Origin of the sequence: Pseudomonas sp. B6002 (assembly GCF_013385985.1) — a bacterium.
Classification (GTDB): Bacteria; Pseudomonadota; Gammaproteobacteria; order Pseudomonadales; family Pseudomonadaceae; genus Aquipseudomonas.
In genome coordinates, this window is record NZ_JACAOY010000008.1 from 53,019 (window position 1) to 109,195 (window position 56,177).

The following is a 56,177-nucleotide window of genomic DNA, read 5'->3' on the forward strand; positions in this document are numbered from 1 at the left end:
GTCATGGGCCATCCCTGGCCCAGGACGGCTAACCCGGCGTCCTGCCGGGTTACCCACGGATTCAAGCCTGCGTTCGGCCAGCGTGGTTGACGGGGCGCCTGAGATCAAGATCAAAAACAGAGCAGATCACAAGCAGAGCTTGTTACAGCTACACAACATTATTCGTGTAGATAACTATGGTCATCGCTGGCCATCCGCGCTCATCGCGTAAAGAATGCGTATAGATCGCCCCACTCGCATAACGATTACGTCGTCGCTATTGAGCCACTAAGCCTGCGCACTCTACCGTCACTTCCTACCCCCAACACCCGTAGGAAGTCATCGTGGAAAGTTCAACTTTAGGCATGGTCGTCCTGACAATGATTGCGCTCTTTGGCACCGCCGCGTTCTGCTTCGAGCACCTCGCCACGCGCGCCGACAAGAAAAAGAAGAGCAAGTAAGCGGGCCAGTCACATCCGCGTAACCCCAGACTTCAAAGGGATACCCCGGCAACGGGCTATCCCTTGTTTGCGTGTGTCCGCCAAACACACGCCTATATACCGTCTTAATGCCGCACCGGGTAATCAGTGCCCGAGCTTGATACGCCAGCCCTTAACCTCCCCGCGTCCGCAGTTGCGGCTTATTCATTCAGGGGAGTTACACCGTGCTCACACTTACCTTCATCTATATCGCCAGTGGCCTGAGTGCCGTCGGGCTGTTCGTTTATTTGGGCTATGCCCTTATTCGCGCCGAAAAGTTCTAGGGAGCCTGCCATGTACGACGTGATGTTTATGGGCCTCTCCCTGGTGTTTTTTGTTGCGACTGCCCTGGCCATTGTCGCCATGGGCAAGATTTGAACGGAGCCACGACATGCTAAGCACTTTGCTGGAATTTACGCTGGTCCTGGGGTTGATGACCGGGCTCGCCGTGTTGATGGGCCAGTGGCTGACCCGGGTGTTCACCGGCACCCGCCACGCCCTGCCGGAACGCTGTACCTATCGCCTGCTGGGCATCGATCCACAGGCCGGCATGGGCTGGGCCCGCTATGGCGCGGCGCTGCTGTTGTCGAATGCCGCCATGATGCTGCTGGGCTACCTGGTGCTGCGCTTGCAGGCCGTCATGCCGATCAACCCACTGGGCCTGGCCGCCCAAACGCCGGACCTGGCGTTCAACACCGCCGCGTCCTTTATCACCAACACCAACTGGCAGGCGTACTCGGGCGAAACCAGCCTGTCGAACTTCAGCCAGATGGCGGTGATCACCTTCCTGATGTTCGTCGGCGCCACCTCCGGCGTGGTCGCCGCTGCCGGTTTCATTCGCGGCCTTAGCCGCTCAAGTTCGGCGGATATCGGCAACTTCTGGGTCGACTTCACCCGCACGCTCTACCGCGTGATGCTGCCACTGTGCGTGGCGATGGCGTTGGTATACGTGTGGCAAGGCATGCCGCAGACCTTTGCCTCGCAAGCCCTCGCCACCACCCTGGAAGGCGCGCAGCAACAGTTGATCGTGGGGGCGGTGGCCAGCTTTGAGTCGATCAAGCACATCGGCACTAACGGCGGCGGGTTCTTCAGCATGAACGCCGCCCACCCGTTCGAAAACCCCACGCCTTTGACCAACGTCCTGCACATCCTCAGCATGCTGCTGATTCCATCGGCACTGACCTACACCTTCGGCAGCATGCTGCTGCAACGCCGCCAGGGCTGGGTGTTCTTCGGCACCTTCCTGGTGATGTTCATCGGCTTTCTCGCGCTGGTGTACGGCGCTGAACAAGCCGGCAACCCGTTGCTGACCCAGGCCGGCGCAGACCAGACGCTGTCCATCGAACAGAGCGGCGGCAACATGGAGGGCAAGGAGCTGCGCTTCGGCATTGCCGACAGCAGTCTGTTCATTGCCACCACCACTGCCGCAACCACCGGTTCGGTCAACGCCATGCATGACTCGCTGACGCCCATGGGCGGCTTCGTGCCCCTGGCGCAGATGATGCTCAACTGTGTGTTCGGCGGTGACGGTGTGGGCTTTATCAACCTGATCCAGTACGCGCTGCTCACGGTGTTTTTGGTCGGCATGATGATCGGCCGCAGCCCGGAATTCCTCGGCAAGAAAATCGAGGCCCGTGAGATCAAGCTGGTGATGCTGTCGGTGCTCGCCCACCCCATCAGCATCCTGGGTTTCACCGCCCTCGCCGCCCTGTGGCCAGACACGATGGCCAGCCTCAACAACCTCGGCCCGCATGGGTTCAGCGAGGTGCTCTACGCCTACACCTCCGGCACCGCCAACAACGGTTCGGCGTTTGCCGGGCTGAACGCCAACACGCTGTTTTTCAACACCACCATCGGCCTGGCGATGTTGATCGGGCGCTTCTTCACCATGCTGCCGATGCTGGCCGTGGCCGGCTCCCTGGCGATGAAAAAAACCGTACCTGCCGGCGCCGGCACCATCCCCACCGCCACCCCGTTGTTCATGTTGCTGGTGGTGTTCGTGGTGCTGGTGGTCGGCGGCCTGACCTTTTTGCCCGCGCTCGCGCTCGGCCCGCTGGTGGAGCAATTGCAGCTGCTCTCCGGCCAGACGTACAACTGAGGACACGCAGATGACCACTCAATCGATTTTCAAAGGCCTGCTGCGCCCGGTGCTGGTGTCGGCAGTGTTTTTCATGCTACTGACCGGCCTGGCGTACCCCGCCTTCACCACGCTGGCTGCACAACTGTTGTTCCCGCTGCAGGCCAATGGCTCGCTGATCGAGCGCGACGGCCAGGTGATCGGCTCCGCGCTGATCGGCCAACCGTTCACAAAACCTGAGTACTTCCAGGGGCGCCCGAGCATGACCCTCGGTGCCGACCCGCAAGACCCGAGCAAGAGCATCTCGCAGCCTTATAACGCAGGCTCGAGCGGCGCCAGCAACCTCGGCCCGACCAGCCAGAAACTGGTTGACCAGGTGACCGCACGCGCCCAGGCCTATCGCCAGGCCAACGCCCTCGCCGCCGATGCGCCAGTGCCGGTCGACGCCGTGACCGCTTCCGCCTCGGGCCTGGACCCGCACATCTCGGTGGCCAACGCACGCCTGCAACTGGCCCGGGTAGCCCGCCTGCGGCACATCCCGGAAGCCGAACTGCTGCAACTGCTCGACGACCACACCCATGCGCGCACTTTCGGTTTGCTCGGCGAACCGCGGGTGAATGTGCTGCAACTCAACCTGGCGCTGGACGCCCGTCAGCCCGCCATTGCGGTCAGTGAGTAAGGGATCACCTTCATGAAAAATGCTCGTTTACCTCTGTTTGACCGGCGCATCGTGCTCACGGCCGGCGTCGATGCCCTGAAGAAACTGCTACCCCAGGCCCAATGGAAAAACCCGGTGATGTTCGTGGTGTATCTGGGCAGCCTGCTCACCACGTTGCTGTGGTTCCAGTCCCTGGGGGGCCAGGGTGAAGCGCCCAGCGGTTTTATCCTCAGCATCACGTTGTGGCTGTGGTTCACCGTGCTGTTCGCCAACTTCGCCGAAGCCCTGGCCGAAGGTCGCAGCCGCGCCCAGGCCGCCAGCCTGCGCGGCATGAAGCGCCAGACCCTTGCCAAATTGCTGCAAAAACCCCAGCACGGCGGCGCGTGGTTGCCCCTGGAAGCCAGCCAACTGCGCAAGGACAACGTGGTGCTGGTCGAAGCCGGCGACCTGGTGCCGCTGGACGGCGTGGTGATCGAGGGCGTGGCGTCGGTGGATGAAAGCGCGATCACCGGTGAATCGGCGCCGGTGATTCGCGAGGCCGGTGGCGACTTTTCCTCGGTTACCGGCGGCACGCGGGTGCTGTCGGATTGGCTGGTGGTGCGCATCAGCGTCAACCCGGGCGAATCGTTCCTTGATCGCATGATCAGCATGGTGGAATCGGCCAAGCGCCAGAAGACCCCGAATGAAGTCGCCCTGACGATTTTGCTGGTGGGCTTGACCCTGTTGTTCCTGCTGGTGATCGCCACGTTGAGCCCCTACTCGATCTTTGCGGTGGCCATGAGCGGCAGCGGCAGTGTGATCAGCGCCACGGTGCTGGTGGCGCTGCTGGTGTGCCTGATCCCCACCACCATCGGCGGCCTGCTCTCGGCCATCGGTGTGGCCGGGATGAGCCGGATGATGTCGGCCAATGTCATCGCCACCTCGGGCCGCGCCGTGGAGGCTGCGGGTGATGTGGACGTGCTACTGCTGGACAAGACCGGCACCATCACCCTGGGCAATCGCCAGGCCAGCCGTTTTCTGCCGGCGCCCGGCGTGAAGGAAGCCGACCTGGCCGACGCCGCACAGTTGGCGTCTCTGGCCGACGAAACCCCGGAAGGCCGCAGCATCGTGGTCCTGGCCAAACAGAAATTCGACATCCGCGCCCGTGACATCAACGCCCTCGGCGCCAGCTTTGTGCACTTCACCGCGCAAACCCGCATGAGCGGCGTGGACCTGCCCGAAGGCCGGGCCATTCGCAAAGGCGCGGCCGATGCCATCCGCAGCCATATCGAGGCGTTGGGTGGAAGCTTTCCCGCCGCACTCCAGGCAAAAGTCGATGAAGTCTCGCGGCGTGGCAGCACACCGCTGGTGGTCAGCGACGGTGCCCAGGCACTGGGCGTGGTGGAACTCAAGGACGTGGTCAAGGGCGGTATCAAGGAACGTTTCGCCGAGCTGCGTCGCATGGGTATCAAGACCGTGATGATCACCGGTGACAACCGCCTCACCGCCGCCGCCATTGCGGTGGAGGCCGGTGTGGATGACTTCCTTGCCGAAGCCCGGCCCGAAGACAAGCTGCAACTGATCCGCGACTACCAGGCCCAGGGCAAGCTGGTGGCGATGACCGGCGACGGCACCAACGACGCACCGGCACTGGCCCAGGCTGACGTGGCGGTGGCGATGAACAGCGGCACCCAGGCCGCCAAAGAGGCCGGCAACATGGTCGACCTCGACAGCAACCCGACCAAGCTGATTGAAGTGGTCGAGGTGGGCAAACAGATGCTGATGACCCGTGGCGCCCTCACCACCTTCAGCGTGGCGAACGACGTGGCAAAGTATTTCGCGATCATCCCGGCCGCGTTTGTCGCGACCTACCCGCAGCTTGGCGCCTTGAACGTGATGCACCTCGCCAGCCCCAACTCGGCGATTCTCAGCGCGGTGATTTTCAACGCGCTGATCATCGTCGCGTTGATTCCCCTGGCCTTGCGCGGCGTGACATACCGGGCGATTGGCGCGGCGGCGTTGCTCAATCGCAACCTGCTGATCTACGGCCTGGGCGGAGTGCTGGTGCCGTTTGCCGGGATCAAGCTGATTGACTTGCTGCTGACCGGGTTGGGCCTGGTGTAACCCCTCGGCTTGCCGGCGATGGCGTCTTTGAAAACGCCATCGCCGGCAAGCCGGGCTCCTACAAGGGATTTTGGATGGATTCAAAAAATGATTAACAGGCTTCACGCGCCACCCGACGAACGCCCCGACCCCGACGCCCTGCTCGCTCGGATCCAGAGGGAAGAACACGCCGCCCTGCGCGGCAAATTGCGTATCTATTTCGGCTCCAATGCTGGTGTGGGCAAGACCTGCGCCATGCTCGCGGCGGCGCAACGTGAGGTCGGCCTGGGTCGTGACCTGCTGGCAGGCGTGGTTGAAACCCATGGGCGCACAGACACCGCCGCGCTGCTCGAGGGCCTGGAGCAACTGCCCCGCGCCGCCGTGTCTCACCGCGACTATGCGCTGACTGAATTTGATCTGGATGCGGCACTGCACAGGCACCCTGCCGTGGTGCTGGTGGACGAGTTGGCCCACAGCAATGCGCCGGGCTCACGCCACCCCAAACGCTGGCAAGACGTCGAAGAACTGCTCAGTGCCGGCATCGATGTGGGGACCACCCTCAACGTCCAGCACCTGGAAAGTTTGAATGACCTGGTGAGCGGGATCATTGGCATCCGCGTGCGCGAGACCGTGCCTGACCATGTGTTCGATAACGCCCACGACGTGGTGGTGATCGACCTGCCACCCGACGACCTGTTGCAACGCCTCAAGGATGGCAAGGTGTACCTGGGGGCCCAGGCTGAGCGTGCCTCGCAGCATTTTTTCCGTAAGGGCAATTTGCTCGCCCTGCGCGAGTTGGCACTGCGGCGCACGGCCGATCGCGTCGACACGCAGATGCGCGTGTACCGCCGCGAACGGGCGATCACCCACCTGTGGCCGGCCCGCGAGCGGCTGCTGGTGGGCGTGGCGGGTGATGCCGGTGATGAGCGCCTGGTGCGTGAGGCGGCACGCCTGGCACAGAAGCTGGAAGCGGACTGGATCGCGGTGCATGTCGCCACGCACCAGGGGCGCGGCGCCAAACGTTACCTGGCCGCCATGAAAACCCTGGCGCTGGCAGCTGAGCTGGGAGCCGACACCGCCACACTGCCCGGCATGGACGTGGCCGAAGCCCTGGCCGCCTGTGCCCGTGAGCACAATGCCAATCGCCTGGTGCTGGGCCATCATCCGCGTCAGGTGTGGCGCTTCTGGCACCAATCAGTGAGTGATCGGATCAGCCGGCACCACCGGCAAATCGATCAGATCGTGATCGCCCACGGGCTGCTGCCGGCCAAGCCTGCAGTGGTCGAGAAGGTAGGCCCCGCAGCGGGCACTCGGTTGGCGTACCTGTGGGCCAGCCTGGCGTGTTTTGCCGCCAGCGCCGTCGCCGCCTTGTTGCTGCAGGTGTTCGACCTGGCCAACGTGGTCATGCTGTTTTTACTAACGGTGGTGCTGGTGGCCCTGCGTTTCGGGCGCGGCCCCGGCGTGTGGGCGGCGATGCTGGCGGTGCTGTGTTTCGACTTCTTTTTCGTGCAGCCGCGCTACTCGTTCACCGTCAATGACACCCAGTATTTCTTCACGTTTGCGCTGATGCTGGGCATCGCCCTGATCACCGGGCAGCTCACCGCCCGCCTGCGCCATGAAGCACGCACCGCCGCCGCCCGCGAACGGCGCGCCACCTCTTTGGCCCGCCTGGCCCGCGACCTGTCGGCGGCGCTGACCGTGGAGCAGATCAGCGAAGTGGCCCTGCGCACCTTCAGCGGCGTGTTCGAGGCGCGGGTCGGCCTGGCGTTGCCGGACGCCGCCGATGGCGTGCACAGTGTCGGCGGCCTGCCGATGGACGAGAGCATCGCCCAATGGAGCTACGACCATGGCAAGGCCGCCGGCCAGGGCACCGACACCTTGTCGGCGGCCAAAGGTTGCTACTGGCCGCTCAAGGCACCGATGCGTGTGCGCGGTGTGTTGGTGCTGGAATTGGCCCAAAGCGAGCGCCTGAGTGATCCCCAGGAACGCCACCTGCTGGAAGCCTGCATGAGCCAACTGGCGATCGCGCTGGAGCGTGTGCATTTTGTCGAAGTGGCGCAAAGCACCCTGGTGCAGATGGAAGGCGAGAAGATGCGCAACACCTTGCTCGCTGCGATCTCCCATGACCTGCGCACGCCGCTGACCACCTTGATCGGCGCCGCCGACACCGCCCTGCCCCACGCGCCGCCCGGGCCGCTGACCGCGTTGCTCCACGGCATTCACGAACAGGCCACGTCGATGCAACGGCTGATCGAAAACCTGTTGGACATGGCGCGCCTGCAGGAGCACGGCGTGCGCCTGAATCGCCAGTGGCATTCGTTGGAAGAAATCGTCGGCAGCGCCCTGCGCCAGTTGCGCGAACCCTTGGCGCGACACTCGGTGAACACCGCCCTTGAGGCGCCATTGCCGCTGGTGGAAGTCGATGCGCTGATGCTTGAGCGGGTGCTGGTCAACCTGCTCGACAACGCCGCCAAGTACACCCCGGCGGGCACGCGCATTACCGTCGCCGCGCACTGCATCTCGGGCAGCCTCACGCTGGAGGTCAGCGACACCGGCCCGGGCGCGGCACCGGCCAACCTGTTCGAGCCCTTCGCGCGCGGCCAGCAGGAATCTTCCGTCACAGGCATCGGCCTGGGCCTGGCGCTGGCCAAGCGCATCGTCGAAGCCCACGGCGGCCGCATCGACGCCAACCCCGGCGAAGTGTGTGGCATGCACTTCATCATCACCCTTCCGGCGGGCACCCCGCCGTCCATGGACGCCCTATGAGCACAGCACGCATTTTGATTGTTGAGGACGAGGCCAATATCCGCCGCTTCGTCGGGATTGCCCTGCAAGATGAGGGCTTTCAGGTGTTCGAGGCCGACAGCGTCAAGCGCGCACTGATACACGCCGCCAGCCGCCAGCCGGACCTGGTGATTATCGACCTGGGCCTGCCGGACGGCGATGGCAAACAACTGATCAGTGAGTTGCGTGGCTGGTTGGCAGTGCCGATCCTGGTGCTCTCGGCCCGCGATCGCGAAGAGGAAAAAGTCGCCGCCCTGGACGCCGGCGCCGATGACTACTTGACCAAGCCTTTCGGGGTGCCCGAGTTGCTCGCACGCATCCGCGCACAACTGCGCCGGCATGGGCAAACCGGGACGGTGACGGCCACCAGTAAGGTGGCGTTTGGCGACATTGAAGTCGACCTGGCCACCCATGAGGTGTGGCGCCAAGCGCAGCCGGTGCACCTCACGCCCATCGAGTACCGCCTGCTCTGTGCGATGATTCGCGGCCAGAGCCGGGTACTCACACATCGCCAGTTATTGCTGGAGGTGTGGGGCCTGGACTACGTGGACCGCGCCCATTACTTGCGGGTACACATGGCGCATCTGCGGCAAAAGCTGGAAGCAGACCCCACACAGCCGCAGCATTTCATCACGGAACTGCAGGTGGGTTACCGCTTGATGGGGCTGTAGACAAAAAATCCGGGCAAAAAAAAGCCCGCTCAATGAGCGGGCTTCTTGTGGCAACCTGGCGTTCAGTGTTCCAGGTTGCCGAATATGGCGCAGCGGACGGGACTCGAACCCGCGACCCCCGGCGTGACAGGCCGGTATTCTAACCGACTGAACTACCGCTGCGCGTAACACTTAAAACGAATGGTGGGTGATGACGGGATCGAACCGCCGACATTCTGCTTGTAAGGCAGACGCTCTCCCAGCTGAGCTAATCACCCTTCGTTTCGGTGTGGGCGCATCATACACCAAAAAATCGTAATGTCTTGATTTAAATGCAATTTATTTAAAAAAAGTTTAAATCGCGATTTTTTGCCATATTTCGGACAAAGAAAAGCCCGCGATTAAGCGGGCTTTCTGTGGTGACCTGGCGTTCAGTGTTCCAGGTTACCGAATATGGCGCAGCGGACGGGACTCGAACCCGCGACCCCCGGCGTGACAGGCCGGTATTCTAACCGACTGAACTACCGCTGCGCGTAACACTTGAAACGAATGGTGGGTGATGACGGGATCGAACCGCCGACATTCTGCTTGTAAGGCAGACGCTCTCCCAGCTGAGCTAATCACCCTTCGCTTCGGTGTGGCGCGCATTCTACGGAGCGACCTTGGGTCTGGCAAGCACTTTCTTAAATCTTTTTTTTGAGCCCTTCCAATGGCTTAGGCAGGGTTGGCCTGAGGCGCTATCAAGAGAATAATGCCCTCCTTTGTATAAAGGAGAGACTCACCCCATGTGGTTCAAGAACCTGCTTATCTATCGCCTGACCCAAGATCTGCCTGTTGATGCCGAGGCGTTGGAAGCGGCCATGGCCACCAAGCTGGCGCGCCCCTGTGCCAGCCAGGAGTTGACCACTTACGGTTTCGTCGCGCCGTTTGGTAAAGGTGAAGACGCTCCCCTGGTTCACGTCAGCGGTGACTTCCTGCTGATCGCCGCCCGCAAGGAAGAACGTATCCTGCCGGGTAGTGTGGTGCGTGACGCACTCAAAGAGAAAGTTGAAGAGATCGAGGCCGAGCAGATGCGCAAGGTCTATAAGAAGGAACGCGACCAGATCAAGGATGAGATCATCCAGGCCTTCCTGCCGCGCGCCTTTATCCGTCGTTCGTCGACCTTCGCCGCCATCGCGCCGAAACAGGGCCTGATCCTGGTGAACTCGGCCAGCCCCAAGCGCGCCGAAGACTTGCTGTCGACCCTGCGTGAAGTGATCGGCACCCTGCCGGTTCGCCCACTCACCGTCAAAACCGCGCCAACCGCGATCATGACCGACTGGGTCACCACCCAGAAGCCGGCCGATGATTTCTTCGTCCTCGACGAATGCGAACTGCGCGACACTCACGAAGACGGCGGCATCGTGCGCTGCAAGCGCCAGGACCTGACCGGCGAAGAGATCCAACTGCACCTGACCACCGGCAAGGTCGTGACCCAGCTGTCTTTGGCGTGGCAGGACAAGCTGTCCTTCATGCTCGACGACAAGATGACCGTCAAGCGCCTGAAGTTCGAAGACCTGCTGCAAGACCAGGCCGAACAGGACGGCGGCGACGAAGCCCTGGGCCAACTGGACGCGAGCTTTACCCTGATGATGCTGACGTTCGGCGATTTCATCCCTGCGCTGGTTGAAGCACTCGGCGGTGAAGAAACACCACAGGGCATCTGACGCCCTCTCTTTGTAGGAGCCGGCTTGCCGGCGATGGCGGACCTGAGGGCGCCATCGCCGGCAAGCCGGCTCCTACATATATTCGAATAACAAGGACATCCCCATGCGCGCACTCGCCGCCTTGAGCCGCTTCGTCGGCAACACCTTCGCCTACTGGGTGTTGATCTTTGCCGTGCTGGCGTTCCTCGAACCGGGCTGGTTCATCGGCCTCAAAGGCGCCATCGTGCCGCTGCTGGGCCTGGTGATGTTCGGCATGGGGCTGACCCTCAAACTCGAAGACTTCGCCGAGGTCGCCCGCCACCCGTGGCGCGTGGCCCTGGGCGTGGTTGCCCACTTCGTGATCATGCCCGGTGTGGCCTGGTTGCTGTGCCAGGCCTTCCACCTGCCGCCGGAAATTGCCGTCGGTGTGATCCTGGTCGGTTGCTGCCCAAGCGGCACCTCCTCCAACGTAATGACCTGGCTGGCCCGGGGTGACCTGGCGCTGTCGGTGGCCATCGCCGCCGTCACCACCCTCCTCGCCCCGCTGCTGACACCCGCACTGATCTGGCTGCTGGCCTCGGCCTGGCTGCCTGTTTCGTTCATGGAGCTGTTCTGGTCGATCCTGCAAGTCGTGTTGCTGCCCATCGTGCTCGGCGTACTGGCGCAACGCTTGCTCGGCGAACGTGTACGCCATGCGGTGGAGGTCTTGCCGCTGGTGTCGGTGGTGAGCATCGTGATCATCGTCGCGGCCGTGGTTGCCGCCAGCCAGGCGAAGATTGCCGAGTCGGGCCTGTTGATCATGGCGGTGGTGATGCTGCACAACAGCTTTGGCTACCTGCTGGGTTATTTCACCGGCCGCCTGTTCGGTTTGCCATTGGCACAGCGCAAGTCGTTGGCGCTGGAAGTGGGCATGCAAAACTCCGGGCTGGGTGCCGCCTTGGCCAGCGCGCACTTTTCGCCATTGGCGGCGGTGCCGAGTGCACTGTTCAGCGTCTGGCACAACATTTCCGGAGCGTTGCTCTCGACCTACTTCCGCCGCATGAGCGAAAAGGAAGACCGCCGCGCACTGGAAACCACGCCGTAAACTTGATCGCCCGATCAATATTCGGCACTCTACCGAGCTTCGCGGGGACGACCTCGCGACGCTCTCAAGCGCCTAATCCGGGGACGACCCCACGTCTGTAGAGAGGGTCATCATGTCCTGGATCATTCTGTTTTTTGCGGGTTTGTTCGAAGTCGGCTGGGCCGTTGGCCTGAAGTACACCGACGGTTTCAGCAAGCCTTTGCCCACAGCCCTGACCATTGCGGCCATGGCGATCAGCCTGGGTTTGCTGGGGCTGGCGATGAAGGAACTGCCGCTGGGCACCGCCTATGCGATCTGGACTGGCGTGGGTGCGGTGGGCACGGTGATCGCCGGGATTATCCTGTTTGGGGAATCCATGGCGCTGTTCCGGCTGGCGAGTGTGGCGCTGATCATTTGCGGCCTTATCGGCCTCAAGATCAGCACCTGACCCACTGGCGCACCGCACTGTAGGAGCCCGCTTGCGGGCGATGGCAGTCATACGGACGCCATCGCCGGCAAGCCGGGCTCCTACAGGACCGTGCCGCGCAGCTCGGTTACCTGTTGCTGCAGATGTGCAGGCGTTGCCGCCTCCGTAGATACCGGCTCACCCGCCACCAGCACCACCCGCGACCAGACCCGATGGAAAAACCCCTTCTTCGGATCACGACTGAAGAAACTCCCCCACAACCCCTGCAACGCCATCGGAATTACAGGCACCGCCGTCTCCTCCAGAATGCGCGTCACGCCGCCACGAAACTCGTTCATCTCGCCATCGGTCGTCAGCTTGCCCTCCGGGAAGATGCACACCAACTCCCCTTCCTTCAGGTACTGCGCAATCCGCGTGAAAGCCTTTTCGTAGATCTGGATGTCTTCGTTGCGCCCCGCAATCGGAATCGCCCCGGCGGTGCGGAAGATAAAGTTCAGCACCGGCAAACGGTAAATCTTGTAGTACATGACAAAGCGAATCGGCCGACGCACTGCGCCGCCAATCAACAGCGCATCGACAAACGACACGTGGTTGCACACCAGCAGGGCCGCGCCCTCATCCGGGATGGCTTCCAGGTTGCGATGCTCCACGCGGTACATGGAATGGCTGAGCAGCCAGATCATGAAACGCATGGTGAACTCGGGGACAATCTTGAAGATGTAGGTGTTGACCGCGACGTTGAGCAGCGACACCACCAGGAACAGCTCGGGGATCGACAGCTTGGCCACGCTGAGCAGCAGGATCGACACGATGGCCGACACCACCATGAACAGCGCGTTGAGAATGTTGTTGGCCGCGATCACCCGGGCCCGCTCGTTCTCGGCGGTGCGCGACTGGATCAACGCGTACAGCGGCACGATATAGAAGCCGCCGAACACCCCCAGGCCGAGGATATCGAACAACACCCACCAGGCCTGGCCATAGCTGAGCACGGCGAGCCAGTCGTTGGCCTGCACGTTCTGCGGGAAGCCACCCGAGTGCCACCACAGCAACAAGCCGAACACCGTCAGGCCGAACGAACCGAACGGCACCAGGCCGATTTCGACTTTGCGCCCCGAAAGCTTCTCGCACAGCATGGAACCCAGCGCGATGCCCACGGAAAACACCGTGAGGATCAGCGTCACCACGGTTTCGTCGCCGTACAGCCACTCTTTGGCGTACGCCGGGATCTGCGTCAGGTAGATCGCGCCGACAAACCAGAACCACGAGTTACCAACGATGGAACGCGAAACCGCCGGCGTCTGCCCCAGGCCCAGGCGCAAGGTGGCCCAGGATTCGCTGAAAATGTTCCAGTTCAGGCGCAGCCCCGGCGTTGACGCCGCCGCCCGTGGAATACCACGACTGGCCAGATAACCGAGCACCGCCACGCCGACAATCGCCACCGACACCAGCGGCGCGTAATGGGTCGACGACATGATGATCCCGGCGCCGATGGTGCCGGCCAGGATCGCCAGGAACGTGCCCATTTCCACCAGGCCGTTGCCGCCGACCAGCTCATCTTCATGCAGGGCCTGGGGCATGATCGAGTACTTCACCGGGCCAAACAGCGCCGAGTGGGTGCCCATGGCAAACAGCGCCAGCAGCATCAACTCCAGGTGGTTGAACATGAACCCGGTGGCGCCCACGGCCATGATCACGATCTCGCCGATCTTGATCGCGCGGATCAACGCGTCCTTGTTGAATTTCTCGCCAAACTGCCCGGCCAGCGCCGAAAACAGGAAGAACGGCAGGATAAACAGCAACGCACACAGGTTGACCCAGATCGAGCGGTCACCGTCGATGGTCAGCTTGTAGAGGATGGCGAGGATCAGCGATTGCTTGAAGATGTTGTCATTGAAGGCGCCCAGCAACTGGGTGACGAAAAACGGCAAAAAGCGCCGTGTGCGCAGCAAAGTGAATTGCGAGGGGTGGCTCATCGTCCGTGTTCCTGCGTGGCCTGTTGGGCTTTTATTAAAAACAGGCCACGACTTTACCTAATCCCGCTTACTTATTCCCTAGTCCTGCAATGCAGGGGGAAACAAAAAGCTCACCTTTATAGGCGCCCTGCACCGTGCGCTTGGCAACGATCAGCCACATCAGCGCCAAGGCCACCACCAGCACACTGCCCATCACACTGAAAAAACCCAGGTGCAGCACGTTCGCCAGCTTCAGCGTCGCCAGGGCATACACCCCCAGCGGGAAGGTAAAGCCCCACCAGCCGAGGTTGAACGGGATACCGGCACGCAGGTAACGCAGGGTGATCAGCACCGCGATCAGCATCCACCACAACCCAAAACCCCACAGCGTGATGCCCGCCACCAGGCCCAGACCGTTGGCCATCTCACCCACACCAGGCAAGCCATTGGCCGCAAAGATCGCTGGTGCGTCGCCACCGAGCAAGAGCATGCCAAGGGCGCCGGTGCCAATCGGGCCCAGGGCCAGCCAGCTCGACGCCGCCATATTGGCGTGGGGCAACTTATGCAAGGCCATGCGCAACATCAGGATGGTCAGGATGCTGAACGCCACCGGCAGCGAAAACGCCCAGAGCACGTAGCTGGTCACCACCATCACCAGTTGCGAATGGGCGTCTGCCAGGTGCGGCGCGAGCAAGCCGCCGCTGGCGGCGGCCACTTCGGCGGCAACCACCGGCAACAGCCAGACGGCGGTCATCTGGTCGATGCTGTGCTCCTGGCGAGTGAACATCATGAACGGGATCAGCACGCCGCAGGCCAGGGCCATCGCCACGTCCAGCCACCAGATCACTTCGGCCAAGGGGATCACACTGTTGCCCCAACGCGGCAGGCCGAACAGCAGCAAGCCATTAAGGATAGTCGCCAAACCCATCGGGATGGTGCCGAAGAACATCGAGACAGTGGAGTGCCCGAAAATCCGCCGCGCCTCGTGGAAAAACATCACCCAGCGAGCGGTGTACAGGGCGCTGAACAGCACAAACAAGCCGATGGTGAACATCCACAGCGCTTCGGCAATGGCATGCAGGCCTGGCACGTTGACGGGCAACTGGGCCAAGGCCAACGCCAGTACACCGGTGCCCATGGTGGCGGCGAACCAGTTGGGGGTGAACTGGCGGATCACTTCCCGTGGTCGGGTCAGGTGACTGAAGGGTTTGTAGCTGATGGTAGTCGAGCAGGTCATGGTGGTATTCCTCTTCCTCGCATGAGGTTGAGACCATCATAGAACCCTATCGAATATCTATATAACGGGTAATATCTCTATCTGTTATCTACTTTGCAGATATACGATCAAACGCTGCCTTCGCACTCAATCACCAGGATTCGCGCCGGGCCTTGTGGATGGGCCACATGCTCGGTGCCGACACTGGCGTAGAAGATATCCCCCACCGCCAGCTCTGCCACGTGCTCGAACCCGTTATCGCGGTAGTGCATGTGCACCCGGCCATCGAGCACCACGAAGACTTCTTCACCGTCGTTGATGTGCCAGCGATACGGCTGGTCGGTCCAGTGCAAACGGGTGGTGATGCCGTTCATGTTGGCGATGTCCAGCGCCTCCCAGGCGCGGCTGCCGGTGAAGTCCTTGCTGCGGATGATCTTCATGCGTGAACCTCGATCAGGCGGTACGGGAGGCGATTATTACCCATCAAGCGCCTGTCGTCGCCCTGGCCCGCGCCGAATCCTGCATCAGCAAGCCGCCCAAGGCACCGAGGGCCAGCACGATCAACACGGCGCCGTAGCCGTCGGTGGTCACGATCAGGCCAAACACCCGGCTCAGGTTGCCGGCCAACAGCGCCGGCAGGCAGAAAGCCAGGTAGCTCAGCACATAGAACGCCGACATCAAGCCCGCCCGTTCATGGGGCAACGCCAAGCCGACGATGCTGCGAATGCTGCCCATGAAGCCGCCGCCAAAGCCAAAGCCTGCGATCACACTGGCGACAAAGAACAGCCACAGGCTGGCGCTCTGCACGGCGACCAACAGCAACGCCACGCCGACAGCCAGCAACAGCGCGGACAAGCGCATGACTTTGTCAGCCGGGTATTCGCGCAGGCGGTAGATCATCACCGCGCCGCTCAAGGTCACCACGGCCACCAGGCCGCCGCCGATCAGGTGGGAGGTCGAACCGGTTGCCGTCTTCACCAACGAAGGGGCCAGGGAGGAAAAGAACCCACCCAACGCCCACACCGCCACGTTCAGGGGCATCGCCAGCCACAAGGCACGGCGGGCCTGTGCGGGTACATGCAGGGTCGGCGCCAGGGATTTCAAAGCCCCCGGAATGCGGCTGACCGTTTCGGGCAAACGCCACACGTATAACGCCTGCAACACCATCAAGCCGAGCATCACCAGGTAGATCAGTTGAGTCGGCCGTGGCGCGAACTCCACCAGCAAGCCACTGCCCAGTCCGCCACTGGCCATGCCTAGCAACGGTGCGAGGCTGTTGAGCATTGGGCCGCGCAGGCGGTCGGTGTCGAGCAAGGTGGCGCTCAACACCGCCGTTGCCGTGCCGGTGGCGAAACCTTGCAGGGCGCGTGCGGCAATCAGGTAGGCGGTGCTGTCAGCGTTGATAAACAGCAGCATGGCCACGATATTGAGCAGCAAGGCGACGAAAATCACCGGCTTGCGCCCCAGGTAATCCGACAGCGAGCCCACGGTCAGCAGCGCCGCCAGCAGGCTCACGGCGTACACGCCAAAGATCACCGTCAGCATCGCCGCCGAAAAATGCAGATTGTCCTGATACACCTGATACAGCGGTGTCGGTGCACTGGAGGCGGCGAGAAAGGTCAGCACCGTGATGACCAGAAACGCCAGGTTCGAACGGTTGGAAGTAGGACTGGACATCGGCACGCTCCGCTAAAGCTAACATTTTGCTTTTGCAGAGTGTGCTACCGGAAAGCGCTTAAAGCAAATTCTTTGTGTTAAGGTTTTAGGCATGGCTATTAAAGAAGGTCTTCGCCCGGGGGGCCGCAGTGCCCGGGTCCAGGAATCAGTGCACAACGCCACGCGCGAACTGCTGGAAGCTCACGAGCGCTCCAGCGTGACAGTGCCGATGATTGCTGCGCGCGCGGGCGTCACGCCCTCCACCATCTATCGACGCTGGGGCGACCTTTCGGTGTTGCTGGCGGATGTCGCCCTGGCACGCATGCGCCCGGACAGCGAGCCGGCCAATACCGGCAGCCTGCGTGGCGACTTGCAGGCCTGGGCCGAGCAATACCTGGATGAAATGAGTTCGGAGCCGGGGCGCAACATGATGCGTGACCTGCAGTGCACGATCACGCCAGGCTACTGCGTGAGCATCCTGAGCGGGCAGTTGCAGGCGATTGTCGACCGTTACCCCGATGCGGCACCGCCGAGCGTGGACCACCTGATCAACCTGATCGCCGCGCCGACGGTGTTTCGCATCCTGTTCTCGACCGCACCGCTCTCGGTGCAAGAGCTGCACGCGCTGATCGAGCTAGCCCTCAAACCCTGAAGGCCTGCACTCATCAAAATGTGGGAGCTGGCTTGCCTGCGATAACGGTGGGTCAGCTGGCATATCATTCACAGGCAGACCGCTATCGCAGGCAAGCCAGCTCCCACATTGACCTGATCACACTCCAAAAAAAAGGCCTCATCTGAGGCCGTTTTTTTTAGAGGATCGTCGCTTACGTGCGCATCCCACGCCCGCTCACCAGCAACTTGGCGCAGCCGATATACAGCACCACGGTCGCCACCAGCATGAACGTGATCGCCACGCTGATCTTGATGTCCGACACCCCCAGGATGCCGTAGCGGAAGGCGTTGACCATGTGCAGCACCGGGTTGGCCAGCGACACGGTCTGCCAGAAAGGCGGCAACAGGGTGATGGAGTAGAACACCCCGCCCAGGTAGGTCAGCGGCGTCAGCACAAAGGTCGGGATGATCGAAATATCATCGAAGTTGCGTGCAAATACGGCGTTGATGAACCCCAGCAGCGAGAAGATCGTCGCCGTCAGCACCACCACCAGCAAGGTGACCCCCAGGTGATGCACCTGCAGGTGGGTGAAGAACAGCGACAGCAAGGTCACGATCACCCCGACCATCAGGCCGCGCAGCACACCGCCCAGGGTGTAGCCGATCAGGATGGTGTGCGGCGATACCGGCGACACCATCAGCTCCTCGATGGAGCGCTGGAACTTGCTGCCGAAGAAGCTGGAAACCACGTTGCCGTAGGAGTTGGTGATCACCGACATCATGATCAGGCCCGGCACGATGTACTCCATGTAGGTGAAGCCACCCATGTCGCCGATCTGGCGACCGATCAGGTTACCGAAGATCACGAAGTACAAGACCATGGTGATCGCCGGCGGCAGCAGGGTCTGCGGCCAGATCCGGGTAAAGCGCTTCACTTCGCGGTAGACGATGGTTTGCAGCGCGACGAGGTTGGGTTGCAGTTCGGAACTCATACCGCCACCTTCGCCAGATTTTTCTCCACCAGGGACACGAACAACTCCTCAAGGCGATTGGTTTTGTTACGCAGGCTCAGCACTTCGATGCTCTGGGCTGCCAGTTGAGTGAACAGCGCCGTGATACCCATGGCCTTGTCCACCTGGACTTCCAGGGTATGGCTGTCCACCAGGCGGCTCGGGTAGCCGAGCAGTTGCGGCGGCGCCGACAGGTTGTTCTTCAAGTCGAGCAGGAAGGTTTCCACATGCAACTGGCCCAGCAGGTTACGCATGCTGGTGTTTTCGACGATGGTGCCGTGGTCGATGATGCCGATGTTGCGGCACAGTTGCTCAGCCTCTTCCAGGTAGTGGGTAGTGAGGATGATGGTGATGCCCTTCTCGTTCAGCTCAGTGAGGAAGGTCCACATCGAACGGCGCAGCTCGATATCCACACCGGCCGTTGGTTCATCGAGGATCAACAGGCGCGGCTCGTGCACCAGGGCGCGGGCAATCATCAGGCGGCGCTTCATGCCGCCGGACAGTGAGCGCGAAGGCACATCACGCTTGTCCCACAGGCCTAACTGGGTCAGGTACTGCTCGGCGCGCTCCTTGGCGACTTTCGCCGGGATGCCGTAGTAACCGGCCTGGGTCACGACGATGTCGAAGGTCTTTTCAAACTGGTTGAAGTTGAACTCCTGGGGCACCACGCCGATGGAACGCTTGAGCGCCGCCGGGGATTTGTCCAGGTCATGACCAAAGATATTCACCGTGCCACTGGTCTTGTTGACCAGTGTCGAGAGGATACCGATGGTGGTGGATTTGCCGGCACCGTTGGGGCCGAGCAAGGCAAAGAAGTCACCTTCGGCAACGTCCAGATCGATACCACTCAGGGCCTGGAAACCGTTGCCGTAGGTTTTGGTTAGCTGCCGGATGGACAGAGCGGAACTCATATCGGATTACGCACCAAAGAAGGGAATTGGAAGAATAGATGAGGGCGCAGCGCGCGTATTCAACGGCGGCGCATGACAACCATGTTGGCTGCCCGCGCCGCACAAGTACAGTCACCTGTATTAATAGTCAGTATTAAGTCAACGCAGTCATGACCGCTTTGCGGTAGGCCGGGCGCTGCTGCAGGCGCTGGTACCAGGCCTCTAGATGGGGCATTGCAGGCCGCTCGATGGGCATTTCAAACCAGGCGTAGGCAAAGCAGCCCAGGGGGATGTCGCCCATGCCGATCTCGTTGCCCGACAGATACGGCTGTGTGGCGAGGGCCTGGTCGACGGTCTTGAGCACATCGATGCAGGCTTGGCGCCCGGCGTTGATGCTGTCCCAGTTCTGCTTTTCGGCGGGGGTGCGCAGGATGCCCCAGAACACAATCTTGAACGGTTCGGCGAGGGTGGACGTGGTCCAGTCCATCCACTTTTCAGCGTTGGCTCGCGCCTTCAAGTCGGTGGGGTACCAGCTGGAGGCTTCCTTCGCGCAGAGGTAGCGCACGATGGTGTTGGACTCCCACAGCACAAAGTCGCCGTCTTCGATCATCGGCACCCGGCCATTGGGATTCAGTGCCCGGTATTGCGGGGTGTCGACCACACCAAAAGCCCCGCCCGCATCAATTGCCTCATAGTCCAGACCGAGTTCCTCGGCGCACCACAGTGCTTTCCTGACGTTTGATGAATTTTTACGACCCCAGATTTTCAGCATGACCGCGCCTTATCGTTGATGAACATGGCTTGATGAACGCAGCAGCATACGCCGGTTCACGCGCGGCTTAAATCGCTCTGCATGTCGCCCAGCAGGTCTGGCATGTCCTCGGCAAACAGGTGCGGGTAACACTGGCGGATATGGGCGAAGAAAAACGCCTCGGGCACGTCGGGAAACTGCCCGTGGTCCAGCACATATTCCATCGAGCGCTGACCCTGGCGATTGAACGCGTGGAACACGCTGTCATGCAGGCCATCGAACGCCAGCGGCGGCACATCGAACAATTCACACAACTGGCTGTTGAACGCCGGGGTCGCCTTGACCCAGCGCCCGCGCAAGTACAACTCGGTGTAGCCATGCATGGCGAACACATCGCTCTTGAGCAAGGCGATCAGGCGCGGCGTCGACAGGTGGTTGCGCACGTCGGCCAGGCCGATGCGCGCCGGTATGCCGCAGTGGCGGGCACAGGCGGCGAGCAAGGTGGCCTTGGGCACGCAGTAGCTCTCACCGGTGGCGAGGGCGAAGCTGGCGTTGAGGGTGCCGGGGTCACGGCTGAAGGTGTACGGGTTATAGCGAATCGCCTCACGCACGGCGTAGTAGAGACTGACTGCCTGGTCACGCAAATCTGCGCTGGGGCCACGATGTTTTTCGGCGAACTCCACCACCGCAGGGTGGTCACTATCGATGAAGCGGCTGGGACTCAGGTACGTATCCATGGGCGTTATCTCCGAAGCAAGCCTTGAGTGTAACGACAGGTTTGCCCTGTAGATAACGACGATTCGGCCAATTGTCGGCGCCTGGTGACCGGTGCTTCCCGTACAACTCGTAACACCCTGATCACCGCGCTTTTTCGGATGCCGACTAAGCTCCTTGGTGGTTTCGCCCCTGGTTTCACGGAGGATTGAATATGCTGTTGTTGTGGATACTGGTTCTGGTGGTCGGCATTGCCTACCTGGCACACCGCCGCACCGCGCCGCTGCCCGCCCTGGGTGTGGTCGCCGTCTACCTGCTGGCGATGGGCGCCTGGAGCCACGCACCGGGTTGGCTGCTGCTGATCTTCTGGGTGTTGCTGGCGGCTGTCGCTGCACCGCTGCTGCTGCCGGACCTGCGCCGCCAATACTTCACCAAGCCGCTGTTCAGTTGGTTCCAGAAAGTCCTGCCGCCGATGTCCGAGACCGAGCGCGATGCGATCGACGCCGGCACCGTGTGGTGGGATGGCGAGCTGTTCAGCGGTCGCCCCGACTGGGACAAGTTGCTGGCCTACCCCAAGGCGCAACTGACCGAAGAAGAACAGGCCTTCATCGACGGCCCCACCGAAGAACTCTGCGCGATGGTCAGCGACTGGGAAATCGGCCAGGCCATGGACCTGCCGCCCGCCGCCTGGGAACACATCAAGACCCACGGCTTCTTCGCCCTGATCATTCCCAAGGAATATGGCGGCAAGGGCTTCTCCGCCTACGCCCACTCCCAGGTCGCCATGAAGCTCGCCACCCGCAGCGGTGACCTGGCCTCCACCGTGATGGTGCCCAATTCCCTCGGCCCGGCCGAATTGCTGCTGCATTACGGCACCGACGAACAGCGCAACCATTACCTGCCACGCCTGGCCCGTGGCGACGATATCCCCTGCTTCGCCCTTACCGGCCCATTGGCTGGCTCCGATGCTGGCGCCATGCCAGACACGGGTGTGATCTGCAAAGGTGAGTGGGAAGGCAAGGAAACCCTGGGCCTGCGCCTGAACTGGGAAAAACGCTACATCACCCTTGGCCCGGTCGCGACCTTGCTGGGCCTGGCCTTCAAGGCCCATGACCCGGACCACCTGCTGGGCGAAGAAGAAGACCTGGGCATCAGCCTGGCGCTGATTCCTACCGACACCCCGGGTGTAGAAATCGGCCGCCGCCACCTGCCCCTGGGCGCCGCGTTCATGAACGGCCCCAACTCCGGCAAGGACGTGTTCATCCCGCTGGAATTCCTCATCGGCGGCCAGGAGATGCTCGGCAAGGGCTGGATGATGTTGATGAACTGCCTGTCGGTCGGGCGTTCGATCTCGCTGCCGGCTGTCGGCACTGGCGCCGCCAAGTTCACCAGCCTGGTGACCGGCCAATACGCTCAGGTGCGCGAGCAGTTCAACGTGCCGCTGTCGGCCTTCGAAGGTATCCAGGAAGCCCTGGCGCGCATCGGCGGCAACGCCTGGCTGATGGACAGCGCGCGCATGCTCACCGCCAATGCCGTGGACCTGGGGGAAAAACCCTCGGTGCTGTCGGCGATCCTCAAGTACCACCTCACCGAACGCGGCCGCGAGTGCATCAGCCACGCCATGGACGTGCACGGCGGCAAGGGCATCATCATGGGCCCCAACAACTACCTGGGTCGCAACTGGCAAGGTGCGCCGATCTTCATCACCGTGGAAGGCGCGAACATCCTCTCGCGCAACCTGATGATTTTCGGTCAGGGCGCCATCCGCTGCCATCCGTTCGTACTCAAGGAGATGGCCCTGGCCGGTCGAGAAGACCATGACCAGGCATTGAAAGAGTTCGATGGCTTGTTGATGCAGCACATTGGCTTTGCCGTGAGCAACGCCGCCAGCACCCTGGTACTGAACCTCGGCATCGGCCACTTCGAGAAAGCGCCGGGCAACCGTTTGAGCCAGGGTTACTTCCGTGCGCTGAACCGCCAGGCTGCCGCCTTCGCCCTGCTCGCCGACTTGAGCATGATGTTGCTGGGTGGCGAACTGAAGCGTCGCGAACGCCTGTCGGCCCGCCTGGGCGATGTGCTGAGCCATATGTACCTGGCGTCGGCCGCGCTCAAGCGCTACCACGACCTGGACTCGCCGGACCATCTGGAGCCGCTGTTCGCCTGGGCCATGGAAGAAAGCCTTGGCCAGTCGGAACGTGCGCTGGATGAACTGCTGAGCAACTTCCCGAACAAGGTGCTCGGTTGCCTGCTGCGGGTGATCGTGTTCCCGTTTGGCCGTCGCCACACCGGGCCGTCCGATGCGCTGGATGCCGAAGTGGCTGCGGTGATCGGCCGGGCCAAGGGCGACCCGACCCTCGAAGAGCTGTTGGCCGGCTGCTACCGCCCGCAATCGGCGGACGACCCGGTGGGCGCCCTGCAACACGCCTATGACCTGCTCGGCGCCAGCCAACCCTTGCAGAAAAAACTCCACCAGGGCCTCAAGAGCGGCCAGGTCAAACCGGCGGCCGGCGAGCATGCCATCGACGCCGCACTGCACGCTGGCGTGTTGCAACCGGCTGAAGCGCAGACCCTGCGTGATGCCGAAGCGGCACGGCGCAAGGTGATCGACGTGGATGATTTCAGCAAGGAGGAGCTGACCCAGGTAGAAGGTAAAGTCCGCTGAGTCGAGCGGTCATATAAAAACGGGCGCGTGAGCTATATACTCTCGCGCCCGTTTTTGCTTTAGAGGACTTATCTCGTGTCCAACGTCGTTGCCGATCATCTCGTCTTGCTCGACCACCTGCGCAGCATCCTGGTTGCCGTCGGCGAAGCCGAACAGGTTCCCGAGGAAAGCCACTCGCTGTTCCTGGAGCGTTTCGACGAATTGCGCGCCCTGCTGCCCATCGACCCGATCGAAAGCCAGTACCTGGGCCAGGACCTGATGAGCCAGGTCATCCTGCGCTACCCACAAATCGCCCACCTGGTACCGCGCGACCTGCTGTGGTTCTTCGGCGGCGACTGCCTGCACTTCATGCCCGACGAAGAACTGGACATGTACCAGGCCCTGGAAGAGCGTCGCTTCGAAGCCGAGCAGAACGACGAGCCCTTCGACTGGAACCAGGAGAAGCAACTGCTGGCCATGTCGGACGACCAGAGCAAGCACTGATTTTCTAGAACCACACGACACTCACTGTAGGAGCCGGCTTGCCGGCGATGAGGCCCTTGAAACCAACATTGGGCTCAAGGCCGCCATCGCCGGCAAGCCGGCTCCTACAGGTTCAATCGCATGCCTACCTTCGGCGCAGTGTGGGTTCGCGCGCCATGCACTCCACCAGATAATCGATAAACACCCGCAGCTTTGGCGGCAGGTACCGCGTGGGCGAATGCAGCAGCCAGGCCTCGCCATGGTACGAGGCGATGAAGTCCCACGCCGGCAGCACCTGCACCAGGCTCCCCTCCTCCAGCGCATGGCGCGCAGTGAAGTACGGCAAACTGCCAATCCCCACATGCTGCAACACCGCATCCAGCCGCACGCCCGTGTGGTTCGCCGCGTATCGCCCGCGGACACCCACCGTTACCGCCTTGCCACCCTGGCGAAACTTCCAGCGTGAATCCCCCGGTGTCTCTCCCAGGTAGATGCAACTGTGCTCAAGCAGATCATGGGGGTGACTCGGTGTGCCGTGCTTGGCCAAGTAATGCGGCGTGGCGCACAGCAAATGCTCGATGGGCAGCAACTGCCGCCCCACCAACCCCGGTGGCGGGCTATCGGTGATGCGGATGCTCAAGTCGACGTTGTCATCAATCAGGTCCACCTGGCGGTCTTCAAGGATCAACTGCACATCCACCTTGGGGTAGCGCCGCAGGAACTCCGGCATATGCGGGTGCACCACAAACCGCCCCACCGCCTTGGGCACGCTGACCCGCACCAGTCCTTCGGCTTCATGGGTAAATTGGCCGCTGATCTCCATCACCGAGCGGGCCGCGTTGACCATTTCCTGGCAACGCTTGAACACCTCTTCACCGCCTTCGCTCAAGCGCAATTTGCGCGTGGTGCGCTGCAGCAGGCGGGTGGCCAGTGCCTTCTCCAGGCGCGAGATGCTGCGGCTCACCGCCGATGGAGAAACGCTCAACTGTCGCGCCGCTTCGGAGAAGCTGCCGGTTTCCACCACCTTGACGAAAATCGCCATCTCGCCCAACAGTGGCAAAGGAAGATTGATGCTCATGACGCACAGGTCCATTGATAATTGAACGGATTATCACCCATCTACGCACTATTTATACTGCCCGCAGAACCCTGATGCGGATGTAAACGATGACCGAGCGCCTGTTTTTTACCCACGACCACCTGACCGCCGAACTGGAGGTGCTAAGTTGCGCGCCCCATGAGGATCAGTTTGCGGTCACCCTGCAGTCGACGATCTTTCACCCCCAGGGTGGCGGGCAACCGTTCGACACCGGCTGGCTCGGCGACAGCCAGGTGCTGCGCGTCACTCAGGAAGCCGATCGCGTGGTGCATTACGTGGATCAACCTGTACAGCCCGGCCCGATCACGGCGCGGGTCGATGCACAACGTCGCGCCCTGCACACGCGCCTGCATTCAGCCGGGCATTTGATTGGCAATGCCGGTGAACGCCTGGGCTGGATGCCGATCAAGGCGCACCACTGGCCTGGCGAAGGCAAGATCACCTTCATCCGTGGGGAGGCGGCACAGGCCATGGACGCCGAGGCCCTTCAGCGCCAGGTGGATCAATGGATCGCCGCGGATTACCCACGCCACATGGCCCTGGAAGACGGCACCCGCGAAGTCGGTTTCGGCGAATTGCCCGCCTATGCCTGTGGCGGCACCCATGTGCAGGCGCTGAGCGAACTGGGCCAAGTGACCATCCTGGCCCTGTCCGAGAAAAAGGGCGCGCTGTCGGTGCGTTACAGCATCAACGACAACACTGCCGTTTGATCGCCCCAATCCTGTAGGAGCCGGCTTGCCGGCGATGGCGGCCTTGAATCCTGCGTTGGACTCACGGGCCTCATCGCCGGCAAGCCGGCTCCTACAGGGCGATGGTGGCCTTGAATCCTGCGTTGGACTCTCGGGCCTCATCGCCGGCAAGCCGGCTCCTACAGGGCGATGGTGGCCTTGAATCCAGTGGTGGTCTCAGGGCCTCATCGCCGGCGAGCCGGCTCCTACAGTATCGTGGCGCCGGGGCGGCCGGGTTCGACCACGAAGGATTGGAGGGTGGAGAGCGTGGCCAAGGGATCGCGCGGGTCGCTGATCGCGCGCAGGTGGGTGAGCATGCACTGTTCCTGCAACTCCACCGAGACATACCCCCGCTGGCGACTGTCGAAAAACTTCACATGGGGGTTGAGCGGCAGAATGGCTTTGTACGGCTCATAGGGCGGGCCGTCGGAGGTCACCGATGAACCGACGAACTCGGTAGCCACCACCGGCGAGTCCAAATCATTGGCGTCTGCGTGCAGGTCCGTGACCCAGAACGAATGAATATCGCCGCCCCAGAACACCGGATTCTTCAGGTCGTGCCGCTGGATGGAGGCCAGCATTCGCTCACGATTGGCCATGTAGCCGTCCCACCCGTCCGTCCAGCGCCCCGGCTTGTGGTTGGTCAGGTCGCGCTGGGTCAACGGTGCAACGAGCAGGTCCTGTGCGATCACGTTCCACTGCGCAGGGGACTCGGCAAAACCTCGGTCCAGCCAAGCCTCCTGCTCCCAGCCGAGCATCGTGCGGCGAGGGTCGCGCAGGTCGGTGCAGCTGTTGTCGGCGATGTGCCCCTGGTGGCTGCCATTGGCCAAAATGCACGGTTGTTCGGAGCGGTACTGGCGACCATCCAACACGTGGAATCGCGCCAATCGGCCGTAGTCCAGGCGTCGGTAAATACGCATATCCGGGCCCTTCGGCAGGCTGCTGGCGCGCAGTGGCATATGTTCGTAGAAGGCCTGGTAGGCGGCGGCCCGCTGCTTGAGGAATTGCGCCACCGGAGTCTTCGGGTCCTGGGACCAGCGGTTGGCGTAGTCGTTCTGTACTTCGTGATCGTCCCACGTCGCCACACTCGGCGCAGCGGCGTGCAGGGCCTGCAGGTCCGGATCGGTTTTGTACAGGGCATAGCGGTTGCGATAGTCACTCAGGCTCACCGCATTGCCGCTGCCATGGGCGCGGAAAACTTTGCCCGAGTCGGCGGCATAGGAGCTGTCGTAGATATAGTCACCGAGGAAAAACACCAAGTCCGGCTGCTCGGCAGCCAGGTGACGGTAGGCACTGAAGTAACCGCGTTCCCAGTGCGAGCACGACACAAACCCTAACCGCGCCGACACCATCGCCTGCATAGGCGGCGTAGTACACGCACGGCCTACCGGGCTCTGCGCGCCCAGGCCTTCGAATTGGTACCAGTACGGCCTCCCCGCCTCCAGCCCCGCCACTTCCACATGCACCGAATGGGCAAAGCGTTCCGTCGCCGTGGCTTCGCCCTGCTTCACAATGCGCGTCATGGCCGCATCGCTGGCCACTCGCCAACGCACCGGCACCGGGCGGCGCAACCCGCCTCGCCCATCATCGGCATTGAACAACGGTGCCAGGCGCGTCCAGATCACGAAGCCATCAGGCAGTGGATCGCCGGAAGCCACGCCCAGGGTGAACGGATAGTCGACCCCGGCACTGCGTGCAAACGGGCTAAGGATCGAAAAAGCCGAGGCAACCGCCAGCCCCGTGAGAATCCGCCGACGGCCATGGTCCACCTCGCCGTTCATGTGCGGGCCTCCCAGTCCTCACGCAACGCGGCGAAACCGAGCAAGTCTTCATACACGCCGTTCTTGAGAAACGCCCCGCGCATGCAGCCCTCATAGCGCAGGCCGATTTTTTCCATCACCCGTGCCGATTCCTTGTTGCGACCAAAGCACTGGCTGCCCACCCGATGCAGCCCGAGCTGCGTGAACCCGTAACCGGTGACCGCACTCGCCGCTTCAGCGGCATAGCCCCGGTTTCGACAGCTCGCCGCGACCCAACCCCCAAGGTGGCCATAGTGATGCCGCGCATTCAGACGCAAGCTGACGATGCCGATCAATTCGCCACTTTCCCGCAGGTGCATGCCGAGGCTGAGCAGGTCGCCTGCACGAAATTTATCGTCCATCGCACCAATAAACTCCTGCGCCGTTTCCAGCGTGTAGGGCGACGGAATGTTCGCCGTGTTGTCGGCGATTTTCGGCCCGTTGGCGAGGGTGGAAAGGGTCTCGGCCTGGGTCATTTCCAGCGCCCGCAATAGTAGTCGCGGTGTCGCCAAATGAGGCAGTGCGGTCGGCATACAGGGGGGCTCTCGAGATAAATTCTTCAAGAATGTAGCCCCTGTGTGTCAATTGCATTACGTCATAAAACTGCAAGGTAAATTGCCTGTAAGACGCGTCCTAGAGCCCTCAAAACGTCAATTAAAGTTAACCAATCGGTCATTTTTGGTTGTTAGCGTGTCGCCCCTAATTCAACGACGGGGTAGCGGAATGAGAACCTGGGATGAACCCAAGAAGCGCAAGGCACACATCGAATTGATCCCGATGATCGACGTGATGATGTTCCTCCTGGTGTTTTTCGTACTCGTGAGCTTGAACGTGATTCCGGCCCTCGGCATGAAGACGCAACTGCCCAGCGCGAGCAGTTCGCAGCAGCTCAAACCACAGAACAAATTCATCCTGACGTTGGGCCTGGAAGGCCAACTGCAACTCGACGGCAAGGACCTCACAGTCGATGCCCTGGTACCGGCGTTGAAGGCCGCCGAGAAGCCCGATACCAAGTCGACGATCATCGTCAATAGTGACAAGGGCGTGGAAGTGTCGCGCCTGGTGGAAGTGATGGACACCCTGCGCCTGGGTGGCTTCACCTCCGTGTCCATTGCCACGCGTAAGTCCTGATCATGTACGTCCTGTTTCGTGCGCGTCAGCTGCTGGGCAGTGTCCCGGCCCTGATCGCCCTGGTGCTGATTGCACTGGGTATCCAGTCCCAGACCTTGAAGGTCGAACCCAAGTACGACGAGTCGGCGGTCGAGCTGGCGTTGGTCGAGCCCGAGCCGGAAGTGATCCCGGAACCGGTGGTGGAACAAGAGCCGCCCCCGCCAGTGATCGAGGACGAAGAGGCCGAGCCGGCCCCGCCGCCACCACCGCCCAAGCCGCAGCCAAAACCCAAGCCTGAGCCCAAGCCAAAACCTGTGCCCAAGCCCGTGGTCGCCAAGCCAACCCCAACACCGACGCCGCCTCCAGTGGCCGCCAAACCGGCCCCCGCCGCCGTGGCCCAGGCCGCGCCGACACCCGCACCGCCGGCGCCGCCGAAGGTCGACGGCCAGGCGCTGGAAGGCGGTTACCTCAAGGGGCTGCGCAACGAGTTAGACACCTACAAGCAGTACCCCACCGGCCGCCAGGCCTCCCTCGAACGCCCCAGCGGCGAAGTGGTGATCTGGCTGCTGGTGGACCGCCAGGGTCGCGTTCTGGACTCCGGCTTGCAAACCCAGGCCTCGAGCATGTTGCTCAACCGGGCCGCCACCAACAGCTTGCGTCGTATCAAGCAAGTCAAGCCGTTCCCCGAGCAAGCCTTCGGGGGGCGCAATGAGCAGCGCTTCACCGCCACCTTCAACTACAGCGTGCAATAAGCACCCGACACCAGGACGACAGTGATGAGGTTCACACGGATTCATCTGGCACTCGTTGCCGCAAGCATGGGCCATGGAATGGTCATGGCCGACACCAGCGACAGCGACGTCGGGACTATTGGGGTTCAGGGCAAGGCCACGGCAGGTGGCGGCTACATGGTGCAGGAAGAAAGCATCAAGGGCCGCTCCACCGTGACCAAGGAAGCGCTGGATAAGCAGACCGCCACCGGTAACGCGATCGACAAGCTCAAGTACACCCCGGGCCTGAACATCTCCAGCGAAGACAACACCGGCCTGTCGGGCTTCCGCTTCACCATGCGCGGGCTCAACTCCGACCAGGTGGGGATGTCGGTGGACGGCATGCCGATCAACGACTCCGGCAACTACGCGCTGTACTCCAACCTGCTGGGCGACCCGGAAAACATCGAGCAGATCTTCGTCACCCAAGGCTCGGCAGAAGCTGACGGCCCGCACATCGGCTCCAGCGGCGGCAACATCGGCATCGTGACCATTCGCCCGACCAAGGAAACCGGCGCGTTCGTCAAACAGGTCATGGGCAGCAACGCCACCCGCAAGACCTTCGCCCGCCTCAACAGCGGCGAGATCAACGGCCTGAGCAACTGGCTGTCGGTGTCTCATACAGAAGGTGACATGTGGCGCGGCTCGGGCGCCGTGCGGGCGGACAAGGTGGAGTGGAACAGCTTCTTCGACGCCGGCAACGGCAACACCGCCAACCTGATCCTCAAGTACCACGAGCAGGACAACAACAGCTACAGCCAGCTCACCAAGGGCCAGTTCCAGCAGAACGGCCGCAAGTACGATCCGTACCCTGCCACGCCGACCGTGGGCAGCAACGGCAAGGTCAACAGCTACTACGCCCTGGCGCAGAACCCGTTCCAGACCTTCACGGGGGTGCTCAATACCCAATTCAAACTGGCTGACAACCTGGCGTTGTCGGTGATCCCATATTACTACTGGGGCAACGGCAGCGGCGTGGGCTCGAACAGCTACGCGCTGAACCGCGGCTCCAACGCGGGCGGCGTGTTCGACTTGAGCAACCTGCCGACCGCGGCGCAGTACAACGCCGACGGTTCCTCAACCACCGGCGTGTACTACCGCCCTTCCCGCACCCAGACCTGGCGCCCGGGCATCACCACCAAGCTGAACTGGGACCTGGAAGAACACAGCCTGCAATTCGGCTACTGGTATGAGCGTGCGCGCCAAAGCCAGACCCAACCGTTCATTGCCCTCAAGAGCAACGGCAAGCCAACCGACACCTGGCCAGACGGCAACGCCGTGGTCGATGCCAACGGCAACACCGTGCAGGGTCGCGACCGCTTCACCGTCACCCCGGCGCAAAAAGTCTGGGCCCAGGACACCTGGTACATCAACCCGGACTGGACCCTGGTGGCGGGCCTCGCCTACATGAACGTCGAGCGTGACGGCACCAACCACGGCAGCCTCACCGAGCAGGCCGAGAAGCGTAACCAGACCTACAACAAGCTGCTGCCCAACGTCGGCCTCAAGTACCAGCTGGATGAGCGTGACCAGTTGTTCTACAGCCTGTCGCGCAACATGCGTATCCCGCAGAACTACGTGCTGTACGACAAAGGTGCCGGCTCCATCGACGCCAAGCCGGAAACCAGCTGGAACCACGAGCTGGGCTGGCGCTACACCGATGAAGACATGACCGTGGCCGCGACCTTGTTCTACATGCAGTTCAAGGATCGCCAGGTGTCGTCCAAAGACATCAACGGCGACTTCGCCGACATCAACGCCGGCTCGGTCAACAACAGCGGCCTGGAGCTGGAATGGAGCGGCCTGCTGCCCAACCACTTCAACTACTACACCTCCTACACCTACACCAAGGCCGAGCAACAAGATGACCTGACCGTCTACAACGCCGGCAAGGCCATCCTTTTGCCCACCAGCGGCAAGCAGTTCGCCAACGTGCCGAAAAACATGCTGGCCGCCAACATCGGCTACGACGACGGGCGCTTCTACGGCACCTTCGGCGGCAAGTACACCAGCAAGCTCTACGGCGACCTGACCAACGACGAGGCGATCTCCGGGCGCACCGTTTTCAACGCCGGCGCCGGTATCTACCTGCCGGTGGACAAGAAGGTGGTCAAGGACGCGACCCTGCGCCTGAACGTCGACAACCTGTTCGACAAGAAGTACCTGGACGGCGTGTACACCACCAAGACCAACTCGGCCACCTACGGCGGTTTCCGCGACGGCGACCCGGCGTACATCGTGGGCCTGGAACGCACCGTGACGGTTTCCCTGGAAGCCAATTTCTAACTGCGAGGTAAGTGAACATGGACATGAATGTGCTCCACGACATCACGTTTTATGTGATGTATGCCGCGATGGCCATCGCGATCTTTATCACCATCGAGCGCGGGATCTTCTTCGCCTATGTGCGCCGCCAGGCACGCGCCTTGACCGAGGTGCTGGGCGCCAACGTGCACAGCGAACGCGACTTGCCGGAAAGCCTCACCCGTCGCGACAGCCTGCCGTTGACCATGGTGCTCCCGGTGCTGGCGCAAAAAGCCACCCACGGCTCGCGCAAAGACCTGGATGACGTGATCGAAACCCAGTACCTGACCACCCGCGCGCCGCTGGCCCGCAGCCTGTGGATCATCGAGACCATCACCACCGCCGCCCCGCTGCTGGGCTTGCTGGGGACCATCCTGGGCATCATCGACACCTTCAAGGCACTGGCCAGTGCCGGCGTGTCCGACCCGGGCCAGATCTCCGGTGGTATCGGTACGGCCTTGTTCGCCACCGGCCTGGGGATCGCCATCGCGCTGTTCTGCGTGGTGTTCCACAACTTCTTCCAGGACAGCCTGGAGCGCATCAACGACCAGCTGAAAATCCTGCTGATCCGCGCAGCCACCGGCGCCCGTGTGCAGGGTGAAGTCCCGCACCTGGTACCGACCCCGCTGCACAGCCGCACCGCGTAATGATTCGGGCGGGCGCGCAATGCGCCCGCCATTTTTTACGAAGAGATCCCTATGCCCATTCCCTTGAAATTGCGTATCGCAGGCCTTGCCGGTTTGCTCCTCAGTCCGCTTGCCCAGGCGGACTTTTCAATTGCGGGTTTTGAACTGGTGCACACCGTGCCCGTGGACACCGCGCTGGGTACCGCTGATTTACGTCAACCGGGACCGGTGTGGATCGAGCTGTTCGACGGCGCAAAAACCTCCATCGACATTGGCCAGTTCTACGCGGCCGATCACTCGGGTTCGGTGATGGACAAGGTGATCGAACACCTGGAAGCCGCAGGCAAACGCGGTGTGAAGATTCGCTTTTTGCTGGAAGAAAAAGGCATCAAGCTGTCGGAAGCCTCCACCCTGGAACGCTTGCGCGCGATCCCCAACCTGACCTTTCGCGTACTGCCTTATGGGCAACTGAGCGGCGGCATCATCCACGCCAAGTACATGGTGGTGGATGGCAAGCAGGCGTTTATCGGCAGCCAGAATTTCGACTGGCGCTCACTGGAACACATCCACGAAACCGGCCTGCGCATCAGCGACGTCAGCGTGGTCGGCCAGGTACAGGCGATCTTCAATCAGGACTGGAACGCCCAGGCTGCCCTGACAGAGCACAAGCCCGTGCCACTGCCAGCGAAAGGCGCAGAACCAGCACGCACCGGCAACTACCTGGTCGCCAGCCCGCAACGCTACAACCCTCCGGGAGTGGGTGACTCACAGCTGGAACTGCCACGCTTGCTGGGCGAGGCGAAAAAAGAGGTGCGCGTGCAATTGCTCGACTATGCACCGCTATCCTACGGACCCGACCGGACACGTCCCTACTACGCGGTGATCGATAATGCCGTGCGTGCAGCGGCGGCGCGGGGGGTGTCGATCAAGCTGATGGTGTCCAACTGGAACACCGACAAGCTGGAACTGCCCTACCTCAAAAGCCTGGCCGTGCTGCCCAACGTGCAGGTCAAAATCGTCACCTTGCCCGAAGCCAAGCAAGGCTTTATTCCGTATGCACGGGTGATCCACAGCAAGACGATGGAGATCGACGGGCAAGTGGCGTGGGTGGGTACCAGCAACTGGTTGGGCGGATATCTGGATAATTCACGCAACCTCGAAGTGGTGATGCGTAGCGAGGCGATGGCCAAGCGTATCGGCGAATTGCATGAGCAATTGTGGGATGGGCCCTACGCCAGCGCCTTGAACCTGACCGAAGACTACCCCGAGCCCCACCCCGGCCAGCCTTGACCCAGCCCTCCCCCTGTAGGAGCTGGCTTGCCAGCGAAAATAGCCCAGGCACCACAATTAGCCAGGCAGTGCGCATCATCGTTAAAGGCCATCGCCGGTAAGCCGGCTCCTACAGGTCCGTGGGCAGGCGCTCGCTCGTGGAAAAAAGAGGTGGTAGTGTGTGGAAATGTTTCTGACAGATTGATCAGAAATTTCCCACTCACTACCTGCAAAGGAATGCATCTCTCCATGCACTTTCCACTCAAGAAACTGGTGGCGGCTACCCTGCTCGCGGCCAGCCTGTCGACCCTGTCCAACGCGGCCTTTGCCAACATTACCCCAGAGCAAAGCGCGCAGATTCTGCAGCAGTTCAACGAAACATCGGTCAGCGATTTCCGTGGTTTCCTCGGCGCCCTGGCCAAGGGCGACTTGGGAAAAACCAGCGACGTGGGCCCGGCAATCAATGGGTTCCTTGGCAACCAGACGCTGAACACCGACCAGCAGAACGAAATCAACCGCCTGCTGGGCATCTACACGCGGGTGAAGTACGGCAAGGCCGCCACCGAAACCCTGCGCGAGCTGGTGGAAATCCCGACGTTCAACATTGAAGGCGTGCCGCAGTACAAAAACCCGGAATTCCTCAAGATCGCCGCCAAGATCCAGGAACTGGCAAAGGCCTTCAACCTGAACTTCCGCAACATCGACAACCGCGTGTATGAAATTTCCCTGGAAGGCAGCGGCGATGAAGTGGTGGGCATCCACGCCCACGCCGACGTGGTACCGGTGACGCCGGAAAACTGGGTGCTCAAAGACGGCACCAAGCTCGACCCGTTCAAGGTCACGCTGATCGGCGACCGCATGTATGGCCGTGGCACCGAGGATGACAAGAACGGCATCGTGGTGGCGATGTACGCCATGAAGGTGATCAAGGAAGAAAAGCTGCCGCTGGCGCGCACGTTCAAACTGCTGGTGGACACCACCGAAGAAACCAACGGCGACGCGATCCCCTACTACTTCGAACACAACCCGACGCCGCAGTACAACCTGGCGCTGGACGGCGGCTACCCGGTGGTCATCGCCGAAAAAGGCTACGGCACGGTCATGGCCACCTTCCCGGTGCGCAAAGGAGAAGGCAAAGGCGCAGAAATCATTTCGATGACCGGCGGCATGGCCACCAACCAGATTCCCTCGGCGTCGGTGGCGACCCTGCTCAGCGACAAGCCGGCCGAGTTGGCTGCCAGCCTGCAAAAAGCCGGCACCGAGTATGCCAAGCGCAATGGCGCTAACTTCCAGGTCGACGCCAAAGTGGTCGGCAAAGAGGTCAAGCTGACAGTCACGGGTGTCTCGGCGCACTCCTCGGAACCGGAAGCCGGTATCAACCCCGTCGCCCGGATGCTGGGCCTGATCCACAGCCTCGAGGGCAAGGTGGCGCTCAAGCACAACCACATCACCGATGCGGCGCGCTATGCCGCCGACAACTGGGGCCTGGACTACCTGGGTAATAAACTGGGGGTGGGTTTCTCCGATGCCTTCATGGGGCCGCTGACCACTTCGCTGACGTTTGTCGGCCAGGATGACAAAGCCTTCAAGTTGGCGGTCAACCTGCGTGTGCCTAAAGGCAAATCGCCGGAAAAACTCAAGGCCGAGATTGCCGACAAACTCAGTGCCTGGGACAAGAAAACAAAGGTGGCAGTGGGCTTCACTTACTCCGTTGCCGAACCGATGTACCGCAACCCGGAAGGCGAGTGGGTGAAGGCTTTGCTGGCAGTGGCCAGCGAGAACCTGGGCATGAAGCACGAGTTTGGCACCTCGGCCGGCGCGACCTCCGTGCATGAGCTGCCCAACGGCGTGCAATTCGGCCTGGCACGGCCGGAAGTAAAGTACACCGGGCACACCGACAGCGAGTTCAAGACCGTCGACCAGTTCCTGCTGGACCTGCAGATTGTCACCGAGATGATGGGGCGTGTCGGGCAGTTGCCGAAGCTCTGATTACGCGATGAAAACAAAAAGCCCGCCATGATGGCGGGCTTTTTGTTGGAAGGATCAGTTCGGTGCAAGACCGCCCCGCTCCACCAGCGCCAGCTCGGGGAACTCGAACAACAAGGCCTTGTTGCCCCTGCCAATATGCTCCATCACCGCCAGCGTGATGTACTCGCGCACCATCCCGGTTGAGACGAAATACATGGCCCAGGCCTGCTCAGGTGTGCAGTGGCCAATCTGTTCTTCTATTTCCTTGTACGCTTTGTAGTCGTCCGGCTCCAAGCCGCGTGGGCAATCGCCTCGGCGCATGATTCTTCCCTCCCTGGAATGTCTTGAAGCCGGCACAGCATGTGAAACGCAGATCAGGTGCCGCTTTTTACCTTGGTCCAGACACGGGTGCGGATGCGTTCCAACTTCAAGGGTAAAGGCTCCAATGGAACGAGCTCGGCGATGGTCGTTTTGTCTGGGTAGATCCACGGGTTGTCACGCAGCTTCTGCTCGACGAACTCGGTGGCGTCCTTGTTGGCGTTGGGGTACAGCGTGTGGTTCGAGCTCTTGGCAATTACCTGCGGCTCAAGCATGTAGTTGATGAAAGCCATGCCTTGCTTGGCGTGCGGGGCATCCTTGAGCAGTACGAAGTTCTCCGACCAGACCAGCGCGCCCTCGTGAGGCAGGCTGTAGGCAATGGTGCGGCCGGTGTTGTTCTTCTCGTTGAGGGCTTGCGCCGCCAGTGCACTGTTGGCCCAGCCGACGACGGCGCAAATGTTGCCGTCCGCCAGGTCGGCATCGATTCGCGATGAGTCGAAGTAGACGATGTAAGGGCGGATTTTCAGCAGCAGCGCCTGGGCCTTTTGGTAGTCCTCGGGGTTCTGGCTATTGCTGGGTAACCCCAAGTAATGCAGGGCGATCGAAATGATCTCGCTCGGCGAGTCGAGCATGGCCACGCCACACGACTTGAGCTTGCTGATGTTTTCTTCCTTGAAAATCAAGTCCCAGCTGTTCACCGGCGCGTTTTCGCCCAGCGCAGCCTTGACCTTGTCGACGTCATAACCGATGCCGGTGGTGCCCCACAGGTACGGCACGGCGTAAAGGTTGCCAGGGTCGTTGGCCTCGAGCAGCTTGAGCATGTCGGGGTCGATGTGGGAGTAATTGCTCAGCTGCTTGCGGTCCAGCGGCTGGAGGACGCCGGCCTTGATCAGGCCTGGCAAGGTGTTGGAGGTGGCGACGACGACGTCATACCCGGTGCGCCCGGCCATGACTTTGCTTTGCATGATCTCGGCACTGTCGAACGGGTCCATGTGCAGCCGCGAACCGGTCTTCTGCTCGAACTGCTTTGGGGTTTCCGGAGCGAGCAGGCCGAACCAGTTGTACAGGTACACACCAGGCGCTGCTGCCTGTGTCGCTGTACTGGTGCCAACAGCAAGGAGCGAGGCCAAAAAAATGGCTCGCAAATGTGATTTACTCATATGACTATCCTTGTCAAAACGGTAGGCCCTCATGGCCTTCATTCGCTCGCTGGTGAATATACCGGGCATCGTTGAATAGTAAATACCTACAAATACTTACCTTTGACCTGAAAATCCCTAACCCTAAAGGGGTAGAAAATGTCGCTCGACCTTCATAACCTGGCCTGGCATCGATCAGCGGGGAAGCTGATCATGCAGTTGAATCGCCCAGCCTTCTGGAGCTCGCTGATTCGTGTACTGAATGAATATGTGCAGATCGACAACTGGGTGGTCGTGGTGTTCAGCGACCAGCAAGTGCAAGTCATCTGCCTGCCGGAAGTGGTGGATTCCGAAGAAATCGACGCCTTTATTCATCGCTATATAAAAGGGCTGTACCTGCTGGACCCGTTTTATATCGCCAACCGGGAAAACCCGCAGACCGGCTTTTTTCACCTGCTGGACATCGCGCCGGAACACTTCCTGACCACCGAGTACTACCACCAGTATTTCGCGCAATACATCACTGTCGATGAAGCGCAGTACAACGTGCAGCTCGACGCCGACCGGACGCTGTGCATTTCGCTGGGCAGCAACGTGCGCTTCACTCAGGAACAGATCACGATCCTGGACATCATCAAGCCGTGGGTCACGGCCTTGATGCATCAGCGCATGAGCTTTGAAAGCGAAGTGGAAAAAAATCTCAGCGAACCACCGGCGTGGTCGGAAACGATTGTGCAGTTGGGCACGCAGGTCACCGCCCGCGAGAAGGATGTGCTCAAGTTGCTGTTGAGTGGTTTCTCCAACAAAGAGATTGCTGGCAAGTTGTCGCTGTCGGCGGAAACCATCAAGGTTCATCGGCGCAATATCTACAACAAGCTGAACATCAAGTCGCAGTCCGAGTTGTTTGCCCGATTCTTCATGCCCAAGCAGGAAACCCATGTATTGAATTGAGTTCGGCGGCCCAGGGCCGCCGAAACAATAAAACGCGCGCAAACAAAAACGCCGATCATCACTGATCGGCGTTTTTGTTGAATATGGAGCGGGAAACGAGACTCGAACTCGCGACCCCGACCTTGGCAAGGTCGTGCTCTACCAACTGAGCTATTCCCGCAAATGGCGTCCCCTAGGGGACTCGAACCCCTGTTACCGCCGTGAAAGGGCGGTGTCCTAGGCCACTAGACGAAGGGGACACGCTACTGAAACACAGGGTGTGTGTTCCAGTGCCCAGAGATTAAACCCGAAGGTTATGCCCTGGTTTCACTCAGTGCCGCCCGAAGGCCACACTGCTTAAATTGGAGCGGGAAACGAGACTCGAACTCGCGACCCCGACCTTGGCAAGGTCGTGCTCTACCAACTGAGCTATTCCCGCAAAATGGCGTCCCCTAGGGGACTCGAACCCCTGTTACCGCCGTGAAAGGGCGGTGTCCTAGGCCACTAGACGAAGGGGACACACAACTGAAACACATGGTGTGTATTTCAGTGTCCAGAGATTAAACCCGAAGGTTACGCCCTGGTTTCACTCAGTGCCACCCGAGGGCAACACTGCTTAAATTTGGAGCGGGAAACGAGACTCGAACTCGCGACCCCGACCTTGGCAAGGTCGTGCTCTACCAACTGAGCTATTCCCGCATATTGGCGTCCCCTAGGGGACTCGAACCCCTGTTACCGCCGTGAAAGGGCGGTGTCCTAGGCCACTAGACGAAGGGGACACACGTACAACTTCACTGCTTAACCGCGTTTCGCTGTGTGCTTTCCGCGTTAAGTGGCGCGCATTCTATGGATGGATTGAAAGGTCGTCAACCCCCAAGGATAAATTTATTAAAATCAATGACTTCGCCCCGCTTTCCGGGCCTTTGCGCACATTCTGCCCGTCCAGGCTTTGACGCCTATATTCTGGCGCCCGACAAGACGCTATAGTCCACCCCAGCAAATGATGGCAATGTGCATCTATGCAGGGAACGCTTACCTATATAGAAGAAACTACCTGGGCAACTGGTCGATCAGTCCTATCCGCCAGATGGCTCAGTCACTACACTCCACTGCAAACCCTATTAAGAGGTCACACCGGTGACACCACTCATGATCACCCTGCTGGTAATAGCCGGGATCGTAATACTGATCGCCATTGGCTACATGAACCACGTGGTGGAAAACAACAAACTGGAAAAGAAACGCACCGAGATCGAACTCAATGATCGGCTGCGTCGTTGCGGAGAAATCACCGAGACCTTTCCTGGCCAGTTGATGAGCCCGGCGCTCAAGCTGTTGCTGACCCGCCTGGAGCTGAACGTCAACCAGCGCCTGTTGAACCTCAACAAGACCAGTGCCCCCCTCAAGGCGCGCATCACCGAGCTGAGCGCGTTGATCGCCCAGGGCGAGTCAATCCCGGTGGCCAACCCGCCTGCGCCGATCCAGACCGAAGCCAAGGCCAAGGACGTGCGTTTCCTGCTTGAAGCCCTGCACGGCCAGGTCACCCGCGCCGCCCAGGACGGTTTCCTGCCGGCCAACGAGGCCAAGCACTGGATCAAGGAAATCCGCCATATCCTGGTGCTGCTGCACATCGAGTTCTTCAACAACCTCGGCCAGCATGCCCTGCAACAAGGCCAGCCGGGCCAGGCGCGCCTGGCGTTCGAGCGTGGCGTACAGTATTTGCGCAAGCAGCCCGAACCGGTGGTCTACAGCGCCCAGCTGCAATTGCTGGAGAAACAACTGGCCCGCGCCAACTCCACCGTGCTGACCAACAGCAAGCCGGCTGAAGATGAGGTCAACGAATTGACCGAAGGCCTGAAAGTGGTCGACGCCGACGCCGACTGGAAAAAGAAAGTCATCTACGACTGATTGTAGTGAGCGGGCTCGCCCCGCGCCGCGGAGTGTCAGGCACTGCAGTGTGTCAGGTTTGGCGCCGCGCGGGGCAAGCCCGCTCACTACAGTTGGCATGGGCAGCACATCGCCACGAAATGCCATCACTTTGCATCTATCCCCCCGCCCCCGAGTAGCGTAAAAAAGTGCCCCTCACTCCGTGAAGTTAGAGGCTCGCTATGCCCGTCGCCGTGATTGATGGACAACCGCTGCATTATGTCGACCAGGGCACCGGCCCGGTCGTCCTGCTGGGCTCGAGTTACCTGTGGGACCGCGACATGTGGGCCCCGCAAATCGAAGCCCTGTCGCAACAGTACCGTGTGATTGTCCCCGAGCTGTGGGGCCACGGCGAGTCAGGGCCGCTGCCGGCGGCGACCCAATCCCTGGACGGCCTCGCCCGCCAGGCCCTGGCCTTGCTGGATCAATTGGACATTGCACAGATCAACCTGGTGGGCCTGTCGGTCGGCGGCATGTGGGGTGCACGCCTGGCATTGCTCGCCCCCGAGCGCATCAACAGCCTGGTGCTGATGGACACCTATCTCGGTGCCGAGCCCGAGGCCACGCGCCAGTATTATTTCTCGCTGTTCAAGATGATCGAAGACGCCGGCGCCATTCCCGAGCCGTTGCTGGATGTGGTGGCACCGATCTTCTTCCGCCCAGGCATTGACCGTGAGTCAGCGCTGTACCAGGGCTTTCGCGCCGAACTGCAAGCCTTCACGCGGGAACGCCTGCTGGACAGCATCGTGCCGCTGGGCCGGCTGATCTTCAGCCGTGCAGACATCCTGGACCAACTGCCACGCCTGGACGCCGACACCACCCTGGTGATGTGCGGCGAGCAAGACAAGCCTCGCCCCACTGCGGAGTCCACGGAAATGGCCGAGCTGATCGGCTGCAGCCTGATCCTGATTCCTGAAGCCGGGCACATCTCGGCCCGGGAGAATCCGGATTTCGTCAACGAAGCGCTGCTGACCTTCCTCGCCAACAACGCCTGATCGCCCTGCTGCCCTTTGATCGCCACCTGCACGGTGCGATCAAAGGCGGAAGTGCCCCACCATCCCCTGAAGTTCAGTACCCAGTTGCGCCAACTGGATGCTCGACGCGGCATTGCCCTGCATGCTCAACGCCGATTGGTCGGCACTGGCGCGGATGCTGGTGACACTGCGATTGATCTCTTCAGCCACCGAACTTTGCTCTTCGGCCGCCGCAGCAATCTGCTGGTTCATCTGCTGAATCAATGACACGGCAGCGGCGATGCTGCCCAAGGCGCTCTCGGTTTCCAATGCATCACTGACCGCCAATTTCACCAGCTCGCCACTTTGCTGGATCTGTTGCACCGACGACTGCGCCGCACTGCGCAAGGTGCTGACCAGCCGCTCGATTTCCTCGGTCGACTGCTGGGTACGTTTGGCCAGCGCCCGCACTTCATCGGCGACCACCGCAAAACCACGGCCCTGCTCCCCTGCCCGTGCTGCCTCGATGGCGGCGTTGAGCGCCAGCAGGTTGGTCTGCTCGGCGACGCTTTTGATCACACTCAACACGGTGCCGATATTCTGGATTTCCGCACTCAGGCTTTCGATGCTCGCGCTTGCGCTGGTGCTGGAGGTGGCAAGCAATTCGATACGCTGCAAGCTCTGGCGCACCACTTGCTGGCCGCTATCAACCTTATCGTCGGCGGTCTGCGCGGCCTGGGCCGCCTCTTCGGCATTGCGCGCCACGTCGTGCACGGTGGCGGTCATCTGGTTCATTGCCGTGGCCACCTGCTCGGTTTCTTCCTTCTGGCTGCTGACCTCGACATTGGTCTGTTCAGTGACACTGGACAGTGAGTGGGCCGACGCCGCCAGTTGCTCGATCCCGGCCTGCAAGCCGCTGACCATGTGGCTCAGCCCATTGCCCATCTGCTGCATCGCCTGCATCAATTGGCCGATTTCATCTCGACGGCTGACCTCCATCCGCCCACTCAAATCGCCGGAGGCAATTTGCTGGGCCACCGCGATCACACTGCGCAGTGGTGCAACGATCAAGCGGGTAATCACCCACGCCGCAATCAACCCCACCAACAGCGCCAGCGCCGACGAGCCGATGATCAGCATCGCGCTTTTCTTCAATTGCGCCTGCATCGACTGATCTTCAGCGTCATAGGCCTGGTTCACCCGGCTGACCACTTGGTCGGCGCGATCATGCAATTGCTTGTAGACGACTTTTTCCTGGGCCAACAACCCGGTGTACTCACCAAGCTTTTCGCTGAACGAGGCGATATGCCCGGACACTTCATTGAGCACCGTCTGGTAGCCGGCATCCTTGACCGAGGTTTTCAGTTGTTCGACTTGAGCCAGGGCCTGGTCGGCCTGCTCGATCTTGCCTTGTTCGGCTTCGTCCGCATCGGCCTTGCGGCTTTGGTCCAGGCGCACCCGTGCTTCGTTCATAGCCTGCAGCATAAGCCGCGATACCTGACTGACCTGCCCGGCCTGCTCGATAAACTCGGCGCCCTCCTTGCCCTGGCTTTCCTTGAGCCCATAGGCACCGTCGTCGGCCAGACCGGCTTGCAACACATCAAGGTTATTGGCCACGCTGGACACCGACCAACTGGCCATTTCCAGAGCCAGGTCCTTGGTCTGGGTCAACTCGACGAACTCATCAAACGCCTTGCGATAGGCGGCCAGCGCCTGCTCGACGTCGGCCATCACCGGCACATTGGCGACGGACTGGGCCTTGAGACTGGCCGCCAGTGCGGCCAGGGCGTCGACGCTCTCGTGCAGGGCATCAACGGCTTTCGGATCGGCATGCAGCGCGTAGTCCTGCTCGATCAGGCGCACTTTGAGCAAGCCGCTGTTGAGCGAAGACATCGCCTTGAGCCCTTCGAAACGCTGGCCGACGGTCTGCAGCGACCACACGCCAATCGCCGCCACCAACGCGGTCAGCAGCAGCACCAGGGTGAAGCCCAAGCCCAGTTTTTTTGCCATCCCGAGGTTGGCGAAACGTCGTTGCACGGCCGAAATCATTGCACTTGAGTCCTCTTGCAATGGCAGATGCCATCAAGCCCGATTTACCAATGGCGAGATTCGCAACCACGGAGCACCGACTCAAGACGCTGGCGCCGGAATAATGGCAAAAAGCTACACGCCCGTCGTTTTCAGAATGGTCGAGGTCGATCTGGCAGGCCCCATGACGCGGAACAACGCCAGCGCTCGCTGATCATCAGCATAGGCCACGTTGATGCGCAGCCAGTCACTCGGCTCTCCGTTCGGGCTGAACAACGCCCCGGGAGTCAACAGCACGCCGAGCCGCCGCGCCTGCGCCTGCACCCGTGCCGGCGCCACGGCGCCTGGCTTTGCCCACAGGAACATGCCGCCTGCAGGCACGGCGAACACCTTCCACTCCTCGTCTTCCAACACTTGCAACGTAGCAGCCATGTGCACAGCCAGCCGTTTGCGCAAGCGCTGTACCCATTTGCGATACGTGCCATTGGCCAGCAAGACGGCCACCACCGCCTCGGCAAACCGCGACGTGCCAATACCGGTCAGCGTCTTGAGGGTGACCAAGCGGGCAACAATCGCTGCGCTGGCACTGAGGTAACCCACGCGCAATGCGCTGCTCAGGGTTTTGGAAAAGCTCGAGACGTAGATCACCCGGCCATCATGGGGCAGCGCCGACAAGCGCACGCAACTGGCGTGCTGCAAGTCGCCATAGATGTCTTCTTCGATGATCAGAAAGTCTTCACTGCGGGCCAGTTGCAGCAAACGTTCGGCGACCTCGCGGCACAGGCTGGTGCCGGTCGGGTTGTGATACAGGCTATGGATGAACAGGCACTTGGGCCGATGGTCTCGAAGCAGCGCTTCAAGCGTCGGGATATCCGGCCCCCCACGGGTGCGCGGCACTTCCAGCAGTGTGACGCCTTGAAACGCCAACTGACGAAAGAGGTTGCCGTACCCCGGGGTCTCGACCACCACCGTGTCGCCGGCCTTGAGCAAGGTGCGTATCAACAGGTCCTGGGCATGGCTGGCACCGTGGGTGGTGACAATGCACTCCAGGCGGGTGGCAACCTGCAGGTGGTTCAGCCGTTTGAGCAGTTGTTCACGCAGTGCCGGCAAGCCCAGCGGCGAGCTGTAGTTGAACAGGCCTGCGGTGTCGGTACGGCTGACCTCGCGTATTGCGTAACTGATGTCGTCGCTTTCACGCCAGGCATCCGGCAGCCAGCCATTGCCTAGCTTCAGTTCGCCCAGCGGGCTGTCGGTAAAGCCCCCCCAGGCCTGCTCGGCGCCTTCATACCAATGGCCTTCGTGAACAACCGCTGGCGGGGCCACCATAAAACCAGACCCGTGCCGGGGCGAGAGCAGCCCTTGGGCCACCATGCGCTCGAACGCCTCGATCACATTGGACTGGCTGACCAGGTTATCGAGCGCCAATTGCCGCACAGACGGCAGACGTGTACCCGGGGCTGCCCCACTCGTGCGAATCCATTGCGCCACCGCGCTGACAATCTGCTGCACCACCGGTACAGGAGCCTGCCGATCGATTCCTAAATCCATGAGCCACCCACTTCAACTGTCTGTTATTCAACCCGCATGAGTTAAGCACAGAAGCCTGGCCTGGCTCGTTACCAACCTTTACTAAATTATTGATTCTATTGACTTATTTACTTAATGACACATATTCGCTCACGGCTTATAGCCAGCTTGGGAAACGCCCCACACCACCCAAAACTATTTCGAATGACGTAGGGCGTGCAGTCCTAGATCGCCGTCGCGCCACCGTCTACCGCCAGCGCCTGGCCAGTGGTGAACGCGGCGCCATCACTGCACAGGTAAAGCACCGCACTGGCGATCTCCTCGACTTTGCCAATGCGCCCCACCGGGTGCATGGCCGCCGCGAACTCAGCCTTGCGCGGGTCGGCCTCATAGGCACGGCGGAACATGTCGGTATCAATGACGGCCGGGCACACCGCATTCACGCGGATTTTCTTTTTCGCGTACTCGATGGCGGCCGACTTGGTCAGGCCGATCACTGCGTGCTTGGACGCCGCGTAAATGCTCATCTTCGGTGCCGCGCCCAAACCGGCCACCGACGCGGTGTTGACGATCGCACCGCCGCCTTGGGCCAGCAGCAATGGCAACTGGTGCTTCATGCACAGCCAGACGCCCTTGACGTTCACCCCCATGATGGCGTCGAACTCGTCCATGCTGCCTTCGGCGAGCTTGCCCTTCTCGATCTCGATTCCCGCGTTGTTGAACGCATAGTCCAGGCGACCATAGGCTGAGATCGTCTGTGCCATCAATTGCTGCACGTCCGCCTCCAGGGTGACGTTGCAGCGTACGAACAGCGCCTCGCCCCCGGCCTGCTGGATCAGCGCGACAGTGCCCTCGCCGCCCGCCACGTCCAGGTCGGCCACCACGACCTTCAAGCCTTCAGCAGCAAAAGCCAGCGCCGTGGCACGTCCAATACCGGCTGCCGCGCCAGTCACCAGGGCCACGTGGCCGGAAAACGTCATGCTCATGGGGGGATGTCCTATGCAAGAAATAACCGTCGCTGGAGTCTAGCCAACCGCAGGCTGGGCGCGTCAGCACTATCAGAAGGCCGGTTGGCGCTGTATGAGCCGCAGTGATAAAGCTGCCCGGCGCACTATCATCAATGCCTATCGCCGAGCATTCGCTCCCCTGGGCGAGCTTGCCCTCAGGCGGTTGAGGGTCTATCACTCTGGGTTCACTTCCAACAGAGTCCTTGCCATGACTGCCCAGACCAATCGCCAGTTCCTGCTCGCCAAACGCCCGGTCGGCGCGGCCACGCGGGACACCTTCACCTACCAGGAAGTGCCGGTGGGCACACCCGGCGATGGGCAGGTGCTGGTGCGCAACGAATACCTGTCCCTGGACCCGGCCATGCGCGGCTGGATGAATGAGGGCAAGTCCTACATCCCTCCGGTGGGTATCGGCGAGGTGATGCGTGCACTGGGCGTGGGAAAAGTAATTGCCTCGAACACCCCGAAGTTTGCAGTGGGGGACTACGTCAACGGCGCCTTGGGCGTGCAGGATTATTTCCTCGGCGAGCCACGCGGCTTCTATAAGGTCGACCCGAAACTCGCCCCACTGCCGCGCTACTTGTCCGCCCTGGGCATGACTGGCATGACCGCCTACTTCGCCCTGCTGGACACTGGCGCTCCGAAGGCGGGCGAAACCGTGGTGATCTCCGGCGCAGCTGGCGCGGTGGGCAGCATTGCCGGGCAGATCGCCAAGCTCAAGGGTTGCCGCGTGGTGGGCATTGCCGGGGGCGCCGACAAGTGCAAGTTCCTGGTGGATGAATTGGGCTTCGACGCCGCGATAGATTACAAAAGCGAAGACGTGCCCGCCGCCCTCAAGCGCGAATGCCCCAAGGGCGTGGACGTGTATTTCGATAACGTTGGCGGCGATATTCTCGACGCAGTCCTCAGCCGCCTGGCATTGAAGGCTCGCGTGGTGATCTGCGGCGCGATCAGCCAGTACAACAATAAAGAGGCGGTGAAAGGCCCGGCCAACTATTTGTCATTGCTGGTCAATCGCGCGCGCATGGAAGGGTTTGTGGTGATGGACCACGCGGCGAACTTTGCCGCTGCCGGTAAGGAGATGGCCGGCTGGATGGCCCAGGGCAAGCTCAAGAGCAAGGAAGATATCGTGGAGGGGCTGGAAACGTTTCCGGAGACGCTGATGAAGCTGTTCAACGGCGAGAACTTCGGGAAGCTGGTGCTCAAGGTCAACTGAAACACCCCTTTGTAGGAGCCGGCTTGCCGGCGATGGCGGCCTTGAACCTGATGCAAGGCTGAGGGCGCTATCGCCGGCAAGCCGGCTCCTACAGGGGATGTTTCGCTCAGGCGATTTCGGCGACGACTGCAGCCAGTGCCTTGGCAGGGTCGGCGGCCTGGCTGATCGGGCGGCCGATCACCAGGTAATCGGAACCGGCGTCCAGCGCCTGGCGCGGGGTCAGGATGCGGCGTTGGTCATCCTGGGCGCTGCCTGCAGGACGAATCCCCGGGGTCACCAGTTGCAACGATGGGTGAGCCGTCTTCAGGGCCTGGGCTTCCAGCGCCGAGCACACCAGGCCATCAAGGCCGGCTTTCTGTGCCAGGGCCGCCAGGCGCAGTACCTGTTCCTGCGGCTCGATGTCCAGGCCGATACCGGCCAGGTCTTCGCGCTCCATACTGGTCAGCACGGTCACACCGATCAGCAGCGGTTTAGGGCCACTGCGCTGTTCCAGCACTTCGCGGCACGCGCTCATCATGCGCAGGCCACCGGAGCAGTGCACGTTGACCATCCACACGCCCATTTCGGCGGCGGCCTTGACCGCCATGGCGGTGGTGTTGGGAATATCGTGGAATTTCAGGTCGAGGAATACCTCGAAGCCTTTGTCACGCAGGGTGCCGACGATTTCGGCGGCGCAACTGGTGAACAGTTCCTTGCCGACCTTGACCCGGCAAAGCGTGGGGTCCAACTGGTCAGCCAGCTTCAGTGCGGCGTCACGAGTGGGGTAATCCAGGGCGACGATGATAGGAGTCTGGCAGACGGACATTGGAATGGGCTCTCAGGCAAGTCGAAATCGGCGCGGATTGTAGCGCAAGCGGCGCCGTTGCGGGATCCGATGATCGGTAAATACTGACAGACCGCGTTGAGGCGGCCATTTTCGCCAATTGTATCGAGCCAGATACATTCACGACATGCCCTCAACACGCCCCCCGGCTAGCCTCGCCCCCACGACCGACCGTCCAGCACTTCCAGCCATGGGGCTGGGCGCCTATGCTGACAGCAACAACCAGGCAGATGATCGCACTATGCATACTTCTTCAGTCTCTGTGAACGACGAGCAAAAAGGCGCTGTGATCGCCGACGAAAAGCGCTGGAACACCCGCGCCCTGATCGTCGATGACGATGTGCCGATCCGCGAACTGCTGATCGATTACCTGGCACGCTTCAACATTCTTGCCGTCGGCGTGACCGATGGCGCCGCCATGCGCCAAGCCATGCAGGCCGAAACCTTCGACGTGGTGGTGCTCGACCTGATGCTGCCGGGCGAAGATGGCCTGTCCTTGTGCCGCTGGCTGCGCGCCGAATCGGACATCCCGATCCTGATGCTCACCGCACGCTGCGAACCCACCGACCGCATCATCGGCCTGGAGCTGGGTGCCGACGACTATATGTCCAAGCCTTTTGAGCCGCGCGAACTGGTGGCACGTATCCAGACCATCCTGCGCCGGGTACGCGATGACCGCACCGAGCAGCGCGCCAATATCCGCTTCGACAACTGGCGCCTCAACAGCGTGCTACGCCAGCTGGTGGCCGACGACGGCCTGGTCGTGCCGCTGTCCAACGCCGAGTTTCGCTTGCTGTGGGTGTTCATCGAGCGCCCGCGCCGCGTACTGAGCCGCGAACAATTGCTGGACGCCGCCCGTGGCCGCTCCATCGAAGCGTTTGATCGCAGCATCGACTTGCTGGTCTCGCGCCTGCGCCAAAAGCTGGGCGACGATCCCAAGGCACCGCAGTTGATCAAAACCGTACGTGGCGAAGGCTACCTGTTCGACGCGCGGGATATCGGCTGATGCGCAACGCCTTCAATACGCTGTTCGGCAGGCTGTTCGGCGTATTGCTGGTGGCCATCGTGTTGGCACACGTGCTGGCGATCTTCTGGTTTCACCACTACGGCCCGCCACCACCACCGCTGGGTGAGACCTTCGTACAGCAGGCGGACGGCACATTCACGCCCATCCATAAGAAACATCCTCGCCCATGGTTTGGCGGCCCTGTGGTGCCGCTGACCTTCCAGTTCATCTCGTTAATCATTGCGGCCTGGTATGGCGCCAAGTTGTTGAGCCGGCCGATCCAGCGCCTCAGCGCGGCAGCCGAGCGCTTGAGCGTCGACCTCGACAGCCCGCCCCTCAACGAGTCCGGACCTCGGGAAGCACGGCAAGCCGCATCCACCTTCAACCTGATGCAAAAGCGCATTCGTGAACAAGTCAGCCAGCGGGCGCGCATGCTCGGGGCGGTCTCCCATGATCTGCGCACCCCGCTGTCACGCCTCAAGCTGCGCCTTGAACAGATCGAGGACACCAAGCTGCAAGGCCAGATGCGCCAGGACCTGGACGACATGATCGGCATGCTCGACGCCACCCTGAGCTACCTGCACGAACAACGCACCAGCGAAACCCGGCACTGGCTCGACGTGCAGGCGCTGGTGGAGTCCCTCAGTGAAAACGCCCAGGACCAGGGCTGTGACGTGCAATTTTCGGGCACCTGCGCGCCCTTGCAGGTGCAGCCCATGGCGCTGCGTTCATGCCTCAACAACCTGATCGACAACGCCCTGCGCTACGCCGGCACCGCCCGCGTGGAACTGGCGGACAGCAAGGGCGCGCTGGTGATCCGCGTGATCGACCACGGCCCGGGGATTGCCGCCGACAAACGCGAGGCGGTGTTCGAGCCGTTTTTCCGGCTGGAAGGCTCGCGCAACCGCAATTCCGGTGGCGTCGGCCTGGGCATGACGATTTCCAAGGAAGCCGTGGAACGCCTCGGCGGCCACCTGAGCCTGGAAGACACCCCAGGCGGCGGCTTGACCGCCGTCATGTGGCTACCAAGAACCTAATCGCTGGCACGGCCCCCTGTAGGAGCTGGCTTGCCGGCGATGGCGGTCTGTCAATTTGCCAATATGCACCTGACAGGCCGCCATCGATCAGTCAGATCGATTTATCCTCACGGCGGCCCTGGGCCTGGGTCGCACTCCAGTCCATCAACAAGCTATAGGCTACCGCGAGCAAGGTCGGGCCGATAAACAGGCCGATAAAACCAAAGGCGATCAACCCGCCAAACACCCCGAGCAGCACGATCACCAGCGGCAGGTTGCCGCCCCGGCTGATCAGGTAGGGCTTGAGCACGTTGTCAACGCCGCTGATGATAAACGTGCCCCACACACCCAGGAACACTGCGTAGGTGTAGTCGCCCTTCCACGCCAGCCAGGCCGTTGCCGGGATCCACACCAGCGGCGGGCCCATGGGGATCAGGCTGAGCAGGAAGGTCACGATGCCCAGCACCAACGCGCCCGGTACGCCTGCGATCCAGAAACCGATCAACGCCAGCAAGGCCTGTGCGGCGGCGGTGCCGATGACGCCGTTGACCACCCGTTGCACAGTGCCGGCCACCAGTTCGATGTAGTAACCGGCACGCTCGCCGATCAGGCGTTCCAGCAGGCGATGCACAAAGGTCGCCAGGCGCGGCCCGTCACGGTAGAAGAAAAACACGAACACCAGGCTCAGGGTCAGCTCAAGGATGCCGCCGCCGATCTGCGCACTGCGCGCCAGCAGCCAGTTGCCCACCTGCCCCAAATAAGGCTTGATGCTGACCATCAGCGCCGCGCCCTGCTGGTCGATGCTGTCCCAGGTCGCCACCAGCCGCTCGCCGATAAACGGGATCGAACCGAGCCAGGTGGGCGCTTCGGGCAGGCCATCGACCTGGATGTCCTTGATCAGGCCCACGGCGTCACGCACATGGTCCGCCAAGTTGAAGCCCAGCCACACCAGTGGCACCGCCACCAGCAACATCCAGCCCAAGGTCAGGATGCCCGCCGCCAGGGACTCACGGCCCCCCAGCCAACGGGTGAGCAAGCGCATCAGCGGCCAACTGGCGAAGGCCAGCACCGCGCCCCAGAACAGCGCCGACCAGAACGGCGCCATCACCCAGAAGCTGGCACCAAACAGCACCAACAGCAGGATTTGCACCAGCAGGCGATCGTTATTGAGCATTGGGTATCTCTGGAAGAGGTCTGTAAGAAGAGAGCTTAGGCGAACGGCGCGGGTCCGTTCGCCTGGTGACGCCTAGCGTATCAGATGCAGGTGCAGGCCTTTGGCAACATCGGTGCCGGTTTCCAGCCGGGCTGCGCGCACGCCGCTGTCGATCAAGCCCTGGCGCCACGCCTCGGCCGTAGGGCCGGTCAGGCTTACGCGCAAGGTAGCGTCGAGGTTCAAGCCACGGGAAATGAGGTTAAGCCAGGTGGCATCAGGCTCGACGCCCAATGTCGGGAAGTCCAGCTCGCCGGTGCTTTTCAACTCACGCAGCAAAGTGGCCGAGGTGGGCAGCAGGTCGCCCAGTGGCGCGCTGGCGTCCAGTTGTTCCACATGCAGGTAGGCGCGGCGGTTGCCCCGGGTGATGCCATACAGCGCCACCAGGGAATTGTCCTGGGGAGCGGCCAGGCGCAGCAGCAGGTATTCCTGTTGGCCGTCGGCGCCCACCAGTTTGGCATTGCCGAACACCTCGTTGGCCCACAGGCTGCTTTCGCCACAATCACGGGCCTGGCACCAGAACAACAGTTGCGCGCCCTTGGCCTGCAACGCTTCACGGGTTGCGGTAAACGCCGCGCTGGAGGTGTGCTCCGGCGGCAGTTCGTAGGTAATGGCGGTGGTTTGCCCGCGCGCCGTGGCCTGGCCTTCATAGCGCAGCTGGCCGCTGATCTTGCGGATCGCGCCCATGGGGTAGATGCGTTCTTTTTCTTCGGCGGGGCGGTAGTCGACGATTTGCGCGTCGACCTGACGGGCCACGGTGGGCAGGTCTTGGCTACCCGGTACGTCGGCGGCGAACACCAAGGGGCTCAGCAGGCTCAGCCCCAGGATACGGAAACATCCTTTACGCACGCTCATCGGATCAACGCGCCTGGGCCACTGGAGGTCGAAGCAGTGTTGAGATTGTTCATGGTTGACTCCCTTTCAATCCGCCCAGCCTCGGCAGTTGACCCCGCCAAGTCAAGGCGTGGAGAAGAACCGATTGAAACAGTCTGCAACAAGGATCGCGCCGGGCTCGTCATTCAGGTGCAAATGATGGCCGCCCGGCAGCGTGGTCACGGTGAAGGGTAGCTGAGAAAGCAATTCGGGATGTTTCGCCAACATGCCGTCGGCGGCGACCACCAACTGCGTGGGGCAACCGACGCGCCGCACGAAAGCCATCGCCTGTTCATCCGTCAGACGCATCGGCGAGGCCAAGGTCAATCGGCTATCGGAACGCCAGGTGTATCCCCCCGGCACCGGCATCAAACCGCGCTGGGCCAGCAGTTCGGCGGCTTCGCGACTGACCGCCACCACCCCTTTCATGCGCGCTTCCACGGCGCGATCGAGGCTGCCGTACACCGGCTTTCGTTTGTCCTGCAGGCTCAACTGCGCCTGCAAGGCCATGCCCAAGCGCTCGGCGGCGTTCTCGCCACTGGCGGTCGGCGGGATCACGCCGTCGATCAATCCCAGGTGCGTCACCCGTTCCGGCAAGGCACCGGCCAGCACCAGGGAAACGATGGCACCGAGGGAGTGGCCAAGTAATGCAAAACGTTTCCAGCCCAGTTGTTCGGCCACTTGCAGCACATCGTGGACGTAATCCCACAACGCATAACCTGCCCCGATGGGACGATGCGCCGAATGCCCGTGGCCGGCCATGTCCAGGGCGACAATGCGCAAGCCGGCCAACTTGGGCGCCAGGCGCGCAAAGCTGTTGGCGTTGTCCAGCCAGCCATGCAGGGCGATAACCGGCAAACCGTCTTCGGGACCAAACAAGTGTGCCGCCAGCTCGATATGCGGCAGGCTCAAGCGGACTTCCTCGACCGGCGTGCTCATGCGCAACTACGCTCACGGGCGTCCCAGCGGGAGAACAGGTTTTTGATCAAGGTGGCGGTGTCCTGTGGACGCTCAAGCGGGAACATGTGGCCACCGGGCATGGTGAGCATCTCGCCCATGGGCAGGCGGTCGACGCCGCTGGCATGGTGGCGCATCACCACTCGGCTCTGGCGACCGCGCACCACCGCCAGCGGCACCTTCAATTGGCGCACCTGGCCGGGGCTGGTGTGAGGCACGCCGCGGTAGATGCTGATTTCAGTGGCCGGGTCGAAACGCAGGCGCAGGCGATCACCGACCTGTTGCAAGCCATGTTGCAGGTACGCGTCGAAGCATTCGGGGTCGAACCCGCGAAACAGGGTTTTACCGGCGAAATAGCTGCGCGCGGAGGCCAGGTCAGTGAACTCTTCACGACGGCCCAAGGTACGTCCAGCCGGCGTAAGTCGGTCGATGAACCCAAAGCGCTTGGCGGCGCGGATCACCCAGCGATCGGCCCGGGTCAGCACCGGCGAATCCAGCATCACCACGCCGCGATACAACTGCGGGCAACGCATGGCCGCGTGCAAATGCAACACGCCGCCCAGGGAATGGCCCACGCCCCACACGGGTTCAGGTTGCAACTCCAGGTGGTGGATCAGTTCGTCCACCAGGTTCTGCCAGTTATCGTCCACCGGGAACCTGGGATCGTGACCGTGCTGCGGCAAGTGAGCCACCGCGTATTCCGGGGCCAGGGCGGCAAACAACTTGCCGTAGGTGGCCGAAGGGAAACCATTGGCGTGGGCAAAAAACACGTGCTGCGACATACGGGATCCATCTACAAAAACAGAACTGAATTGTCACCAGCCCCGGGCAGCACAGCAATGACTGTAACTGCCAGGAATGATGACACTCACGCCATGCCTATCGTGCCGGCGGTTGCTCGCCCAGCGGCACTACGGCCATGGTCAGGCGCGAAACGCAGCTGGCCTTGCCCTCATCGCTGGTCAGGCGGATGTCCCAGACCTGGGTCGTCCGACCGATATGGATCGCCCGCGCCACCGCCGTCACCCGCCCGCTGCGCACACCACGCAGGTGGTTGGCATTGACCTCCAGGCCCACGCAATAGAATTTTTTCGGGTCGATGCACAGGTAGGCCGCCATGGAGCCGACGCTTTCAGCCAGCACCACCGAGGCGCCGCCGTGCAGCAGACCATAGGGCTGGTGGGTACGGTGATCGACCACCATGCTGGCGGTCAGGGACTCTTCATCAAAACTTTCAAAACGGATATCCAACAATTCACCGATGGTGTTTTTCTGGATGGCATTGAGTTGTTCGATGTTGGGTTGGGTGCGCCACAAACTCATGGGTCAATCCTTTTTGGTTTTATGATGGCCCTAATCCTGCCACAGAACGGTTTCGGAACGCTCGCTCCAAGTCGGTAATTGTTCACCGTAAGTCGCCTCGATCACGCTGCGCTTGATCTTCAGCGTCGGGGTCATAAAGCCGTTTTCCACTGCCCAGTTGTCGTTGACCACCACCAGGTGCTGCAGGCGTTCATGCTTGTCCAACGTCTGATTGACCTGTTCCAGCCAGCGCTCAAGGCTTCCCTGCAGCGCCTCGCGATTCTCCGCCTGGCCAACGGCCGACAGCACGCACAACCCCATCGGGGCAATCAGGCCATCCCCCACCACGCACACTTGTTCGATACGTGCGTGCTCGGCCAGGCGGTTTTCAATCGGCGCCGGGGCCACGTACTTGCCCTTGCTGGTCTTGAAGATTTCCTTGAGGCGCCCGGTGAGGCGCAGGCGGCCTTCAGCGTCCTGCTCGCCTTTGTCGCCGGTGCGCAGGTAGCCGTCATCGGTGAGGGTCTCGGCGGTTTTCTGTGGGTCCTTGAAGTACCCCAGCATCGTCGCGCCGCTGCGCACCTGCACTTCGCCCGACGGGTCGATACGCACTTCAACGCCGGGGCATGGCTGGCCGATCCAGCCGAGCTTCTGCTGGCCCGGTCGGGACACATGGGAATAACCGCAGGCTTCGGTCATGCCGTACACCTCCAGCACGTCCAACCCTAGACGCTGATACCAGCGCAGCAACGCCTCGGGCACGGGCGCGGCACCGGACAAGGCAATGCGCAACGCATCCAGCCCCAGGCCCGCCAGCACCTTATGGCCGATGCGCTTGCCGATAAAAGGCAGGCGCAGCAGGGTTTCCAGGCGTTTTTCCGGGACCTTGGCATAAACACCCATCTGGAACTTGGTCCAGATGCGCGGCACGCCGAACAACGCGGTCGGGCGCGCCCGGCGCAGGTCGGCCAGGAAGGTGTCGAGGCTTTCGGCGAAAAACACGGTTTGCCCGGTATAAATCGCCGCCATTTCCACAAACATCCGCTCTGCCACATGGCACAACGGCAGGTAGGACAACAGCCGGTCGTCCTCCCCCAGGCCGAACAATTCGGTGCCGCGCGTGGCGGCAAAACCCAGTGCACCGAAGGTCTGCATCACGCCTTTGGGCAAGCCCGTGGTGCCGGAGGTATAGATGAGGGTGGCGAGGCTGGAGGCGTCAGGTGCAGGGCTGTCCTGGATGGGCGAACAGTTTTGCAAGTCGGCCCAGGTGAAATCGAAAGTGCCAGCCGGGCACAGCGGCAAGCTGATGGTCGGCACACTGTGTGGAATGCCGGGCGCCATGGCGGGCCAATCGTCGAGTTTGCCGATCAGCGCCAGCGCCGCCTCGGAATGGGTGAGTACATGGGCCACCGAGTCAGCGGTGAGGTTGGGGTACAGCGGCACCGAGACGTGCCCGGCCATCCAGATCGCCAGGTCGGCGATGATCCAGTGCGCACAGTTTTTGGAAATCAGGGCGATGTGCGAGCCCTGGGGCAGCTCTCGGGCGCGCAGCCAGTGGGCGGCGCGACGGGCTTGCTGGCCGACCTCTTCCCAGGTGAGGGTTTGCACCTCACCGCCGCCAACGGGCTGCACAAGAAAGGTTTTGCGCGGGTGCCGCGCTTCACGTTCGAAGAAGACCTGCAACGGCAAACGAAAAGCGACAGGCATGGGACGCGCTCCTTTGTGTTCCGATGATAGCCAACCAAGCACTTGCTTGGTTGACTATATAGCACACAAAAAGCCGCGATCGTTCCTACGGATTCTTCACACTGACCAGGCTCATCAGCCCCGCCAGCGGGAAGTCACCCTCCAATTCCGCCAGGCTGGCGGTGTGCATCGGTTGCGGTTGGCGCTGGTGGCCATGCTGCAAAAAGCTGATCAGGCTACCCACCAAAGGCTGGTGGCTGACCAGCAGCACATTGTCATCGGTGTCGAGTTTTTCCAGCACCTGCAACGGGTTGCCTTCGGGGGTCAGCCACGGCACCGTGCGGATCTGCGGCTCGAACCCCAACGCATCGCGCACCAGGTGCGCGGTCTGCTGCGCCCGCACATACGGGCTGGCGATGATGGCGGCGATGGGCTGGCCGATCAGGTGCGCAGCACTGCGCAAGACTTCGCCACGGCCATGCTCGGTGAGGTTGCGTTCGGCGTCGGTGCGGGCGTGCCCTTCGGCCTCACCGTGACGCAAAATCCACAGTTTCACAGTTTTGGCTCTTCATCGCGGGCCGGGTGCGGCGCAGGCGGCACGCTGTGCGCGGCTTCGCCTTCGGGTGCGCGTGGGGTCGGCCAATCGGCGAACGGCCATGGTTTTTGCTCGGTATGGAAGCTGCCGAAACGGCCGATCTGCGCGAGAAACTGGCTGAGGCTGTCGCCAAAATTCATCAAGCCAAGGTTCGGCGCGCTGTAGACCAGGCGATAAATC

Annotated in this window: 50 protein-coding genes, 10 tRNA genes and 1 pseudogene (1 of these 61 only partly in view); 25 read left to right on the plus strand and 36 right to left on the minus strand. The window is 61.7% G+C overall.

Going from position 1 to position 56,177, the window contains the following annotated elements; genetic code table 11:
- Nucleotides 1-643 precede the first annotated feature (643 nt).
- The 6 genes from kdpF to HX792_RS12670 all read left to right on the plus strand — a co-directional run bounded on the left by kdpF (nt 644) and on the right by HX792_RS12670 (nt 8,730).
- Nucleotides 644-742 (plus strand): K(+)-transporting ATPase subunit F, encoded by a 99-nt coding sequence (gene kdpF / locus HX792_RS12645; protein ID WP_176996432.1) that lies wholly within the window; start codon nt 644-646, stop codon nt 740-742.
- Nucleotides 743-849: 107 nt separating this feature from the next.
- Complete coding sequence (gene kdpA / locus HX792_RS12650; protein ID WP_176996433.1) at nt 850-2,556, plus strand: potassium-transporting ATPase subunit KdpA; 1,707 nt, start codon at nt 850-852, stop codon at nt 2,554-2,556.
- A gap of 10 nt (nt 2,557-2,566) precedes the next feature.
- A complete protein-coding gene (gene kdpC / locus HX792_RS12655; protein ID WP_176996434.1) occupies nt 2,567-3,214 on the plus strand; it encodes a K(+)-transporting ATPase subunit C in 648 nt (215 codons plus the stop codon).
- Between the two features lie 12 nt (nt 3,215-3,226).
- The gene (kdpB, locus tag HX792_RS12660; protein ID WP_176996435.1) at nt 3,227-5,296 is read left to right on the plus strand and encodes a potassium-transporting ATPase subunit KdpB; all 2,070 of its coding nucleotides are present in this window, start codon (nt 3,227-3,229) and stop codon (nt 5,294-5,296) included.
- Between the two features lie 87 nt (nt 5,297-5,383).
- A complete protein-coding gene (locus tag HX792_RS12665; RefSeq protein WP_176996436.1) occupies nt 5,384-8,041 on the plus strand; it encodes a sensor histidine kinase KdpD in 2,658 nt (885 codons plus the stop codon).
- On the plus strand, nt 8,038-8,730 hold the full coding sequence (locus HX792_RS12670; protein WP_176996437.1) for a response regulator: 693 nt from the start codon (nt 8,038-8,040) through the stop codon (nt 8,728-8,730). The genes HX792_RS12665 and HX792_RS12670 overlap by 4 nt, the downstream gene beginning before the upstream one ends.
- Nucleotides 8,731-8,815: 85 nt before the next feature.
- On the opposite strand, the gene HX792_RS12675 is transcribed toward HX792_RS12670, so the two are convergent.
- The 4 genes from HX792_RS12675 to HX792_RS12690 all read right to left on the minus strand — a co-directional run bounded on the left by HX792_RS12675 (nt 8,816) and on the right by HX792_RS12690 (nt 9,335).
- Nucleotides 8,816-8,892, minus strand: a tRNA-Asp gene (locus HX792_RS12675).
- Between the two features lie 19 nt (nt 8,893-8,911).
- Nucleotides 8,912-8,987 (minus strand) — tRNA-Val (locus HX792_RS12680).
- A gap of 176 nt (nt 8,988-9,163) precedes the next feature.
- Nucleotides 9,164-9,240, minus strand: a tRNA-Asp gene (locus HX792_RS12685).
- A 19-nt stretch (nt 9,241-9,259) separates the two neighbouring features.
- A tRNA-Val gene (locus HX792_RS12690) sits at nt 9,260-9,335 on the minus strand.
- Between the two features lie 159 nt (nt 9,336-9,494).
- Between HX792_RS12690 and rdgC the strand changes: the two genes are divergently transcribed.
- The 3 genes from rdgC (at nt 9,495) to sugE (ending at nt 11,905) form a co-directional block, all read left to right on the plus strand.
- Entirely contained in the window at nt 9,495-10,415 is a 921-nt protein-coding gene (rdgC, locus tag HX792_RS12695) for a recombination-associated protein RdgC (RefSeq protein ID WP_010211632.1), read from the plus strand.
- A gap of 103 nt (nt 10,416-10,518) precedes the next feature.
- Nucleotides 10,519-11,478 (plus strand): bile acid:sodium symporter family protein, encoded by a 960-nt coding sequence (locus tag HX792_RS12700; protein WP_176996438.1) that lies wholly within the window; start codon nt 10,519-10,521, stop codon nt 11,476-11,478.
- A gap of 112 nt (nt 11,479-11,590) precedes the next feature.
- Nucleotides 11,591-11,905 carry a quaternary ammonium compound efflux SMR transporter SugE gene (sugE, locus tag HX792_RS12705; protein ID WP_003237114.1) on the plus strand — a complete coding sequence of 105 codons (315 nt, stop codon included), beginning with the start codon at nt 11,591-11,593 and terminating at the stop codon, nt 11,903-11,905.
- An 80-nt stretch (nt 11,906-11,985) separates the two neighbouring features.
- On the opposite strand, the gene HX792_RS12710 is transcribed toward sugE, so the two are convergent.
- The 4 genes from HX792_RS12710 to HX792_RS12725 all read right to left on the minus strand — a co-directional run bounded on the left by HX792_RS12710 (nt 11,986) and on the right by HX792_RS12725 (nt 16,732).
- The gene (locus HX792_RS12710) at nt 11,986-13,860 is read right to left on the minus strand and encodes an MFS transporter (protein WP_176996439.1); all 1,875 of its coding nucleotides are present in this window, start codon (nt 13,858-13,860) and stop codon (nt 11,986-11,988) included.
- A 67-nt stretch (nt 13,861-13,927) separates the two neighbouring features.
- Nucleotides 13,928-15,076 carry a TDT family transporter gene (locus HX792_RS12715; RefSeq protein ID WP_176996440.1) on the minus strand — a complete coding sequence of 383 codons (1,149 nt, stop codon included), beginning with the start codon at nt 15,074-15,076 and terminating at the stop codon, nt 13,928-13,930.
- A gap of 107 nt (nt 15,077-15,183) precedes the next feature.
- Nucleotides 15,184-15,495 carry a cupin domain-containing protein gene (locus HX792_RS12720; RefSeq protein ID WP_176996441.1) on the minus strand — a complete coding sequence of 104 codons (312 nt, stop codon included), beginning with the start codon at nt 15,493-15,495 and terminating at the stop codon, nt 15,184-15,186.
- 43 nt (nt 15,496-15,538) lie between these two features.
- On the minus strand, nt 15,539-16,732 hold the full coding sequence (locus HX792_RS12725; RefSeq protein ID WP_176996442.1) for an MFS transporter: 1,194 nt from the start codon (nt 16,730-16,732) through the stop codon (nt 15,539-15,541).
- Nucleotides 16,733-16,823: 91 nt separating this feature from the next.
- Here HX792_RS12725 and HX792_RS12730 point away from each other — a divergent pair, with 91 nt between their 5' ends.
- Nucleotides 16,824-17,363, plus strand: coding sequence for a TetR/AcrR family transcriptional regulator (locus tag HX792_RS12730; protein WP_176996443.1), 540 nt, complete (start codon nt 16,824-16,826; stop codon nt 17,361-17,363).
- A 172-nt stretch (nt 17,364-17,535) separates the two neighbouring features.
- On the opposite strand, the gene HX792_RS12735 is transcribed toward HX792_RS12730, so the two are convergent.
- The 4 genes from HX792_RS12735 to HX792_RS12750 all read right to left on the minus strand — a co-directional run bounded on the left by HX792_RS12735 (nt 17,536) and on the right by HX792_RS12750 (nt 20,711).
- Nucleotides 17,536-18,315, minus strand: coding sequence for an ABC transporter permease (locus HX792_RS12735; protein ID WP_176996444.1), 780 nt, complete (start codon nt 18,313-18,315; stop codon nt 17,536-17,538).
- Nucleotides 18,312-19,244, minus strand: a complete 933-nt coding sequence (locus HX792_RS12740; protein ID WP_176996445.1) for an ABC transporter ATP-binding protein — start codon at nt 19,242-19,244, stop codon at nt 18,312-18,314. The genes HX792_RS12735 and HX792_RS12740 overlap by 4 nt, the downstream gene beginning before the upstream one ends.
- Before the next feature lie 133 nt (nt 19,245-19,377).
- Complete coding sequence (locus HX792_RS12745; RefSeq protein ID WP_176996446.1) at nt 19,378-19,995, minus strand: glutathione S-transferase; 618 nt, start codon at nt 19,993-19,995, stop codon at nt 19,378-19,380.
- Between the two features lie 56 nt (nt 19,996-20,051).
- A complete protein-coding gene (locus tag HX792_RS12750; RefSeq protein WP_176996447.1) occupies nt 20,052-20,711 on the minus strand; it encodes a transglutaminase family protein in 660 nt (219 codons plus the stop codon).
- A gap of 191 nt (nt 20,712-20,902) precedes the next feature.
- Between HX792_RS12750 and HX792_RS12755 the strand changes: the two genes are divergently transcribed.
- Nucleotides 20,903-23,350 carry an acyl-CoA dehydrogenase gene (locus HX792_RS12755; RefSeq protein ID WP_176996448.1) on the plus strand — a complete coding sequence of 816 codons (2,448 nt, stop codon included), beginning with the start codon at nt 20,903-20,905 and terminating at the stop codon, nt 23,348-23,350.
- A gap of 75 nt (nt 23,351-23,425) precedes the next feature.
- Complete coding sequence (locus HX792_RS12760) at nt 23,426-23,833, plus strand: PA2817 family protein (RefSeq protein WP_176996449.1); 408 nt, start codon at nt 23,426-23,428, stop codon at nt 23,831-23,833.
- Nucleotides 23,834-23,957: 124 nt separating this feature from the next.
- On the opposite strand, the gene HX792_RS12765 is transcribed toward HX792_RS12760, so the two are convergent.
- Nucleotides 23,958-24,890 (minus strand): LysR family transcriptional regulator, encoded by a 933-nt coding sequence (locus tag HX792_RS12765; protein ID WP_176996450.1) that lies wholly within the window; start codon nt 24,888-24,890, stop codon nt 23,958-23,960.
- Between the two features lie 89 nt (nt 24,891-24,979).
- On the opposite strand from HX792_RS12765, the gene HX792_RS12770 reads away from it, so the two are divergent.
- Nucleotides 24,980-25,621, plus strand: coding sequence for an alanyl-tRNA editing protein (locus HX792_RS12770; protein ID WP_176996451.1), 642 nt, complete (start codon nt 24,980-24,982; stop codon nt 25,619-25,621).
- A 224-nt stretch (nt 25,622-25,845) separates the two neighbouring features.
- Here HX792_RS12770 and HX792_RS12775 read toward each other — a convergent pair whose 3' ends face one another.
- Together HX792_RS12775 and HX792_RS12780 are read right to left on the minus strand one after the other, a co-directional pair.
- Nucleotides 25,846-27,420 carry an alkaline phosphatase gene (locus HX792_RS12775; protein ID WP_176996452.1) on the minus strand — a complete coding sequence of 525 codons (1,575 nt, stop codon included), beginning with the start codon at nt 27,418-27,420 and terminating at the stop codon, nt 25,846-25,848.
- Nucleotides 27,417-27,971, minus strand: a complete 555-nt coding sequence (locus HX792_RS12780; protein WP_176996453.1) for a GNAT family N-acetyltransferase — start codon at nt 27,969-27,971, stop codon at nt 27,417-27,419. Before HX792_RS12780 ends, HX792_RS12775 begins: the two co-directional genes overlap by 4 nt.
- Before the next feature lie 190 nt (nt 27,972-28,161).
- Between HX792_RS12780 and HX792_RS12785 the strand changes: the two genes are divergently transcribed.
- The 6 genes from HX792_RS12785 to HX792_RS12810 all read left to right on the plus strand — a co-directional run bounded on the left by HX792_RS12785 (nt 28,162) and on the right by HX792_RS12810 (nt 35,506).
- Complete coding sequence (locus HX792_RS12785; protein ID WP_005786670.1) at nt 28,162-28,569, plus strand: biopolymer transporter ExbD; 408 nt, start codon at nt 28,162-28,164, stop codon at nt 28,567-28,569.
- A gap of 2 nt (nt 28,570-28,571) precedes the next feature.
- Nucleotides 28,572-29,300 (plus strand): energy transducer TonB, encoded by a 729-nt coding sequence (locus tag HX792_RS12790; RefSeq protein ID WP_176996454.1) that lies wholly within the window; start codon nt 28,572-28,574, stop codon nt 29,298-29,300.
- A 24-nt stretch (nt 29,301-29,324) separates the two neighbouring features.
- A complete protein-coding gene (locus HX792_RS12795; protein WP_176996455.1) occupies nt 29,325-31,604 on the plus strand; it encodes a TonB-dependent receptor in 2,280 nt (759 codons plus the stop codon).
- A 17-nt stretch (nt 31,605-31,621) separates the two neighbouring features.
- Entirely contained in the window at nt 31,622-32,269 is a 648-nt protein-coding gene (locus HX792_RS12800; protein WP_176996456.1) for a MotA/TolQ/ExbB proton channel family protein, read from the plus strand.
- Nucleotides 32,270-32,320: 51 nt separating this feature from the next.
- Nucleotides 32,321-33,538 carry a phospholipase D-like domain-containing protein gene (locus HX792_RS12805; RefSeq protein ID WP_176996457.1) on the plus strand — a complete coding sequence of 406 codons (1,218 nt, stop codon included), beginning with the start codon at nt 32,321-32,323 and terminating at the stop codon, nt 33,536-33,538.
- A gap of 228 nt (nt 33,539-33,766) precedes the next feature.
- Nucleotides 33,767-35,506, plus strand: coding sequence for a dipeptidase (locus HX792_RS12810; protein ID WP_176996458.1), 1,740 nt, complete (start codon nt 33,767-33,769; stop codon nt 35,504-35,506).
- A gap of 54 nt (nt 35,507-35,560) precedes the next feature.
- Here HX792_RS12810 and HX792_RS12815 read toward each other — a convergent pair whose 3' ends face one another.
- Nucleotides 35,561-35,806, minus strand: a complete 246-nt coding sequence (locus HX792_RS12815; protein ID WP_176996459.1) for a hypothetical protein — start codon at nt 35,804-35,806, stop codon at nt 35,561-35,563.
- A 53-nt stretch (nt 35,807-35,859) separates the two neighbouring features.
- Nucleotides 35,860-36,963 (minus strand): extracellular solute-binding protein, encoded by a 1,104-nt coding sequence (locus HX792_RS12820; RefSeq protein ID WP_176996460.1) that lies wholly within the window; start codon nt 36,961-36,963, stop codon nt 35,860-35,862.
- A gap of 138 nt (nt 36,964-37,101) precedes the next feature.
- Between HX792_RS12820 and HX792_RS12825 the strand changes: the two genes are divergently transcribed.
- Nucleotides 37,102-37,893, plus strand: a complete 792-nt coding sequence (locus tag HX792_RS12825; protein ID WP_176996461.1) for a response regulator transcription factor — start codon at nt 37,102-37,104, stop codon at nt 37,891-37,893.
- A gap of 84 nt (nt 37,894-37,977) precedes the next feature.
- On the opposite strand, the gene HX792_RS12830 is transcribed toward HX792_RS12825, so the two are convergent.
- The 6 genes from HX792_RS12830 to HX792_RS12855 form a co-directional block, all read right to left on the minus strand.
- Nucleotides 37,978-38,053 (minus strand) — tRNA-Gly (locus HX792_RS12830).
- A gap of 3 nt (nt 38,054-38,056) precedes the next feature.
- Nucleotides 38,057-38,132, minus strand: a tRNA-Glu gene (locus tag HX792_RS12835).
- A 103-nt stretch (nt 38,133-38,235) separates the two neighbouring features.
- A tRNA-Gly gene (locus HX792_RS12840) sits at nt 38,236-38,311 on the minus strand.
- Nucleotides 38,312-38,315: 4 nt separating this feature from the next.
- Nucleotides 38,316-38,391: transfer RNA gene (locus HX792_RS12845), tRNA-Glu, on the minus strand.
- Between the two features lie 104 nt (nt 38,392-38,495).
- Nucleotides 38,496-38,571 (minus strand) — tRNA-Gly (locus HX792_RS12850).
- Nucleotides 38,572-38,575: 4 nt separating this feature from the next.
- A tRNA-Glu gene (locus HX792_RS12855) sits at nt 38,576-38,651 on the minus strand.
- 358 nt (nt 38,652-39,009) lie between these two features.
- Here HX792_RS12855 and HX792_RS12860 point away from each other — a divergent pair.
- Both HX792_RS12860 and HX792_RS12865 read left to right on the plus strand, forming a co-directional pair.
- Nucleotides 39,010-39,780, plus strand: a complete 771-nt coding sequence (locus HX792_RS12860; RefSeq protein ID WP_176996462.1) for a hypothetical protein — start codon at nt 39,010-39,012, stop codon at nt 39,778-39,780.
- 200 nt (nt 39,781-39,980) lie between these two features.
- A complete protein-coding gene (locus HX792_RS12865) occupies nt 39,981-40,793 on the plus strand; it encodes an alpha/beta fold hydrolase (protein ID WP_176996463.1) in 813 nt (270 codons plus the stop codon).
- A gap of 39 nt (nt 40,794-40,832) precedes the next feature.
- Here HX792_RS12865 and HX792_RS30605 read toward each other — a convergent pair whose 3' ends face one another.
- From HX792_RS30605 to HX792_RS12880, 4 genes and pseudogenes are all read right to left on the minus strand, one after another.
- Nucleotides 40,833-41,714 (minus strand): methyl-accepting chemotaxis protein, encoded by an 882-nt coding sequence (locus HX792_RS30605; protein ID WP_371319352.1) that lies wholly within the window; start codon nt 41,712-41,714, stop codon nt 40,833-40,835.
- Nucleotides 41,694-42,800 (minus strand): annotated as a pseudogene (locus tag HX792_RS30610) (HAMP domain-containing protein); the annotation flags it as partial. The gene HX792_RS30605 and the pseudogene HX792_RS30610, both read right to left, overlap by 21 nt.
- 114 nt (nt 42,801-42,914) lie before the next feature.
- A complete protein-coding gene (locus HX792_RS12875) occupies nt 42,915-44,327 on the minus strand; it encodes a PLP-dependent aminotransferase family protein (protein WP_176996465.1) in 1,413 nt (470 codons plus the stop codon).
- A gap of 203 nt (nt 44,328-44,530) precedes the next feature.
- A complete protein-coding gene (locus tag HX792_RS12880; RefSeq protein WP_176996466.1) occupies nt 44,531-45,292 on the minus strand; it encodes an SDR family oxidoreductase in 762 nt (253 codons plus the stop codon).
- 229 nt (nt 45,293-45,521) lie between these two features.
- Between HX792_RS12880 and HX792_RS12885 the strand changes: the two genes are divergently transcribed.
- Nucleotides 45,522-46,529 carry an NADP-dependent oxidoreductase gene (locus HX792_RS12885; RefSeq protein WP_176996467.1) on the plus strand — a complete coding sequence of 336 codons (1,008 nt, stop codon included), beginning with the start codon at nt 45,522-45,524 and terminating at the stop codon, nt 46,527-46,529.
- Nucleotides 46,530-46,635: 106 nt separating this feature from the next.
- Here the strand turns inward: HX792_RS12885 and pyrF are convergent, their stop codons facing one another.
- Entirely contained in the window at nt 46,636-47,334 is a 699-nt protein-coding gene (pyrF, locus tag HX792_RS12890; protein ID WP_176996468.1) for an orotidine-5'-phosphate decarboxylase, read from the minus strand.
- 259 nt (nt 47,335-47,593) lie between these two features.
- Between pyrF and HX792_RS12895 the strand changes: the two genes are divergently transcribed.
- A complete protein-coding gene (locus HX792_RS12895; RefSeq protein WP_176996469.1) occupies nt 47,594-48,358 on the plus strand; it encodes a response regulator in 765 nt (254 codons plus the stop codon).
- Nucleotides 48,358-49,395 carry a HAMP domain-containing sensor histidine kinase gene (locus HX792_RS12900; protein WP_176996470.1) on the plus strand — a complete coding sequence of 346 codons (1,038 nt, stop codon included), beginning with the start codon at nt 48,358-48,360 and terminating at the stop codon, nt 49,393-49,395. Before HX792_RS12895 ends, HX792_RS12900 begins: the two co-directional genes overlap by 1 nt.
- A 91-nt stretch (nt 49,396-49,486) precedes the next feature.
- Here the strand turns inward: HX792_RS12900 and HX792_RS12905 are convergent, their stop codons facing one another.
- The 8 genes from HX792_RS12905 to HX792_RS12940 all read right to left on the minus strand — a co-directional run.
- On the minus strand, nt 49,487-50,548 hold the full coding sequence (locus HX792_RS12905) for an AI-2E family transporter (protein ID WP_176996471.1): 1,062 nt from the start codon (nt 50,546-50,548) through the stop codon (nt 49,487-49,489).
- Between the two features lie 72 nt (nt 50,549-50,620).
- Nucleotides 50,621-51,439: a DUF4892 domain-containing protein gene (locus HX792_RS12910; RefSeq protein WP_176996472.1), complete on the minus strand. Its 819-nt coding sequence runs from the start codon at nt 51,437-51,439 to the stop codon at nt 50,621-50,623.
- 102 nt (nt 51,440-51,541) lie between these two features.
- Entirely contained in the window at nt 51,542-52,396 is an 855-nt protein-coding gene (locus tag HX792_RS12915) for an alpha/beta hydrolase (RefSeq protein ID WP_176996473.1), read from the minus strand.
- Nucleotides 52,393-53,196: an alpha/beta fold hydrolase gene (locus tag HX792_RS12920; RefSeq protein ID WP_176996474.1), complete on the minus strand. Its 804-nt coding sequence runs from the start codon at nt 53,194-53,196 to the stop codon at nt 52,393-52,395. Before HX792_RS12920 ends, HX792_RS12915 begins: the two co-directional genes overlap by 4 nt.
- A gap of 97 nt (nt 53,197-53,293) precedes the next feature.
- On the minus strand, nt 53,294-53,737 hold the full coding sequence (locus tag HX792_RS12925; protein WP_176996475.1) for a hotdog fold thioesterase: 444 nt from the start codon (nt 53,735-53,737) through the stop codon (nt 53,294-53,296).
- Between the two features lie 30 nt (nt 53,738-53,767).
- A complete protein-coding gene (locus tag HX792_RS12930) occupies nt 53,768-55,423 on the minus strand; it encodes an AMP-binding protein (protein WP_176996476.1) in 1,656 nt (551 codons plus the stop codon).
- Between the two features lie 85 nt (nt 55,424-55,508).
- On the minus strand, nt 55,509-55,958 hold the full coding sequence (gene sixA / locus HX792_RS12935) for a phosphohistidine phosphatase SixA (protein ID WP_176996477.1): 450 nt from the start codon (nt 55,956-55,958) through the stop codon (nt 55,509-55,511).
- On the minus strand, nt 55,955-56,177 hold the 3' portion of the coding sequence (locus HX792_RS12940) for a DUF4389 domain-containing protein (RefSeq protein ID WP_176996478.1). Its footprint extends 125 nt past the window's final position; 223 of the gene's 348 nt are visible here — the last part of the coding sequence; its start codon lies beyond the right edge, outside the window; it ends in the stop codon at nt 55,955-55,957. The genes sixA and HX792_RS12940 overlap by 4 nt, the downstream gene beginning before the upstream one ends.

Coding starts and splice junctions, on each gene's coding strand:
- kdpA (WP_176996433.1), top strand. CDS start 850: ATGCTAAGCACTTTGCTGGAATTTACGCTGGTCCTGGGGTTGATGACC.
- kdpC (WP_176996434.1), top strand. CDS start 2,567: ATGACCACTCAATCGATTTTCAAAGGCCTGCTGCGCCCGGTGCTGGTG.
- kdpB (WP_176996435.1), top strand. CDS start 3,227: ATGAAAAATGCTCGTTTACCTCTGTTTGACCGGCGCATCGTGCTCACG.
- HX792_RS12665 (WP_176996436.1), top strand. CDS start 5,384: ATGATTAACAGGCTTCACGCGCCACCCGACGAACGCCCCGACCCCGAC.
- HX792_RS12670 (WP_176996437.1), top strand. CDS start 8,038: ATGAGCACAGCACGCATTTTGATTGTTGAGGACGAGGCCAATATCCGC.
- rdgC (WP_010211632.1), top strand. CDS start 9,495: ATGTGGTTCAAGAACCTGCTTATCTATCGCCTGACCCAAGATCTGCCT.
- HX792_RS12700 (WP_176996438.1), top strand. CDS start 10,519: ATGCGCGCACTCGCCGCCTTGAGCCGCTTCGTCGGCAACACCTTCGCC.
- sugE (WP_003237114.1), top strand. CDS start 11,591: ATGTCCTGGATCATTCTGTTTTTTGCGGGTTTGTTCGAAGTCGGCTGG.
- HX792_RS12710 (WP_176996439.1), bottom strand. CDS start 13,860: ATGAGCCACCCCTCGCAATTCACTTTGCTGCGCACACGGCGCTTTTTG.
- HX792_RS12715 (WP_176996440.1), bottom strand. CDS start 15,076: ATGACCTGCTCGACTACCATCAGCTACAAACCCTTCAGTCACCTGACC.
- HX792_RS12720 (WP_176996441.1), bottom strand. CDS start 15,495: ATGAAGATCATCCGCAGCAAGGACTTCACCGGCAGCCGCGCCTGGGAG.
- HX792_RS12725 (WP_176996442.1), bottom strand. CDS start 16,732: ATGTCCAGTCCTACTTCCAACCGTTCGAACCTGGCGTTTCTGGTCATC.
- HX792_RS12730 (WP_176996443.1), top strand. CDS start 16,824: ATGGCTATTAAAGAAGGTCTTCGCCCGGGGGGCCGCAGTGCCCGGGTC.
- HX792_RS12735 (WP_176996444.1), bottom strand. CDS start 18,315: ATGAGTTCCGAACTGCAACCCAACCTCGTCGCGCTGCAAACCATCGTC.
- HX792_RS12740 (WP_176996445.1), bottom strand. CDS start 19,244: ATGAGTTCCGCTCTGTCCATCCGGCAGCTAACCAAAACCTACGGCAAC.
- HX792_RS12745 (WP_176996446.1), bottom strand. CDS start 19,995: ATGCTGAAAATCTGGGGTCGTAAAAATTCATCAAACGTCAGGAAAGCA.
- HX792_RS12750 (WP_176996447.1), bottom strand. CDS start 20,711: ATGGATACGTACCTGAGTCCCAGCCGCTTCATCGATAGTGACCACCCT.
- HX792_RS12755 (WP_176996448.1), top strand. CDS start 20,903: ATGCTGTTGTTGTGGATACTGGTTCTGGTGGTCGGCATTGCCTACCTG.
- HX792_RS12765 (WP_176996450.1), bottom strand. CDS start 24,890: ATGAGCATCAATCTTCCTTTGCCACTGTTGGGCGAGATGGCGATTTTC.
- HX792_RS12770 (WP_176996451.1), top strand. CDS start 24,980: ATGACCGAGCGCCTGTTTTTTACCCACGACCACCTGACCGCCGAACTG.
- HX792_RS12775 (WP_176996452.1), bottom strand. CDS start 27,420: ATGAACGGCGAGGTGGACCATGGCCGTCGGCGGATTCTCACGGGGCTG.
- HX792_RS12780 (WP_176996453.1), bottom strand. CDS start 27,971: ATGCCGACCGCACTGCCTCATTTGGCGACACCGCGACTACTATTGCGG.
- HX792_RS12785 (WP_005786670.1), top strand. CDS start 28,162: ATGAGAACCTGGGATGAACCCAAGAAGCGCAAGGCACACATCGAATTG.
- HX792_RS12790 (WP_176996454.1), top strand. CDS start 28,572: ATGTACGTCCTGTTTCGTGCGCGTCAGCTGCTGGGCAGTGTCCCGGCC.
- HX792_RS12795 (WP_176996455.1), top strand. CDS start 29,325: ATGAGGTTCACACGGATTCATCTGGCACTCGTTGCCGCAAGCATGGGC.
- HX792_RS12800 (WP_176996456.1), top strand. CDS start 31,622: ATGGACATGAATGTGCTCCACGACATCACGTTTTATGTGATGTATGCC.
- HX792_RS12805 (WP_176996457.1), top strand. CDS start 32,321: ATGCCCATTCCCTTGAAATTGCGTATCGCAGGCCTTGCCGGTTTGCTC.
- HX792_RS12810 (WP_176996458.1), top strand. CDS start 33,767: ATGCACTTTCCACTCAAGAAACTGGTGGCGGCTACCCTGCTCGCGGCC.
- HX792_RS12815 (WP_176996459.1), bottom strand. CDS start 35,806: ATGCGCCGAGGCGATTGCCCACGCGGCTTGGAGCCGGACGACTACAAA.
- HX792_RS12820 (WP_176996460.1), bottom strand. CDS start 36,963: ATGAGTAAATCACATTTGCGAGCCATTTTTTTGGCCTCGCTCCTTGCT.
- HX792_RS12825 (WP_176996461.1), top strand. CDS start 37,102: ATGTCGCTCGACCTTCATAACCTGGCCTGGCATCGATCAGCGGGGAAG.
- HX792_RS12865 (WP_176996463.1), top strand. CDS start 39,981: ATGCCCGTCGCCGTGATTGATGGACAACCGCTGCATTATGTCGACCAG.
- HX792_RS30605 (WP_371319352.1), bottom strand. CDS start 41,714: ATGCAGGCGATGCAGCAGATGGGCAATGGGCTGAGCCACATGGTCAGC.
- HX792_RS12875 (WP_176996465.1), bottom strand. CDS start 44,327: ATGGATTTAGGAATCGATCGGCAGGCTCCTGTACCGGTGGTGCAGCAG.
- HX792_RS12880 (WP_176996466.1), bottom strand. CDS start 45,292: ATGAGCATGACGTTTTCCGGCCACGTGGCCCTGGTGACTGGCGCGGCA.
- HX792_RS12885 (WP_176996467.1), top strand. CDS start 45,522: ATGACTGCCCAGACCAATCGCCAGTTCCTGCTCGCCAAACGCCCGGTC.
- pyrF (WP_176996468.1), bottom strand. CDS start 47,334: ATGTCCGTCTGCCAGACTCCTATCATCGTCGCCCTGGATTACCCCACT.
- HX792_RS12895 (WP_176996469.1), top strand. CDS start 47,594: ATGCATACTTCTTCAGTCTCTGTGAACGACGAGCAAAAAGGCGCTGTG.
- HX792_RS12900 (WP_176996470.1), top strand. CDS start 48,358: ATGCGCAACGCCTTCAATACGCTGTTCGGCAGGCTGTTCGGCGTATTG.
- HX792_RS12905 (WP_176996471.1), bottom strand. CDS start 50,548: ATGCTCAATAACGATCGCCTGCTGGTGCAAATCCTGCTGTTGGTGCTG.
- HX792_RS12910 (WP_176996472.1), bottom strand. CDS start 51,439: ATGAGCGTGCGTAAAGGATGTTTCCGTATCCTGGGGCTGAGCCTGCTG.
- HX792_RS12915 (WP_176996473.1), bottom strand. CDS start 52,396: ATGAGCACGCCGGTCGAGGAAGTCCGCTTGAGCCTGCCGCATATCGAG.
- HX792_RS12920 (WP_176996474.1), bottom strand. CDS start 53,196: ATGTCGCAGCACGTGTTTTTTGCCCACGCCAATGGTTTCCCTTCGGCC.
- HX792_RS12925 (WP_176996475.1), bottom strand. CDS start 53,737: ATGAGTTTGTGGCGCACCCAACCCAACATCGAACAACTCAATGCCATC.
- HX792_RS12930 (WP_176996476.1), bottom strand. CDS start 55,423: ATGCCTGTCGCTTTTCGTTTGCCGTTGCAGGTCTTCTTCGAACGTGAA.